Annotated in this window: 36 protein-coding genes, 1 tRNA gene and 12 pseudogenes; 36 read left to right on the top strand and 13 right to left on the bottom strand. The window is 44.1% G+C overall.

All coding sequences use genetic code 11. The annotated features are described in order from the left end of the window. Positions 1-99: 99 nt before the first annotated feature. The 9 genes from JCM10512_RS18905 (at position 100) to folK (ending at position 6,644) form a co-directional block, all read left to right on the top strand. Complete coding sequence (locus tag JCM10512_RS18905; protein ID WP_148298474.1) at positions 100-555, top strand: hypothetical protein; 456 nt, start codon at positions 100-102, stop codon at positions 553-555. A gap of 145 nt (positions 556-700) precedes the next feature. Further along, entirely contained in the window at positions 701-1,210 is a 510-nt protein-coding gene (locus tag JCM10512_RS18900) for an SEL1-like repeat protein (RefSeq protein WP_148298473.1), read from the top strand. A 139-nt stretch (positions 1,211-1,349) separates the two neighbouring features. Then, on the top strand, positions 1,350-2,249 hold the full coding sequence (locus JCM10512_RS18895) for a class I SAM-dependent methyltransferase (RefSeq protein ID WP_044165315.1): 900 nt from the start codon (positions 1,350-1,352) through the stop codon (positions 2,247-2,249). A 3-nt stretch (positions 2,250-2,252) separates the two neighbouring features. Continuing rightward, positions 2,253-3,134, top strand: a complete 882-nt coding sequence (locus tag JCM10512_RS18890; RefSeq protein WP_044165314.1) for a cell division protein FtsX — start codon at positions 2,253-2,255, stop codon at positions 3,132-3,134. A gap of 71 nt (positions 3,135-3,205) precedes the next feature. Further along, positions 3,206-3,445, top strand: coding sequence for a DUF3098 domain-containing protein (locus tag JCM10512_RS18885; RefSeq protein WP_044165313.1), 240 nt, complete (start codon positions 3,206-3,208; stop codon positions 3,443-3,445). After that, positions 3,445-4,335, top strand: coding sequence for an undecaprenyl-diphosphate phosphatase (locus tag JCM10512_RS18880; protein WP_044165312.1), 891 nt, complete (start codon positions 3,445-3,447; stop codon positions 4,333-4,335). The genes JCM10512_RS18885 and JCM10512_RS18880 overlap by 1 nt, the downstream gene beginning before the upstream one ends. Next, positions 4,335-5,057: a tRNA pseudouridine(55) synthase TruB gene (truB, locus tag JCM10512_RS18875; protein WP_044165310.1), complete on the top strand. Its 723-nt coding sequence runs from the start codon at positions 4,335-4,337 to the stop codon at positions 5,055-5,057. The genes JCM10512_RS18880 and truB overlap by 1 nt, the downstream gene beginning before the upstream one ends. A gap of 15 nt (positions 5,058-5,072) precedes the next feature. Then, positions 5,073-6,131 carry a tRNA preQ1(34) S-adenosylmethionine ribosyltransferase-isomerase QueA gene (queA, locus tag JCM10512_RS18870; RefSeq protein WP_044165309.1) on the top strand — a complete coding sequence of 353 codons (1,059 nt, stop codon included), beginning with the start codon at positions 5,073-5,075 and terminating at the stop codon, positions 6,129-6,131. A 30-nt stretch (positions 6,132-6,161) separates the two neighbouring features. Then, the gene (gene folK, locus JCM10512_RS18865) at positions 6,162-6,644 is read left to right on the top strand and encodes a 2-amino-4-hydroxy-6-hydroxymethyldihydropteridine diphosphokinase (protein WP_044165308.1); all 483 of its coding nucleotides are present in this window, start codon (positions 6,162-6,164) and stop codon (positions 6,642-6,644) included. On the opposite strand, the gene JCM10512_RS18860 is transcribed toward folK, so the two are convergent. Next, the gene (locus JCM10512_RS18860; protein ID WP_044165306.1) at positions 6,641-6,862 is read right to left on the bottom strand and encodes a hypothetical protein; all 222 of its coding nucleotides are present in this window, start codon (positions 6,860-6,862) and stop codon (positions 6,641-6,643) included. The two genes, folK and JCM10512_RS18860, sit on opposite strands and share 4 nt — an antisense overlap. 260 nt (positions 6,863-7,122) lie before the next feature. On the opposite strand from JCM10512_RS18860, the pseudogene metK reads away from it, so the two are divergent. Continuing rightward, positions 7,123-8,414 (top strand): annotated as a pseudogene (gene metK / locus JCM10512_RS18855) (methionine adenosyltransferase). A gap of 89 nt (positions 8,415-8,503) precedes the next feature. Here metK and JCM10512_RS18850 read toward each other — a convergent pair. Beyond that, positions 8,504-9,817 carry an NAD(P)-dependent oxidoreductase gene (locus JCM10512_RS18850; protein ID WP_044165305.1) on the bottom strand — a complete coding sequence of 438 codons (1,314 nt, stop codon included), beginning with the start codon at positions 9,815-9,817 and terminating at the stop codon, positions 8,504-8,506. 246 nt (positions 9,818-10,063) lie between these two features. Here JCM10512_RS18850 and JCM10512_RS18845 point away from each other — a divergent pair, with 246 nt between their 5' ends. The 26 genes and pseudogenes from JCM10512_RS18845 (at position 10,064) to JCM10512_RS21655 (ending at position 39,923) form a co-directional block, all read left to right on the top strand. After that, positions 10,064-10,801 carry a hypothetical protein gene (locus tag JCM10512_RS18845; protein WP_044165304.1) on the top strand — a complete coding sequence of 246 codons (738 nt, stop codon included), beginning with the start codon at positions 10,064-10,066 and terminating at the stop codon, positions 10,799-10,801. 268 nt (positions 10,802-11,069) lie between these two features. Beyond that, a pseudogene (locus JCM10512_RS18840) lies at positions 11,070-11,655 on the top strand (LOG family protein). Continuing rightward, positions 11,652-12,548 carry a DUF4271 domain-containing protein gene (locus JCM10512_RS18835; RefSeq protein ID WP_081741498.1) on the top strand — a complete coding sequence of 299 codons (897 nt, stop codon included), beginning with the start codon at positions 11,652-11,654 and terminating at the stop codon, positions 12,546-12,548. The pseudogene JCM10512_RS18840 and the gene JCM10512_RS18835 overlap by 4 nt, the downstream one beginning before the upstream one ends. A 4-nt stretch (positions 12,549-12,552) precedes the next feature. Then, on the top strand, positions 12,553-13,299 hold the full coding sequence (locus tag JCM10512_RS18830; RefSeq protein ID WP_044165302.1) for a uroporphyrinogen-III synthase: 747 nt from the start codon (positions 12,553-12,555) through the stop codon (positions 13,297-13,299). Between the two features lie 65 nt (positions 13,300-13,364). Continuing rightward, positions 13,365-13,693, top strand: a pseudogene (locus tag JCM10512_RS18825) (ribonuclease P protein component). Then, positions 13,690-13,933, top strand: a pseudogene (gene yidD / locus JCM10512_RS22195) (membrane protein insertion efficiency factor YidD); the annotation flags it as partial. The pseudogenes JCM10512_RS18825 and yidD, both read left to right, overlap by 4 nt. Before the next feature lie 36 nt (positions 13,934-13,969). Further along, positions 13,970-14,692 (top strand): TatD family hydrolase, encoded by a 723-nt coding sequence (locus JCM10512_RS18820; RefSeq protein WP_044165300.1) that lies wholly within the window; start codon positions 13,970-13,972, stop codon positions 14,690-14,692. Positions 14,693-14,749: 57 nt separating this feature from the next. Then, positions 14,750-16,042, top strand: a complete 1,293-nt coding sequence (gene tyrS, locus JCM10512_RS18815) for a tyrosine--tRNA ligase (RefSeq protein WP_044165299.1) — start codon at positions 14,750-14,752, stop codon at positions 16,040-16,042. A gap of 107 nt (positions 16,043-16,149) precedes the next feature. Continuing rightward, positions 16,150-16,220, top strand: a tRNA-Gln gene (locus JCM10512_RS18810). Between the two features lie 884 nt (positions 16,221-17,104). After that, positions 17,105-17,605 carry a sigma-70 family RNA polymerase sigma factor gene (locus tag JCM10512_RS18805; protein ID WP_044165298.1) on the top strand — a complete coding sequence of 167 codons (501 nt, stop codon included), beginning with the start codon at positions 17,105-17,107 and terminating at the stop codon, positions 17,603-17,605. 54 nt (positions 17,606-17,659) lie between these two features. Next, positions 17,660-18,838, top strand: a complete 1,179-nt coding sequence (locus JCM10512_RS18800) for a FecR family protein (RefSeq protein ID WP_052517299.1) — start codon at positions 17,660-17,662, stop codon at positions 18,836-18,838. A gap of 111 nt (positions 18,839-18,949) precedes the next feature. Next, positions 18,950-22,306, top strand: a complete 3,357-nt coding sequence (locus JCM10512_RS18795; RefSeq protein WP_158332240.1) for a SusC/RagA family TonB-linked outer membrane protein — start codon at positions 18,950-18,952, stop codon at positions 22,304-22,306. 60 nt (positions 22,307-22,366) lie between these two features. Further along, positions 22,367-23,797 carry a RagB/SusD family nutrient uptake outer membrane protein gene (locus JCM10512_RS18790; RefSeq protein ID WP_044165296.1) on the top strand — a complete coding sequence of 477 codons (1,431 nt, stop codon included), beginning with the start codon at positions 22,367-22,369 and terminating at the stop codon, positions 23,795-23,797. A gap of 12 nt (positions 23,798-23,809) precedes the next feature. Continuing rightward, on the top strand, positions 23,810-24,559 hold the full coding sequence (locus tag JCM10512_RS18785) for a DUF4843 domain-containing protein (RefSeq protein WP_081741490.1): 750 nt from the start codon (positions 23,810-23,812) through the stop codon (positions 24,557-24,559). An 18-nt stretch (positions 24,560-24,577) separates the two neighbouring features. Beyond that, a complete protein-coding gene (locus JCM10512_RS18780; RefSeq protein WP_081741488.1) occupies positions 24,578-25,153 on the top strand; it encodes a PKD-like family lipoprotein in 576 nt (191 codons plus the stop codon). A gap of 88 nt (positions 25,154-25,241) precedes the next feature. Further along, positions 25,242-26,093, top strand: coding sequence for a hypothetical protein (locus JCM10512_RS18775; protein WP_044165292.1), 852 nt, complete (start codon positions 25,242-25,244; stop codon positions 26,091-26,093). A gap of 14 nt (positions 26,094-26,107) precedes the next feature. Then, positions 26,108-27,493 carry a TlpA family protein disulfide reductase gene (locus JCM10512_RS18770; RefSeq protein ID WP_044165291.1) on the top strand — a complete coding sequence of 462 codons (1,386 nt, stop codon included), beginning with the start codon at positions 26,108-26,110 and terminating at the stop codon, positions 27,491-27,493. A gap of 336 nt (positions 27,494-27,829) precedes the next feature. Further along, complete coding sequence (gene kduI, locus JCM10512_RS18765) at positions 27,830-28,672, top strand: 5-dehydro-4-deoxy-D-glucuronate isomerase (RefSeq protein WP_044165288.1); 843 nt, start codon at positions 27,830-27,832, stop codon at positions 28,670-28,672. Between the two features lie 106 nt (positions 28,673-28,778). After that, on the top strand, positions 28,779-29,573 hold the full coding sequence (locus tag JCM10512_RS18760) for a gluconate 5-dehydrogenase (RefSeq protein WP_044165286.1): 795 nt from the start codon (positions 28,779-28,781) through the stop codon (positions 29,571-29,573). Between the two features lie 123 nt (positions 29,574-29,696). Beyond that, positions 29,697-30,937: pseudogene (locus JCM10512_RS18755) on the top strand (BT3233 family polysaccharide utilization protein). Positions 30,938-31,713: 776 nt separating this feature from the next. Further along, positions 31,714-35,041: pseudogene (locus tag JCM10512_RS18750) on the top strand (SusC/RagA family TonB-linked outer membrane protein). Positions 35,042-35,056: 15 nt separating this feature from the next. Next, positions 35,057-36,637, top strand: a complete 1,581-nt coding sequence (locus JCM10512_RS18745) for a RagB/SusD family nutrient uptake outer membrane protein (protein WP_044165285.1) — start codon at positions 35,057-35,059, stop codon at positions 36,635-36,637. Positions 36,638-36,672: 35 nt separating this feature from the next. Beyond that, positions 36,673-37,575 (top strand): zinc-binding metallopeptidase, encoded by a 903-nt coding sequence (locus JCM10512_RS18740; RefSeq protein WP_044165284.1) that lies wholly within the window; start codon positions 36,673-36,675, stop codon positions 37,573-37,575. A gap of 18 nt (positions 37,576-37,593) precedes the next feature. Further along, positions 37,594-38,433 carry a DUF4302 domain-containing protein gene (locus JCM10512_RS18735; RefSeq protein ID WP_081741485.1) on the top strand — a complete coding sequence of 280 codons (840 nt, stop codon included), beginning with the start codon at positions 37,594-37,596 and terminating at the stop codon, positions 38,431-38,433. Further along, positions 38,433-38,849 carry a hypothetical protein gene (locus JCM10512_RS18730; RefSeq protein WP_044165282.1) on the top strand — a complete coding sequence of 139 codons (417 nt, stop codon included), beginning with the start codon at positions 38,433-38,435 and terminating at the stop codon, positions 38,847-38,849. Before JCM10512_RS18735 ends, JCM10512_RS18730 begins: the two co-directional genes overlap by 1 nt. A 27-nt stretch (positions 38,850-38,876) precedes the next feature. Further along, on the top strand, positions 38,877-39,923 hold the full coding sequence (locus JCM10512_RS21655; RefSeq protein ID WP_052517294.1) for a BACON domain-containing protein: 1,047 nt from the start codon (positions 38,877-38,879) through the stop codon (positions 39,921-39,923). Between the two features lie 269 nt (positions 39,924-40,192). Here the strand turns inward: JCM10512_RS21655 and JCM10512_RS18720 are convergent, their stop codons facing one another. The 11 genes and pseudogenes from JCM10512_RS18720 to JCM10512_RS22845 all read right to left on the bottom strand — a co-directional run. After that, positions 40,193-40,612 carry a hypothetical protein gene (locus JCM10512_RS18720; protein WP_148298471.1) on the bottom strand — a complete coding sequence of 140 codons (420 nt, stop codon included), beginning with the start codon at positions 40,610-40,612 and terminating at the stop codon, positions 40,193-40,195. Between the two features lie 641 nt (positions 40,613-41,253). Beyond that, positions 41,254-41,868 carry a polysaccharide deacetylase family protein gene (locus JCM10512_RS18715; RefSeq protein ID WP_044165279.1) on the bottom strand — a complete coding sequence of 205 codons (615 nt, stop codon included), beginning with the start codon at positions 41,866-41,868 and terminating at the stop codon, positions 41,254-41,256. 14 nt (positions 41,869-41,882) lie between these two features. Beyond that, positions 41,883-45,256 (bottom strand): annotated as a pseudogene (locus JCM10512_RS18710) (glycosyltransferase family 117 protein). A 314-nt stretch (positions 45,257-45,570) separates the two neighbouring features. Beyond that, positions 45,571-46,355: pseudogene (locus tag JCM10512_RS18705) on the bottom strand (metal ABC transporter ATP-binding protein). A 20-nt stretch (positions 46,356-46,375) separates the two neighbouring features. Next, positions 46,376-47,280 (bottom strand): annotated as a pseudogene (locus tag JCM10512_RS18700) (metal ABC transporter solute-binding protein, Zn/Mn family). A gap of 38 nt (positions 47,281-47,318) precedes the next feature. After that, positions 47,319-48,044: a tRNA (5-methylaminomethyl-2-thiouridine)(34)-methyltransferase MnmC2 gene (gene mnmC2, locus JCM10512_RS18695; RefSeq protein WP_044165277.1), complete on the bottom strand. Its 726-nt coding sequence runs from the start codon at positions 48,042-48,044 to the stop codon at positions 47,319-47,321. Between the two features lie 23 nt (positions 48,045-48,067). Then, on the bottom strand, positions 48,068-48,547 hold the full coding sequence (locus JCM10512_RS18690) for a YqaA family protein (RefSeq protein WP_044165275.1): 480 nt from the start codon (positions 48,545-48,547) through the stop codon (positions 48,068-48,070). Beyond that, positions 48,532-49,530, bottom strand: a complete 999-nt coding sequence (locus tag JCM10512_RS18685; RefSeq protein WP_044165273.1) for a hypothetical protein — start codon at positions 49,528-49,530, stop codon at positions 48,532-48,534. Before JCM10512_RS18685 ends, JCM10512_RS18690 begins: the two co-directional genes overlap by 16 nt. Positions 49,531-49,550: 20 nt before the next feature. Further along, positions 49,551-50,823 (bottom strand): annotated as a pseudogene (purD, locus tag JCM10512_RS18680) (phosphoribosylamine--glycine ligase). A 12-nt stretch (positions 50,824-50,835) separates the two neighbouring features. After that, a pseudogene (locus JCM10512_RS24680) lies at positions 50,836-53,029 on the bottom strand (S9 family peptidase). Position 53,030: 1 nt separating this feature from the next. Then, positions 53,031-53,292: pseudogene (locus JCM10512_RS22845) on the bottom strand (RNA methyltransferase); the annotation flags it as partial.

Below are 53,292 nucleotides of genomic sequence, written 5' to 3'. Positions count from 1 at the left end.
CCAAGTATGTTCCTCGTGATACGATTAGGAGCCAACAGCTTGGTGAAGAAATGAAGAAAGCTTATGCGCTTAGAAAACAAACTAAAAACAAACAGTGATATGAAACATTGGTATTTTATCGGATTGCTTTTACTTATCGGTGTATCCTCTTGTAAGCGAGCTCCTGTTGAAATTCCTGTCAAGGAGTTGAAAAGGCTTGTTCTTGCTAGAGGAGATACCGCTGCTTATAATAAATTGATACTTGTCTCTGCGGATAAAAAGAGGCCGGAAGATAATTTGATTTATGCTATGATTATGGCTCATCGCTATAATTATGCTCCCGCGTACTCCGAGGTTTATAATTGTTTGGAGCGTATATTCGCAACTTATGGCAATGTGATGGACGACACAACGAAGGAGATGGCTTTGAAGTATTTAAATGAAGGAGTCGAGTTGAAAGATTATAATGCCCTTTCTATTTTACGTTCTTTGTATGAAGAAGGTGTTTATCTTCCTAAAGATACGGCTATGGTTGAAAAACTTGATGAAGAAATGAAGGCACATAGTCCACTCTAGTCGGATAAACTCATCATTTTTCGGCTCACTGCTTAAGTTTTTCTATGAGCGACAATAGAAGTAAGCTGTTGTCGCTCTATCTTATTTTTTATTCCTGATGTTGTAGGTGTGCTTAGTGCGAATAGAAATTAATTCAGTAAAAATTATGAGATATTTATTTCTTTATCTTACAAGTTTAATGTGTTGCTTTGCTTTCTTCTCTTGTGAACCTGAGATTATTGAAGTGAAGACAATGAATCATACCCGCCCTATTGAAGTTCTCAAAGAACTGGTTCTTATAGAAGGAGATTCGGTCGCTTATAATGAATTGATGATTGCTTATTTTGTTAGAAAAAACATTGAAGAATATTTGATTTACTCTTTATTTATGATTCACCAATATAACTATCCTCGTGCTTATTCGAATGTGTATAGTTGTTTGGAGCGTGCTTCGGAATCCAATGGCAATGTGATGGATGAGCGTACAAAGGAAATGGCACTTAAATACTTGCGGCGGGGGGCAGAGTTAAATGATTATAACTCGCTTAGTTATCTATGGAGTTTATATCTGGAAGGTAAATACGTTCCTAAAGATACGATTATGAGCCAGAAGATTAAGAACAGAATGGATGAAATATCCCTCCTTAAGGTTTACACAACTACAAGGTGGGATTAAACTATTGGTGGGCAACTCTTCTATTAAAAGTCCTTAACGAAAGCCCGTTAGATCACATATTATTTGTTTCTTTGCACCAAATTTGGGAATAATGTTGTCTTTTAGATCAAGAGGCAATATTCAACTTGTGCAAAAATTAATGGAGAAACTCATTATAGATGCTTGTCCGCTGTGTGGCAGTACGCACCTGAAAAGTGTGATGACTTGTACGGATTTTTACGCTTCGGGCGAACAGTTTGAGCTGCATTCGTGTGAGGATTGCGGCTTTGTTTTTACGCAAGGCGCTCCTGTCGAAGCTGCGATCGGCAAATATTATGAAACCCCTGATTACATATCCCATACCGACACCCGCAAGGGAGTCATGAATACGGTATACCACTGGGTACGCTCCTATATGCTTGGACGTAAGGCACGTCTGGTTGTCAGAGAAGCGCACCGGAAAACGGGACGGATTCTTGATGTGGGTACAGGGACCGGTTATTTCGCGCATACTATGCAAAAGCGTGGATGGCAAGTGGAAGCAGTGGAAAAGAGTGCTCAGGCACGCGAGTTTGCTCGTGAAAATTTTGAGCTGGAGGTAAAACCCGAGGCAGCTTTGAAAGAGCTTACCCCGGGGACTTTTGATGTTATCACCCTTTGGCACGTGATGGAGCATCTTGAACACTTGAACGAGACGTGGGAATGCATTCGGGAGTTGTTGACAGAAAAAGGGTTGCTGATTGTAGCTGTGCCGAACTGTTCCTCTTACGATGCGCAACGTTATGGAGAATATTGGGGTGCGTATGACGTTCCCCGCCATTTGTGGCATTTTACGCCTGCAACAATTCAGCGGTTGGCTTCTAGTCATGGATTTATTATGGCAAACCGGCATCCGATGCCTTTCGATGCCTTTTACGTATCCATGTTGAGTGAGAAGCACCGGGGAAGTTCGCATAGCTTCCTGAAAGGGTTGTACGTCGGAACACTGGCCTGGCTTAGCACCTTAGGGAGAAAAGAGAGAAGTAGTTCAATGATATATGTTTTCCGGAAAAAGAAATAACGAATGAAGGACAAAAATAGAAATAAGTCGACATCCCGTTTCGATATGCAATTTCTCACGTCGAGCATTAGTACCACGTTGGTGCTTTTATTGCTGGGACTGGTCGTCTTCTTTGTGCTTACGGCGCATAATCTTTCCGTTTATGTCCGTGAGAATATTAGTTTTTCTGTGCTGATAAGTGATGACATGAAGGAGAGTGACATCCTGAAACTACAGACTAAATTGGATAAGCAGCCTTTTGTGAAGGCTTCCGAATACATCTCCAAGAAACAGGCTTTGAAAGAACAGACAGAAGCCATGGGAACTGATCCGGAGGAATTTCTCGGCTATAATCCGTTCACAGCTTCTTTGGAGATCAAGTTACATTCTGACTATGCCAATTCTGATAGCATAGCCAAGATTGAAAAAATGATTAAGAAGAATACCAATATACAAGATGTGCTCTACCGAAAAGATCTGATCGATGCCGTCAATGAGAATATACGGAATATCAGTCTGGTTTTGCTAGGGTTGGCAATCGTGTTGACTTTCATCTCTTTTGCACTTATTAATAACACCATCCGGTTGGCGATCTATTCCAAGCGCTTCCTCATTCACACCATGAAACTTGTGGGAGCCAGTTGGAGTTTTATTCGAGGGCCGTTTCTGCGAAAGAATGTGTGGAGTGGTGTGTTGGCTGCCGTGCTTGCCGATGCAATTCTGATTGGTACAGCCTATTGGGCGGTGCACTATGAGCAGGAGTTGGCGCAGGTCATTACCCCGGAAGTGATGCTGATTGTCTGTGGAAGCGTATTAGTATTCGGTATTGTAATCACCTGGTTGTGTGCCTATTTTTCAATGAATAGATACCTCAAGATGAAAGCTAATACCCTGTATTATATTTAATCTTAGGCCTGATTGGAGTGGTGTTCTCGGATACCAAAATTGAATTAGTAACTTGAATAATAAATATACTTATGTCTGACAAGCAAAAATTTGCCTTCGATAAAGTAAACTTTATCTTACTTGCAGCGGGAATGGCGATTGTTATTATCGGCTTCCTATTGATGGCGGGTCCTGCGTCATCCGAAACTGTTTTTGAACCGGATATCTTCAGTGTACGCAGAATAAAAGTCGCTCCTGTGGTTTGTCTGTTCGGATTCCTGTCTATGATCTACGCTGTATTGCGCAAACCTAAAACCAACACAAACAACTAATGGGAGACTTGACGCTGATCGAGACTATTATCATAGCTATTGTAGAGGGATTGACTGAGTTTCTACCCGTATCTTCTACCGGACATATGATTATAGCACAAAACATGCTTGGTGTTGAAAGTACGGAGTTTGTAAAGGCCTTTACAGTGATTATCCAGTTCGGAGCAATCCTGTCTGTGGTCTGTCTTTATTGGAAGCGTTTTTTTCGCCTTCGTCCCATCTGTATATTCGCACCGGAGGCTACTGTCGGAAAAAGCATACCAGCCAAACTTGGGATTTGGTTAAAGCGTTTCCTGCAAAAGTTCGACTTCTATTGGAAGCTGTTAGTCGCCTTTATACCTGCGGCGTTTATAGGTCTTCTCTTTAGTGATAAGATAGACGAGATGCTCGAAAGTGTAACGGTGGTTGCTGTAATGCTTGTCATTGGAGGTATATTCATGCTCTTTTGCGACCGTATTTTTACCAAGAGCGAAGAAGGAATGGAGTTGACTGAGAAGAAAGCATTCAACATCGGACTATTTCAATGCATTGCCATGATACCGGGTGTTTCGCGCTCCATGGCTACCATTGTCGGAGGTATGGCACAGAAGATGACGCGTAAAGACGCTGCCGAATTTTCTTTCTTTTTGGCCGTGCCCACCATGTTTGCCGCCACCGGGTATAAGCTGCTCAAGCTTTTTCTCAATGGTGGAGTAGATGTTTTGGTAGATAATATGGCTGCGCTGATTATTGGCAACGTGGTTGCTTTTATCGTAGCGTTGCTGGCCATTAAGTTTTTCATAAATTTTGTAACGAAGTACGGCTTCAAGGCATTCGGATGGTATCGAATCCTGGTAGGAGGGGCGATTTTGATAATGTTGATGCTAGGATATAACTTGGAGATTGCATAATGAATTTTAAAAAAGGAGAAGTACTGTTTTTTAATAAACCTCTCGGGTGGACATCATTTAAGTTAGTCGGCAACGTCCGCTACCACATTTGTCGCTTGATAGGAGTTAAGAAACTAAAGGTAGGACATGCCGGCACGCTCGATCCCCTTGCTACCGGGGTGATGATTATTTGCACCGGCAAAGCGACAAAACGAATTGAAGAGTTTCAATACCAGACAAAGGAATATGTAGCCACGCTCCGTTTGGGCGCTACTACCCCCTCATACGATTTGGAACATGATATAGATGCCGTTTATCCCACAGAGCATATTACGCGGGAGATGGTGGAGCAAGTGCTAACCCAATTCATAGGAACGATTGAGCAGGTTCCACCTGCTTTTTCAGCCTGTATGGTTGATGGGACCCGTGCTTATGAGCTGGCTCGTAAAGGGCAAGAGGTTGAACTAAAGGCGAAACAACTTGTTATAGATGAGATTGAACTGTTGGAGTGTCAGTTGGATACACCGCAGCCTACCCTCAAAGTACGAGTCGTATGTAGCAAAGGAACTTATATCCGGGCTTTAGCGCGAGATATCGGCGAAGCCTTGAATAGCGGAGCTCACCTGATTGGGTTGGTTCGTACCCGCGTGGGCGAGGTACGCTTAGAAGACTGTCTGGATCCCGACCACTTCAAAGAGTGGCTTGATGGACAGGAAATAGAGAATGATGAAGAGAATAATTAATAATAAGGACTAGATATGAAGCTATCACAATTCAAATTTAAGTTACCCGAGGATAAAATTGCATTGCATCCTACGAAGTACAGAGATGAATCACGTCTGATGGTGTTACACCGTCGTACAGGTGAGATTGAGCACAAAATGTTTAAAGACGTTTTGGATTATTTTGATGATAAAGATGTGTTTATATTCAACGATACGAAAGTTTTTCCGGCTCGTTTGTATGGTAACAAGGAGAAGACAGGTGCCCGTATTGAAGTCTTCTTGCTGCGAGAGCTAAATGAAGAGCTTCGCCTGTGGGATGTATTGGTAGATCCTGCTCGTAAAATACGTATCGGAAACAAACTCTATTTTGGAGAAGACGATTCGATGGTAGCCGAAGTGATCGATAATACAACGTCGCGTGGGCGTACGCTGCGTTTTCTCTACGACGGTCCGCATGATGAATTCAAGAAGGCGCTGTATGCGTTAGGAGAGACTCCCCTTCCCCATTCAATCATTCATCGTCCCGTAGAACCGGAAGATGCAGAGCGTTTCCAATCGATCTTTGCTAAACATGAAGGTGCAGTGACTGCTCCTACAGCGGGTTTGCATTTCAGCCGTGAATTGATGAAGCGAATGGAGATCAAGGGTATTGATTTCGCTTACGTAACCCTGCATGCCGGATTGGGTAATTTCCGTGATATCGATGTAGAAGATTTGACCAAGCATAAAATGGACTCTGAACAGATTGCTGTCACCAGAGAAGCTGTGCAAGCAGTAAACAATGCCAAAGATACAGGTAGAAATGTCTGTGCCGTTGGTACAACCGTGATGCGCGCCATTGAGAGTACTGTAAGTACGGACGGTCACTTAAAGGAATTTGCGGGATGGACTAACAAGTTTATCTTTCCTCCGTATGAATTTACCGTAGCCAATTCGCTGATATCCAACTTCCATATGCCTCTTTCCACCCTGTTGATGATTGTAGCTGCTTTTGGTGGCTATGACCAGGTGATGGATGCTTATAATTTAGCGCTGAAAGAGGACTATCGTTTTGGAACGTATGGCGATGCTATGTTGATTTTGGATAAGTAAAAGATTGCCGAGGCACAACGTAGATAGATAATGGCAAAAGTTTATGTAGGACTCGGTACCAATTTAGGCGACAAAGAGGATAACCTCCGCGTTGCCATTCAAAAGATAGAAGAGCGGATAGGGAAAGTTATTTTCTTGTCCGCTTTTTATGCAACGGCCCCTTGGGGCTTCCATTCTGAAAATAGTTTTGTGAATGCAGCTGTGGGTATTGAAACCCTCCTTTCCCCTTTGGAAGTGCTTGAGGGTACGCAGGCGATTGAACGCGCGATGGGGCGTATGCAAAAAACGGTCAATAAAGCGTATAGTGACCGATTGATTGATATCGATTTGTTGCTGTATGACAACTGTATATTGTCAGTCGTCAGTCCATCTGGTGCGGAACTTGTTCTCCCCCACCCTTTGATGGCAGAGCGCGATTTCGTACTGAAGCCGTTAGCGGAAATCGCTCCCGAACTAGTTCATCCGGTTCTTGGTAAGACTGTGCGTGAGTTATTAGCTCAACTGAATGCTTAACGGCGCTTGGTACCGTTCTCTTTCTCCTCTTTCTCTTTTTTCCGATCTATAATGAAGCGCGGTAAATAAGCTATGCAGCCTACTAATGCTGCGTAGAGCAAGTGTATATCCTGGAACTCAATATGCATAAAGTGGCATACAATGGCGTAAGTCGCAATTGTTAATCCTACATAAAGGGCTAAAAGTAAAACGTTTCTAACTTTGCTGCTGAGTATCATTCTTTCTTTAATTTATTTGAGACAAGGAGGTAATCCTTGTTTGTATTCATGTGTTAAACATGGGTCAAAGATAAAAATAATCTCCGAATAATACTTATCTTTGTCCCCGAAATGAAAGTGTGGATAGATTTGAGCAGCTTGCAACCACGGAAAAAAATGCTAAAACACGACTTATTATTGCTTTTCTTGGTTGTTTTAGTAGTTCTTACCTCCCCACGCACTCATTTATTCTTAAATTTTTAATTCTTAATTAAAGAAAGATGGGATATTTATTTACATCCGAATCGGTGTCTGAAGGACACCCCGACAAAGTGGCCGATCAAATATCGGACGCTGTACTTGACAAACTGTTGGCTTACGACCCCAGTTCAAAAGTAGCTTGCGAAACATTGGTTACTACCGGACAGGTAGTTCTTGCGGGTGAAGTGAAAACAAAAGCGTACGTTGATCTCCAACTCATCGCCCGCGAAGTAATTAAGAAGATTGGTTACACCAAAGGAGAATACATGTTCGAAGGCAATTCTTGTGGTGTACTATCTGCCATTCACGAACAAAGTCCCGACATCAACCGTGGTGTGGAACGCGAAGACCCGATGAATCAGGGTGCAGGCGACCAAGGTATGATGTTTGGCTATGCTACGAACGAAACGGAGAACTATATGCCGCTTTCGCTCGACTTGTCGCATCGCATCCTGCAAGTACTGGCGGAAATCCGTCGCGAAGGAGAGGTTATGACTTACCTCCGTCCCGACTCGAAGAGTCAGGTTACGATTGAATATGACGACAATGGAGTTCCTGTTCGCATTGACACAATCGTTGTCTCTACCCAACACGATGATTTTATTCAACCTGCTGACGAAACGCAGGAAGCTCAGCTAAAGGCTGATGAAGAGATGCTCTCAGTGATTCGTCGGGATGTGATCGAAATCCTGATGCCACGTGTCATTGCTTCCATTCATCATGAAAAGGTATTGAGCCTGTTTAGCGATAATATCAAATACCACGTGAATCCAACCGGTAAGTTTGTAATCGGTGGTCCTCATGGAGATTCCGGATTGACCGGTCGTAAAATCATAGTTGATACCTATGGCGGTAAGGGTGCTCACGGTGGTGGAGCTTTCTCAGGAAAAGATCCTAGCAAGGTAGACCGTAGTGCTGCCTATGCGGTTCGTCATATTGCTAAAAATATGGTTGCTGCGGGAGTCGCCGACGAAATGCTTGTGCAGGTGAGTTATGCTATTGGCGTAGCCATCCGATTAATATTTATGTGAATACCTACGGGCGTTCTCATGTTAGTCTGTCCGATGGCGAGATAGCCGGTGTTATCGAGCAATTGTTCGATCTCCGTCCTAAAGCTATCGAAGAACGTTTGAAGCTTCGCAATCCTATTTACCAGGAGACAGCAGCCTATGGACACATGGGCCGTGAACCGCAAGTGGTGCAAAAAGAATTCTTCTCTCGCTACGAAGGAAATAAAACAGTAGAAGTAGAACTATTTACGTGGGAAAAATTAGACTACGTGGATAAGATCAAAGCTGCTTTCGGATTATAATCAGTGCATAGCTTTACGGCTATTTATTTAAATAGGAGCCACAATCTTCTCTTCAGCGAGAGAATGATTGTGGCTCTTTGATTTTGGTATTAAGCTTCCAACAGTTTAATCGCATCTACGTATTGCGCAATACCCGTTGCTACCTGTTTGGCGGCCTTCATGGCCATTACCACAGTTTGCGGATGATGCACAACATCACCTCCGGCAAATACTCCGCGGCGAGTCGTCATACCATAAGGACGGTCTTTTACAATGACATAACCTGTATCGTCAACATCGATTCCTGTAGTGGTAGATACAATGCGGTTGGCTGGACGTGAACCGATGGCGAGGCAAATGCGATCGAATGGTATCTCCTGCTTTCCTTCGGGTGTGGTAGCGCGAATGGCCACCAAAGCACCATCTTCATTGCCGATGAATTCTTCGGTGGAAGTTTGCCACATAAATTGCACGCCCTCTTTCACTGCTTCCTGGTATTCACTCTGTATGGCAGGCATATCGGCCTCTGTGCGGTGGTAGATAACATGTACGCTGGAGGCTCCCATGCGGATGGCTGTACGCGCAGCGTCCATAGCTACGTTGCCACAACCGATAATGCCGACCTTTTCGCCTTGCTTTACGGGAACAGCATCCCGGTTAACCGCTCCTTCATTGAAGATACTTACCATCTGAAGTAGGTAAGACGATTGAATAATTCCCCTGAGTTGAGCTCCCGGAGCGTTTAACGCCTTAGGCAGCGCAGTACCTGTACCGATAAAGATTGCATCGAAATCCTGTTCGAACATCTGATCTATGGTGATATCCTTACCCACCACGCAGTTTAGTGTAAAGGTGATACCTAATGCTTCCATCTTGGCTATCTCTTTACGTACCACTACCTTGGGTAAGCGATATTCAGGAATGCCGTACATCAATACCCCGCCCGCTTCTTCCTGGCTGTCGAAAATGGTGACATTGAATCCTTGACGAGCAAGATCACCGGCTACAGTTAGCCCGGCTGGTCCGGAGCCGATAACGGCTACTTTCCCCCGTGTCTTCTGAGGCAATCGTTCGCGGATAAGGCTCATCTGTGTGTCGAAGTCAGCAATGAATCGTTCCAGTTTACCGATTTGAATTTCTTTGCCCTTGGGATAGAGAATACAGTGGCCCTGGCATTGCTTCTCGTGTGGGCATACGCGTCCACAGATAGCTGGCAGGTTACTCTTCTCATTGATGATGTGCATTGCATCGCCCATGTTTCCCATGGAAAGTTGGTGAATAAAGCCTGGGATGTCGTTTTCAATCGGACATCCTTTTCTGCATGAAGGGTTCTTGCAGTTTAAACAGCGCTTTGCTTCTTCAATTGCTTCTTTTGTTGTGAAACTTTCGTTTATCTCTTTAAATGTATTGTTCTTTTCAGTCATATTTCTTATTAATAACAGCCTTTTTGTAATCTCTACTTTGCAAAAGTAGCTATTTTTTGGATTCTTGTATCGTTTTGGAACATTTTTTTTCTACCTTCTCCTGTTTTTATAATCTCTTATGATATTGTGAGTTATAAAAGAACTATTCTTGCTGATGCGGTTTAGTAGGAGAGTTAGTTAGAAGCTTTATGGTCTCTAAATATATAGAATACAGTCATTTTTTTTATTTTTGCGAAAAACAAGATTATGCACAACGCAACTCTATCTGCTGAGATCGTTGCTTTTTCCTCGCTTAGTGTTGAGGAGGCAAATCAACTCACGCAACGGATTTATTGGCTGTTTGAACAAATTGATAAGAGCCATCTTAAATGGAAAAAGGAAAAGGTTTTCATGCGGCTCGTCTCTGGTGGCCTTATCGAGTGTCTGGTTTCTGCGCCTTGCGATGCTTTGAGAATTGCGCTATTGATTAAGAATGGGATTAAGTCTTTTTCTATTTATCCTTCTAGTGAGTTTCTGGCATCGGCTAAGTATCGAAAACAATTCCAAGCTTATGGGGCTCGGGTCGGTATCAGCATCGGTCGTGTGAATATTGATTTGATTGATAAGGATATAGTGGATGAGGAAGCGATTAGTCGTTCGGGTAAGTTGATTGCCGAACAGAAAAAAATGAAAGCTAAAAGTACACTTTCTTTTGATTCTCCTTCCAAGGATTTGACCGATCAGATTACTGTTATCCTATCTCTTCTTGATGAATTTCTGAATAGAGCGACTACCAAGCAGAGTCATATTCTACTTTACAAATTACTCGGATATAATGAAGTGGATATTGCCCGCGAATTAGGTATTAAACAATCTACTGTGAATCAGCAATCGAAAGCAGCCGGATGGAATGTCATCGAACAAGCGGTTCGGTATTATAGTCAGTACGACTTTTTTGGAGAATTCAATTATAAGAATTATTGGGAAGAGGACGACATCGAGTAGATAAAGCTAAGAAGGAGTTCTATTATTGAAGCGAAAACAAGGCTTCGCTGTAGCGACTGAAAAGTAGAGAAATTGAATCTGTATGGATTGAGGCTTTAATGGGTTTCGATGTAACGATATGGCTTAGCTTTGGGTTGTGTAAACGGTCTTTACCTACATGCTCAGTCTTGATTTCTTGCAGTTGGCAATGAGAAAGTATGATGCTTTGTTGTGTAGCTCTCTGCTTTTTTTGTACTTTTGTGGCATTACTCAGAAAATGTAAAAGACAATGAATCAGATCCACTCTGTGTGCGTATATAGCGCTTCCAGTACAAAGATAGATGCCACTTATTTTGAAGCAGCCGAAGAGCTAGGCCGTCTGCTAGCTAAACAGGATATCCGGTTAATTAACGGAGCGGGTAGTATCGGGCTTATGCGTTCTGTAGCCGATGCTGTGCTAGCTTCCGGTGGTAAAGTAACAGGTGTTATTCCACATTTTATGGTTGAACAAAACTGGCATCATACCGGACTTACCGAGTTGGTTGAAGTAAACTCGATGCATGAACGCAAGCAACGAATGGCCGATCTGAGTGATGCTATTATTGCTTTACCCGGTGGATGTGGAACCTTGGAAGAACTACTTGAAATTATAACCTGGAAGCAATTAGGGCTTTATCTGAACCCCATTGTTGTTCTTAATACCAATGGTTTCTTCGACCCCTTGCTGGCTATGCTGGAACGAGCAATTGATGAGAGCTTTATGCGTCGGCAGCATGGAGAAATATGGAAGGTAGCCACTACACCGGAGGAGGCGTTGGAATTGATTTGCACTACCCCTGTATGATCAGTCGATTCGTAAGTTTGCTGCCATATGAAACCTTTCGGCAGCCATATCGTTCAAGTAGCTGATACGTTACAGGCAGATACGGTAAGTTGCCTGCCTGTGGCTTTACGTGATACTGTGACTACTCAAGTGCCCGACACGCTTCCACTATTCTATGATGAGCAATATATAGCGGGAGACACGCTTCAGGTGGTGAAATATCGTTCGGCAACTATTTATGACTCTGGATTCGAGGGAGTTCCCCTAACCTACTCGCCTCGTATTGACGATACGATTGCCGCCACGCTTTTGGCCTGTTTCTTTCTTTCATCCATAGCTTTGGCCAGGAGCAAGAAATACCTCTCTCAGCAGGTAAAAGACTTCGTAATGCACCGTGAACGAACAAGTATCTTTAATGCTTCTACTGCGGGAGATGTGCGTTATTTGCTCGTCTTACTTGTGCAAACCTGCGTGCTGAGTGGAGTTGTGATTTTCAATTATTTTCATGATTCAACGCCCGATCTGATGGGGCAATACTCTCCGCTGTTGCTTTTGGGCAGCTATGTCGGCATTTGTTTGGCATATGTCTTACTAAAGTGGGGAAGCTATTCTTTCCTTGGATGGGTGTTTTTTGACAAAAACAAGACGGATATGTGGTTGGAGGCCTATTCTACGCTTATCTATTACTTGGGATTTGTGCTTTTTCCGTTCGTTTTATTTCTTGTTTATTTTGATTTAAGCATCGTTTATTTAACAGTAATAGGATTAAGTATTTTAATTTTTACTAAAATATTGATGTTTTATAAGTGGGTAAAGCTTTTTTTTAATCAAATTCATGTACTTTTCCTTTTAATTTTGTACTTTTGTGCCCTTGAAATCATTCCTTGTTTACTCATATATCAGGGGCTGATTCAGCTTAACAATATATTGCTAATAAAAATTTAGGACGTTGAAAATCAAAAAAGTACTTGTGTCGCAGCCTAAGCCTGCTTCAGAGAAATCTCCCTATTACGACATTGCGCAGAAGTATGGCGTAAAAATAGATTTCCGCCCGTTCATAAAGGTCGAAAGCCTTTCAGCGAAGGAGTTCCGGCAACAGAAGATTACAATTCTCGACCATACAGCCGTCATATTCACTTCTCGCCATGCCATCGACCATTTTTTTCATCTGTGTACAGAACTTCGTGTGACTGTTCCGGAAGCAATGAAATATTTTTGTGTAACAGAGACAGTTGCTCTGTACATTCAGAAGTATGTTCAGTACCGTAAACGCAAAATCTTTTTCGGTTCTACCGGTAAGATAGAAGATTTGCTGCCTGCGATTCTGAAACATAAGGGCGAAAACTACCTTGTTCCGATGTCGGATGTGCATACGGACGATCTGTCGAATCTGCTTGTGAAGAACCATATTCAGCACACAGAATCGGTGATGTATCGCACGGTGAGTAACGACTTTACGGAAGATGAGGAGTTTGACTATGATATGTTAGTGTTTTTCAGTCCGGCAGGAGTTTCTTCGTTGCAGAAGAATTTCCCTGATTTCGATCAGAAAGAAATCAGAATCGGAACGTTTGGATCGACCACTGCACAAGCAGTACGTGATGCCGGACTCCGTTTGGACCTTGAAGCTCCTACTGTACAGGCACCGTCTATGACGGCAGCACTTGACATGTTCATCAAGGAAAACAATAAATAATACGAGTGGGCAACTATACCTTGCGTAAAGCCGAAAGGCTGAATAGTAAACTTATTATCGGGAAGATGTTTGAAGGCGGTTCATCTAAGTCGTTCTCCATCTTTCCGATACGTGTAGTATATATGCCTATCGAACAAGCAGCAGCGCCGGTTGCGGTGCTCATTAGTGTTTCGAAGCGACGGTTCAAGCGGGCGGTAAAGCGCAACTGGGTGAAACGTCGGATTCGCGAAGCCTATCGGAAAAACAAGGAAACTCTGCTCGCTGAGATGCAAGAGTATCCTCAATCACTGGCTATTGCTTTATTTATTTGTCGGACGAGCTGGTTCCTTCGAACGAGTTGGACGAAAAAATGAAAACAGCGCTTGCACGCATCGGCGAAAAGTTGTCCTCATGAAGCCTCGAATCTTCTTTATGCAAATAGTGAAGGCTTTGTCGAGTGCATTGTCTTTCCTGCTGTTAATCCCCATTTATTTTTATCGAGCTTGTATTTCCCCTCTTATTCCCCCCTCCTGTCGGTTTACGCCCACTTGCTCAGCTTATGCGCTTGAGGCAATAAAAAACATGGACCGATCAAAGGCTCTATCTGACGGTTCGTCGTATTTTGCGATGTCATCCTTGGGGAGGTTCCGGATATGATCCGGTTCCCTGACGCACTTTAACGAACAACCTCATGGAGAACAATCAAATACTGGACATTCACACCCATAGCCATACAGGTAATCCGAATGCCATAGTAAATTATCAGCTTCCTGTCGTCTCTTCGGATTGCGATGATCCGGGAAATGATGCCGGCGGTGGTAACCCGGGGGATGATGTTTTCAAGCCGCTTCAAGGAGTTTATTACTCTGCCGGGATTCATCCTTGGGACCTGACCGAATGCAATGCAAAGAAGCAGTTGGTTGTACTTCAGGAATTGCTTGGGCAAAGCTGTTTTGTAGCCATCGGCGAGGCAGGGATGGATAAATTGGCGAATGCGCCTATGCGACTGCAGATCTATGCTTTCGAAGCGCAGGTTCGTTTGTCAGAGCAGTACCGTCTGCCGTTGATTATTCATTGTGTGAAAGCGGTGGATGAGCTACTTGCTGTTCGGAAGAAATACAATCCGATTCAGCCATGGATATGGCATAGCTTTCGAGGAAAGCCGGAGCAAGCGAAACAGCTGTTGGATAAAGGCTTTTATCTCTCTTTCCGGGAAGTCTATTCTGCCGAAGCAATGAGAATGGTGCCTGACAACCGTTTGTTTTTAGAGACCGATGATACCGGGCTCGCTATTGAAGCGGTATTGCGAAAGGCTGCTGATGTACGCGAGGTGAGCCTGAGTGCTCTGCGTCGGGTAATCAGTGAGAATGTGCAGGCAGTTTTTTTAAGTGGTAAGAGTTGTTTCTTCAGATAAAGAGTCGTACTTTTGCCAGAACAAAGTATATCAAATATTTAAATAATTAATCATTCGATGAATTTTGTAGAAGAATTAAGATGGCGTGGCATGCTCCACGATATTATGCCTGGTACAGAAGAGCTTCTGGCTAAGGAACAGGTGACTGCATACCTCGGTATTGACCCTACGGCGGACTCTTTGCATATCGGTCACCTTTGTGGGGTGATGATGTTGCGTCACCTCCAACGTTGCGGACATAAGCCGTTGGCGTTGATTGGTGGTGCTACCGGTATGATCGGTGACCCATCCGGTAAATCGCTGGAACGTAACCTGTTGGATGAGAAGACCTTGATCCATAATCAGGAAGCTATCAAAAAGCAGTTGGATAAATTTCTGGATTTTGAGTCCGGTGCGTCTAACTGTGCAGAGTTAGTGAACAACTACGATTGGATGAAGAACTTTACATTTCTAGATTTTGTTCGTGATGTAGGTAAGCATATCACTGTAAACTACATGATGGCGAAGGAATCAGTAAAGAAGCGTCTGAATGGTGAAGCTCGTGACGGTTTGTCATTCACCGAGTTTACTTATCAGTTGTTGCAGGCTTATGATTATTTGCATTTGAATACAACCAGTGGCTGTAAACTGCAAATGGGCGGTTCCGACCAATGGGGCAACATAACGACAGGATCTGAATTAATCCGTCGTACCAATGGGAATGAGGTTTTTGGACTTGTTTGTCCGCTTATCACCAAAGCTGATGGAGGTAAGTTCGGTAAAACAGAATCCGGTAATGTTTGGTTGGATTCTCGTTACACTTCCCCTTACAAGTTCTATCAATTCTGGTTGAACGTAAGCGATGCTGATGCAGCCCGTTATATTAAGATCTTCACTTCTCTCCCTAAAGAGGAAATTGATGCGCTGGTAGCTGAACAGGAAGCCGCTCCTCATTTGCGTCCATTGCAAAAACGTCTTGCCCAAGAGGTTACGATCATGGTACACTCTGAAGAAGATTACTATGCTGCAGTAGATGCGTCTAACATCTTATTTGGTAATGCTACTTCCGAAGCTTTGAAGAAGTTAGATGAAGATACCTTGTTGGCTGTGTTCGAAGGAGTACCTCAGTTTGAGGTATCGCGTGATGTTTTGACGGATGGGGTGAAAGCGGTCGATCTATTTGTCGATAACGCCGCCGTATTCGCATCCAAAGGCGAAATGCGTAAATTGGTTCAAGGAGGTGGCGTTTCTCTGAATAAGGAGAAGCTAGAGGCTTTTGACCAAGTGATTACAGTTGCTGATCTGTTGGATGAGAAATATCTGTTAGTTCAACGTGGTAAGAAGAATTATTATCTGCTGATAGTGAAGTGATAATAACGCTGTTAGCTAGCTGAATGCAAAAAAGTGGCGCAAATATTTGGAGGTTTGTTTGTAAACCCATATCTTTGCACCGCTTTTTAACAGAAGGCATCTATGTTTGGACTATGGTGTAATGGTAGCACAACAGTTTTTGGTTCTGTTTGTCTAGGTTCGAATCCTGGTAGTCCAACGAAAAAAATCTCCAAGAGTGTTATACTCTTGGAGATTTTTCGTTATAGGAGGTATATATCGGGGTACCTGACGAGATTAGGCGTGTACTGGTAAATCTATAAATCTTCTCAATAGTAACGGATCACTTGCAGAAGCATGAGCCTTATTTTTCCTGTGTACTACTTAAATTTCGACTCCTTTTGCAAACCGTGCAATATCCATATAGCCATTCTGCGTTCCTGATTTCATCTTCGGGGCTTGACAGAAGTACTTTGCACAAAAATACATCACTCTTATGTCATAGTCACTTTTTTGCATATCATTCAGTATATCAGTTGCTTATTTTGCGTCTTCTTTTTTTATGTTTATTCACTTCTACTTCCTGTCCGCATATTGTGCGATGGCTGTTTACATTCTGTCACTTGCTTAATTTTCATGTTTTGCCGGTTAATTAGTTTATAGATACAGGGAGGTCTTAATGAACATCCTCTTATTTCTGGATAGAGTAACTTCCTCGGGTATTCACATTCCTGCAAAGCCGCTGGTTGTCTTTGCAGGTGGCTTCTTTTCAGGCAGAAGATCGCTGATTCTTAGGTTGCTTTCGGTGCTTGTTTATTATTTTATGTGGCCCTTTTCTTAATCGAAGAGTCTAAATCCAATGCTTAACTATGTCTTTTCATCTTTTAAATTTAAAATGTTTTCTTATTAAAATCGATTTATATATGATCCGATGGATTAGATTATTCTTTATATTTTGGATAAATAAGGAAAGATAAGCCTCTATTCATTTATTTGTGTATCAATTAATCGCTTTCTTCTTACGATTTTGTGTTAAAAGCCTTATTATTTAAACAGATATCTACATAATTAGCTAATTTTGCAAATATATTTGTTTAGCACAAAATGCCTGGTATTGACAAAAAAACTATTTTCGAAGATCTGTTCAAGCGCCATTTTAAACAGCTTTATGCACATGCATTGGGCTGGTTGCAGGATGAGGAAAGCGCTAAGGATATTGTGCACGATGCTTTCTGCTATCTTTGGGAGCATCTTGAGAGATATGATAACGTCAATTTACTCTCCTTATTATATAAACTGGTACAAAGTCGTTGCGTCAATCACATACGGCAGAACCAGGCGAAAGACAACTATATTCAATATCAACAGTTTTTCTTAGATGATGAAGTAATTGATTATGAACTATATGAAAAGAGGGTCGCTCAGATCATGAAGCGATTGGAAGAATTACCTCCACAGACTCGACGTGTGTTTACCCAATGCGTACTTTATAAAAAGAAATACAAAGAGGTTGCCGAACTTTATGAGATTAGCCCACTCACTGTAAAAACATTAGTAGCAAGAGCTTTTAAAACCTTGCGAAAACAAATTCTATTTTTCTTCTAATTAGTTGTACTCCTTTTTGAACTCATTACGTTATATTATAAGTAATGCGAGAATATGAGTAACAAAGAAGGAGAAAATATCGATTATATTTTAGAGATTCTGACAAATCCGGCGTTGGAGCAAACACCTGAATTTGCTCAGTGGATACAAAAGAAAGCGAATCGTCGACTATATATGGATGCAAAAGCTGCTCATGATAGCTTGGCTTTGGAAGAGATGGAGTTTCCGGATGTATCCAATGAATGGGATTCTTTGAAACAAGACCTCCACGAGTCGGTACTCTCTTCGATTCCCCTTGACTATACTCCGAAACCTTTCCGTAAAACTTCCTATTGGAGGTGGGGAGCAGTTGCAGCTATGCTGATTTTGGGAAGTATTATTCCGATTTTATTGCCGGTAGAGCAGCCTTTGACTCATGCGGTCGCGCTCATGCATGAGTTGACAACTCCTCAAGAGGTGATTCTAAGCAGTACTAACGGGCAAGAAATAACTCTTTCTACCGATTTTAACAGAGATTCGTTGGTAGCATTGGGTGTCAATGTCTCTGATCAAAAAGCCATTGAATATCAAAATCGGTCGTATGTGCAGGCTAAAGCAGAGATTCATACGCTGAAAACGCCTCGGGGTAAAGACTTTAAGATTACGTTAAGCGATGGAACTGAAGTGTGGCTAAATGCTGAGAGTACTTTGTACTACCCCGTCAATTTCGTAGGCGAGGAGCGTATGGTTGAACTTGAAGGAGAGGCTTACTTTAAGGTGGCAAAAGATGAAAAACATCCTTTCATTGTAAAGACAAAGAATATCACAACCCGGGTTTTGGGAACAAGCTTCAATATCAAAGATTATGCTCACAGTGATTCCCATCTCACGTTGGTTGAAGGAAAAGTAGAAGCGAGGGGTAAGCGTACCTCCATTATGCTTCATCCCGCACAAGATGCATGTTTTAATACTGATGGAACGATAAACGTACAAAAGGTAGACACTAGACTATATACTTCTTGGATAGAAGGTTATTTCTATTTTGAAGATGCCTCTCTCAGCGATATCATGAGAGATTTGGGAAGATGGTACAACTTGACTATTGAGTTTGCAGATGCACGACAGATGAACTATCATTTCACATTCTGGGCTAACCGGAAAGCTGGTATTGGGAAAGCGTTAGAACTCCTGAATCAATTGGGAAAAGTAGAAGCTAGACTTGAGAAAAACACGGTAATTATAAATAATAAATGATGCAGCCCTGAAAGAAACGTTTGAATGGGCTTATTGTTAATCCAAAACTATTTTAGAATGAAGCAAAGAGAAAAATCTCCGGATTTGTACTCCAGGGGGAAGAGACCCCTTATGAAAAGTTCGGTTCTCATGTGTCTTTTGGCCACGATGCTCCTGTTGAGTACTCAGCTATATGCTCAGCCAAAGAAGAATGTGACTATTACATTTAAGAACGAACAATTGGCTTCTGCATTGAAAAAAATCGGTAATGTCTCCGGAAGTAAGATTGTTTTCAACACAGAAGATGTGCGCGGCTTTACCACTACTTGTACTATACAGAGTGCGACTGTGGAGAAAGCGCTTGAATTGGTTATCGGCGATAAACCTTTTATCTATAAGAACGATGGTGAGTTTATCTCTGTAGTGAAGAAACGCGTTACTACCGGAGGAACACCGGCTATTGCCTCTACACAGGCTCGTGCTATCACGGGGACTGTGATTGATAGTGATAAACTGGAACTTCCCGGTGTAAACGTAGCGATCAAAGGAACGGCTAAAGGAGCGATAACAGCTACCGATGGTAGTTTCTCTGTTCTTGTGCCGATTGGTCATACGGTAACCCTCGTTTTTTCTTATGTCGGAATGGAATCTTTGGAGAAAGTGATTACAATGGGTAATGAGAATATAGGCTTAGGCAAAGTCATTCTGAATGAGGATCATTCGCAACTGGCGGAAGTTGTAGTGACGGGTGTATTTAATAAGCCTCGCGAAAGCTATACCGGAGCAGCTACTTCGTTTACCAAGAAACAATTGCAGGAATCGGGAAGTAGAAGCATGATTAGTGCTTTAAAAAACCTGGACCCCAGTTTTAATATTGCCGACAATGTGCTAATTGGCTCCGACCCAAACAGTCTGCCTTCTATTACCATTCGTGGTGCATCCAGCTTACCTACTGATGTGAAAGACCTACAGGTGAGTAGCGAAAATCAGCGGACCGCCAATCAGCCCTTATTCATTATGGACGGTTTTGAGATTACGCTAACCCGTTTCATGGACTTGGATGAGAGCCAGATTGAAAATATCACGCTTCTGAAAGATGCTAATGCGACGGCACTGTATGGTTCGAAAGGTTCGAATGGTGTGGTAGTTATTACGAGTAAAGTAATCCCTGCCGGAAAGTTGCGCATTAGTTACAAAGGTACATTGAGTATAGAAGCACCTGATTTGACGTCTTATAATCTGATGAATGCTTCGGAGAAATTGGCTTATGAGAAAGCTGCTGGACTGTATGTTGCAGATAATGCGATTGATGAGCAAGGGCTACTAGACTTATATAATAAGCGGCAATTGGACGTTACTCGGGGAGTAGATACCTATTGGCTAAAATATCCGGTTCGTACAGGAGTCGGATCCCGACATAGCTTGTCTATTGATGGCGGAAATGAAGGCCTGCGATATGGTGCGAGTATTGGTTTCAATGATGTTGAAGGCGCGATGAAAGGCTCCAGCAGAAAAGTCTTTACCGGAAATATGTTCTTACTTTATAAGCACAAAAACTGGACATTCCAGAATAATTTGCAAATAACATCTTCAAAGTCATCGAATTCTCCTTACGGCTCTTTCAATCAGTATTGTAACTTAAATTCTTACTATATGCCGTTTGGTGAAGATGGAAATCCTGAGAAAATATTAGAAAATGTGACTTATGCAAGTTTGAACTACCGGACAAATAAGGTATATAACCCATTGTATGATGCTTATTTGCCCAGTAGAAATACAAGTGAATATATAGACATTACTAATAATTTTGCTGTAGAATGGCATATTTCGCCCGAGTTGTTTGTAAGGGGACAGTTTTCGTATACGAAACAGACAACTCGTTCGGACGTCTACGTATCTGCTGAACATAGTATGTTTGATGAATTTGTGGGAGATGATTATAGTCGTAAGGGACGCTATACCATGGGTAATGGTAGCTTTAATAAATATACAGGGCAGCTAACGTTAAACTATTCGAAGGAATTTAAAGATGTACATCAGGTTTTTGCCGGACTGGGGATGACATTGGATGAATCGAAGTCGGAGTCATATTCTGTTGTAGGAGAGGGAATCTCGGTATTGAATATGGATTTTTTGGGTATGGCTAATCAATATTATAAAGATGGGCGGCCATTTGGAGTAGAATCTATTTCTCGGGATGCCGGATTCTTATTCAACTTTCGGTATACTTATGACCGACGTTACTTTTTTGATTTAAATGGAAAATATGACGGATCTTCTCAGTTTGGATCAGAGAGCCGATTTGCCCCCTTCTGGTCGACAGGAGCCGGTTGGAATATGCAGAATGAGGAGTTTCTACTGGAGCATAAATGGATAAATATAGCTCGCTTACGCGCTTCCTATGGTGTAACCGGTTCGCAAAACTTCGCTTCCTATTTGGGTTTTCGCTCTTATCAGGATTATGGAGGAAAAAGTACTCAAGGGTGGTATGGAGTCTATCTAATGGCATTTGGAAACCCTGATTTGCAGTGGCAAAAGACAACTCAGTTAAATTTAGGATTAGACTTGGAACTTTTGAATAGACGTTTGGATATTACATTTGACTGGTATAACAAAGTGACCGATGATTTATTGTCTGATGTAAACCTACCCTTATCGAGCGGTTTTCAAAATTACAAATCGAATATTGGTAAAGTTCAAAACCAGGGAGTAGAACTTTATATAAATGGTACTATTATTCAGAATGTGGAACATGATTTTCGTTGGCGAATGGGTGTGAAAATGATTCATAATAAGAATACGATAAAGTCTATATCTAACTCCTTGCAGGCGATGAATGATGACTTACTCAGCACAACAAAGGACGATTATAATCCTAGTTTTTTATATAAAGAGGGAGAGTCGATCAATACCATCTACGCTGTTCGTTCGAAAGGAATTGATCCGGGTAGCGGCAAGGAAATCTATATTAAGCAAGACGGAACTGAAACCTTTACCTGGGATGCCAAAGATCAGGTTGCTTGTGGAGTTGCTTCACCGAAGTTAGAAGGAACGGTGAATGCCTATGTCTATTGGAAAGGCCTCTCATTGAATGCTATTTTTGGATATCGCTGGGGTGGGTATGCTTATAACGCTACATTAGCCAATAAAGTTGAGAATATTTTTCCGTACAACAATGCGGATAGGCGCGTGCTGTATGATCGTTGGAAGCAGCCGGGTGATTTGGCAGCTTATAAGAGTGTGAAAGACTTCACAAAAACGCGTGCAACGACTCGCTTTCTGTTTAAAGATAATGCGTTTTACGGATCTTCGTTAAATTTAGGATATGAGTTTCCTACTGAGTGGACCCGCAAACACCTTCATCTAGAGTACCTAAGCCTTAACGGGAATGTGGAAGACTTATTTTATTGGTCGACTATCAAGAGAGAAAGAGGCACGGATTATCCGTTCTCACGAAAAGTGTCTTTTTCTATTACGGCCCGATTCTAATTAATAGTATAAAAATAAAAGGATGAAAAAGATATATATAATATATTAATAATCTGTTTTTTGGCAACCTTGACAGGTTGTAGTGATTGGTTGGATGTAACCCCGCGTTCCCAGATTAAATCTGAAATTCTATATGAAACGGAGGATGGCTATAAAAAAGCACTTAACGGGGTGTACATTCAAATAGCAGATGCTAAACTGTACGGCAAAAACACGAGTATGTACTTTACAGATGCGTTAGCGCGTTTGTGGACTGTACCTATTTTAGCTGCTGACGAAGAATTCAACCGGATATCTAATTTTGATTATACCAACAACAAAGTTGAAGAGTTGATCTCTACGATTTGGCTGAATTATTATGCATCAATCGCTCAGTTGAACGATATGCTTGCTAATCTAGAAAAAGAGGATGGCTCGAAGTTTCAATACAACAATGACCAACTTCTGAAAGGGGAAGCTACTGGATTGAGGGCTTTTCTACATTTAGAAGTCTTGCGTCTTTTCGGACCGGTACCCGATCTGGCTACTGATTCGGAAATCTGTATTCCGTATGTAACTGAGATGACTAACAATCCTTCTAAACTTGTTTCTAAATCTTGGAGAGAGGTTATCACGGCAATTGAAAATGATTTGACTACTGCAGAAAAAATATTGGAAAAATATGATCCATTGGTATATGTGAGCTTGGATTCTTTAAATTCGTCTTATTATATAGGGAAAGGAAACGCGCCTAAAGATGAATGGCAATTTTATCGTCAAGGGCGTTTTAATTATTTTGCTACATTAGGTACGAAAGCGCGTTTATATCATTGGATTGGCGATGAAGAAAAGGCTGTTTCATATGCAAAAGAAGTCATAGAATCCCAAAAGATAAAACTGGTTGATGCAACATCTTATAATGCGGGTAAAGCGAGCCTGGAAATGTGTGAAGAGTATCTTTTGGGAGCGTATAATCCTGATATACAACAGGTATTAGAACCCTTGTTTAAGTCGACTAAGGCTAAATTAACAATGGGGCTTGTGGCTTTAAACAATGTATATGAAAGTTCAACGCATACTAGTGATATCCGTTATACCAAGAATCGATATTGGGAGCAGAAGACTTATGTTACAGGTGCCATCAGGCATTTCTATAAGTATATAGGCAATGATCTTATTAAGGCTAAAAATACTGTACCACTACTAAGATTGGCTGAAATTTATTTTATTCTGATTGAAAATCTGCCATTGGCTGAAGTGAAGCCCTATTTTGTGGAATTTCGCGCGGCTCGAAGCATGAATCCATCCATTGATGATACATCAGTGGCTAATGAAACAGCTTTACTTAATCGGTTGGAGTATGAATACCGTAAGGATTTCTATGGTGAAGGGCAACTATTCTTCTTTTATAAAAAGCATCAGTATGCAGCATATAGTCTACCTGCTAAGGTAACTCTACCCAGCGGTGCATATGTAGTACCGAAACCTAAGGGCCAAATTAACTTTGAATAAAATTGAAATTACATGAAAACAATACCATTTTATATAAATATATTGCTGCTACTTTTAGTAACAGCTTCTTGTAAAGAGAATGAAGCTCTTTTTTATGAAAACGATCCTGCCATCTATTTTGCCAATGAACCGAACGTCATGAATGGGCAGTTGGACAGCATTCCTTACTCTTTTTTTATTGAACCTAATAGTGTTGTAGATGATACTGTCCATGTGAAAGTGTGCTTGAGTGGACTGCTTGCTGATTATGATCGTCCAATCAAGTTGATACAAACGAATGTCGGAGAGGAAGATGCAGCGGTCCCCGGAGTACATTTTATCGCATTCGATGATCCTTCAGTTGTTGACTCTGTTTGTATCCCTAGAGGGAAGGCCGTGGCCTATATTCCAGTTGTATTGTTGCGTGATGTAAGTCTAAAATCCAAAGAAAAACGATTGAAGTTGGCTGTGGGGCAAAATGAGTATTTCCGCCCGGGTGTTGATAAGCTTAGGAACTTTACTGTGACTGTAGCTGATTTTACCATCAAGCCAAAGTTATGGGATATTGTGTGGAAGATTTACTTCGGACCAACGTTTGGCAGTGTGAAACTGAAATTTATAATCCAGGTTACCGGTTTTACGGATTTTGATTCATACCCAACTGATTTTCAGTTAGGAGATCATCTATCAATAGTTTTTCAGCAAAAGTTAGCAGAATATAATGAGGCACATCCGGACAACCCTCTTGCGGAAGCGGATGGCACGTTGGTTGGTTTTTATTAAAAGGTAGGAGGATAAATTATGAAAAATAGAATGAAGTATTTGTATCTGTTAAGTCTGCTTCTGCTTGGTGTTTCTTGCATAGGCGATACGGGTAACTACGAGTATGTAAGTGCGAAAGAGATCCTTCCGGTTACAATTTCAGGACTGCCTGATAAGTATTCAGTTGTTCGATCGGAAAGGTTGCATTTTGCTCCGGAAGTTGATATCGAAAATAATTCGGAGCGTTATACCTATTCTTGGTTTATAACAGAAGGTACAACAGATGGCACACGGCCTACTCGCAGGTATTTGGCTGATACTAAAGATTTAGATTACCGGGTATTGTTGAATGCCGGAGCTTGGAAACTCAGTTTTGAAGTTATTGATCTGGAGAGAGATATATACAAGCGACATGAAATACAATTAACGATTACCGCTACTCCCGTTAGCTTAGGGTGGTATATATTGAAAGATATAAATGATGAGACAGACTTCGATTTCGTCAATAAGGAGGGTGAGATGTATGTGGATGTATTGAAATCGACTGATAGTCAGCTAGCAGGGAAAGCTGTTTCTATGCTTTATCAACCCGGGCAGTATTATCAACTCTTCTAATGGGGACGGAACATCTAGCCTTCTCGGTAACCAAAAGGTGTTTCATATTCTGAGCACAAAGGATATTCGCGTGTTTGATGCGAGGAGCATGGCTTTGTTTAAAACGTTCGAAGATGTCTTTTATATTGCACCGGAGCAGTGTAATCCGCAAGAGATAGCCCGTTGTTCTAGTTCTGCGCTCTTCCTTCTGAATGCTGGGAAAGTTCACAGCATCTACACAATGAGCCCACATTATGGGAAGTTTGCAGATCCTAAATTAGGTAATTATTCTTTTTTTGAGAGAATGATTGCTGGTGGAAGTGTAGGTGTCTTGGTTTTTGATACTAAGACAAACTCTTTTTGTTCAATTATAGTGAATTCACCGACTGTGGATCCTGTCCCTGATAAACCAGTCGAGTCTACGGTTAACGGTCCTACTTCCGTGACTAATATGCCTTATTCACTTGTTAAGATGGAAATTGGTGAATCTACTTCATCGGGTGTTTCGGCCTTTGCTTTGATGAAACATGTTTCAACTGGCGAATATTATTTGGCGCAATTACTTTATACCGGTTCAAACGCTTATCCAATTGTTGACTTCAATCTTGTTCCTAATGAGTATTTGCTGCCTGATGCGGACTTGATAGCAGCCCCAGCAAGCGGTGATTTTGTTTATTTCGCGAAGGATAATAAAGTGTATACCTACATAGGAGCGTCTGCTGAAGCAGAAAAACAGCGATTGTTGCTGGAATTTGCTCCCAATGAGAAAGTTACTTATATCAAACATTTTTATTATCCGAATGCTCCCGCAGACTATAGTTATTTAGCAATTCTGACCAATGTTGATTCAAAATGGAAGTTGCGCATCTATACTCCGAAAGGAGTTGGCGAGTTAGAGCCGGGTATAGTGGCGGAGTACGAAGGAGAAGGTAATGGTCGTTACGTAATGTATCGCAATTAATAAATAGTTAGAGCATGAAAAAACAAATAGTAACAGCTTTGATGCTGACACTGAGCCTGTGTTTGAGTGCACAGAATGTATCTGTGATTACAGGATGCTGGAAGGAGAAACCGGTTAATGCCGACAAAATCGGGCTTTACCAGATTGAAAATTGTAGTCTGGTAGAACTTGGTAGTTCGCGGATTGATGCGGATGGCAGTTTTGTGCTGGCGTTTGCTCCGAAGAAAGAAGGATTCTATGCTATGGCACAGAATCCACAACAGTCAATGTACCGCTATATATTCTATTTCAAGCCGGGTGATAATCTGAGCTTTGAGATCAACGGTGATGACTATACCTTAACCGGGAAAAATACTCCTGAGAATCTGGAGATCGCTAAATGGCAAGACTTGGTTTACCCCATTGAGTCGAAGGCGATCTATTTCTTTAGAAAGAACAGCACGTATAAAGACTTTTTTCCAACTTTGGCGGATCTGCTGCCTCAAATAAAGGCTTATCCGAAAGCTAAGACCGGTAACAAATTGTTTGATGCGGCTTTTGAAGAGTATAAGAAAGTGAACCTCTATGAGATAACTCTGACTTTTACCAATACACCGCGCTCGGCACATCCGGAGGCGAAAGATTATCCAAACTTCTATCGTGAGCTAAGTATAGCCGATATCTCGGCGACTCCTTTTCTACTGAACTACCCGGGTGGAATACACTTATTTACTTCGTGTAAGAATGTACAATACCGGGCAGATACGTCACTCGATCTGGAAACCTGTTTAAAGCTCCAAAGAGAGAGCTTTGATCTAGCTCTGGGGGAAATTATCGACAACACGCTTAAAGGGGAGTATATGCTCGCAAATGCGCGAACCTTTCAGAGCTATCCAGGCTTGATGGACTATAAGGCGAAGTATGGCAAATATCTGATAACCGAAGACCAGCAGAAGCGCTTTAGAGATGCTTTGGCAAAAGTAGATAAGAACGAAACCGGAAACGTGGCAACCAATTTCAAATTCCCCGATATCAATGGGAAAGAAGTATTCTTGACGGACTTTAAAGGCAAATTGGTTTATATCGATATTTGGGCTACTTGGTGCGCTCCCTGTAAAGGTGAAATCCCTTTCCTGAAAGAGCTTGAAGAGCAGTATCGCGGCAAGAATATTGAGTTTGTAAGCGTTTCGGTCGATAAGGAAAAAGACAAGCAGAAATGGTTGGATATGGTTAAGGAAAAAGAACTCTCGGGCGTTCAGCTTTTTGCCGGTGCCCGGAGTGAGGATATATCTGTCCCCTATAATCTTAAAGGTATTCCTCGATTTATTTTGGTTGGTGCGGATGGCAATTTGATTAGCGGAGATGCTCCGCGTCCGTCCTCCAAGGAAATTAAAGTCCTATTGGACACTAGTTTGAAATAAACTCTTTCTCACTCGTTTTAATGTAACTGGGTGGAGCATCTGCAATCGGAGACGATTGTAGATGCTCCTTTTTATGGGTATTCGAACTCAATCGTTTCTTCAGCAGCAGCCTTTAATAACGCATGTAAGTCTTTCTTTGCCTTAAGTAAGAACAAGTGTCCGTTCGTATTATAGTTCGTTAAAAAGCTGTACTTTACATCAAATCTGAACAAATTTGGGGGAGAATTGGGACAATATTGCAAGGTAAACCCGTTTTATTTTGCTATTTTTGCATCGTGTACGCAAACGAAGTGCACTTGGCTAAACAGTTTATTCAGTAACTATAAATAATGAAGTATGAAAACAAATTATGAAATTCGCTATGCAGCGCATCCCGAAGATGCAAAAAGTTATGATACGTCGAGAATTCGTCGCGACTTTTTGATTGAAAACGTATTTGTTTCCAACGAAGTGAATATGGTGTACTCCATGTACGACCGTATGGTAGTAGGAGGCGCGCTTCCGGTAGGAGAGGTGCTGACGCTTGAAGCGATTGATCCGTTGAAAGCTCCGTTCTTCCTTACACGCCGTGAAATGGGTATTTTCAATGTCGGAGGCCCCGGCGTAGTGAAGGCTGGAGACGCCGTTTTCGAACTTGGATACAAGGAAGCCCTCTATTTGGGTTCGGGTGATCGGTTGGTCACATTCGAAAGCAAGGATGCTGCCAAGCCGGCTAAGTTTTATTTCAACTCGGTGACTGCGCATCGCAACTATCCCGATCGTAAAGTGACAAAGGCTGATGCCGTAGTTGCTGAAATGGGATCGCTGGAAGGCTCCAATCATCGGAACATTAATAAGATGCTAGTCAATGAGGTGTTGCCCACCTGTCAGCTTCAAATGGGAATGACTGAGTTAGCACCGGGAAGCGTTTGGAATACCATGCCCGCTCACGTGCATAGCCGTCGCATGGAAGCCTATTTCTATTTTGAGATTCCCGAGGAACACGCTATCTGTCACTTCATGGGAGAGGTAGACGAAACACGTCACGTCTGGATGAAGGGTGATCAGGCAGTACTTTCGCCCGAATGGTCTATCCACTCGGCAGCTGCTACACATAACTATACCTTTATTTGGGGTATGGGAGGAGAAAACCTCAATTATGGCGACCAGGATTTCTCATTGATTACCGATCTGAAATAATAGCTCTGTAAAATCGACTGACGGGCAGGAGAGCGTGGGAGCGTAGTGCTTCGCGTCTGCTGTTCGCATGCTAGATAAATAACCTTTTTAAAACAATAAATTCATTATGGTAAACTTTTCATTAGAAGGCAAAGTAGCACTGGTGACCGGTGCTTCTTATGGAATTGGTTTTGCTATCGCAAGTGCTTATGCTAAAGCCGGTGCAAAAATCGTTTTCAACGACATTAAACAAGAGTTGGTAGACAAAGGATTGGCTGCTTACAAAGCAGAAGGAATCGATGCTAAAGGCTATGTATGCGATGTAACCAACGAAGATCAAGTAATCAGCATGGTTGCTCAGATCGAAAAAGAAGTAGGTTCTGTAGATATTCTGGTAAACAACGCCGGTATCATCAAGCGCGTTCCTATGCACGAGATGAGTGCAGCCGAATTCCGTCAGGTGATTGATGTTGACTTGAACGCTCCGTTTATCTTAGCCAAGGCAGTAATTCCTGCTATGATGAAGAAAGGACACGGAAAAATTATCAATATCTGCTCCATGATGAGTGAACTTGGTCGTGAAACCGTATCTGCTTACGCAGCTGCTAAAGGTGGTTTGAAGATGCTTACTCGTAACATTGCTTCCGAGTATGGCGAACACAACATCCAGTGTAACGGTATCGGCCCGGGTTATATTGCAACTCCGCAGACTGCACCGTTACGTGAACTTCAGGCAGATGGCTCACGTCACCCGTTCGACCAATTCATTATTGCTAAGACACCGGCTGCTCGTTGGGGAACTCCGGAAGACTTGACAGGGCCTGCTGTGTTCCTGGCTTCTAAGGCTTCTGACTTCGTAAACGGACATGTTCTTTACGTAGATGGCGGTATATTGGCTTATATCGGTAAGCAACCGAAATAATCGCTGATTATAGCGTATAATAAAATTAGATAAGGTGACAAAGTGGTTTACTGCTTGTCACCTTATTGTTTATTATCTTAAATCTATTCAATTGCCAATGATCATTTATAATAGTACTATTATATGAAAAAGATATTGATTCTGATAGCTGCCGCCTTTATGAGCTTCTCCTGTGCCGATGGGAAACGTTCGATGACTGTAACCGTTACCAATCCGCTGGCATTGGAGCGTAGCGGCGAAATGGTAGAAATCCCCATGAGCGATGTCGTCGACCGCTTGCAGTTGCCCGACACGGCTCAAATCATCGTGCTCAATATGGACGGGCTGCAAGTCCCTTATCAGGTGACCTATGACGGTAAAGTGATCTTCGCAGTCTCCACAGAGGCCAATGGTACGGCTATTTATACCATTCAAGCCGGTACTCCCGATCCTTTCAACGTTATTGCCTGTGGGCGTTACTACCCCGAACGGATGGATGACGTAGCTTGGGAGAATGATCTCGCAGGTTTTCGTGCCTACGGGCCCGGTATGGAGGCTCGGGGCGAACGTGGATTCGGATACGATGTGTTTACGAAGTATAACACCACCGAGCCTGTTGTAGAAGCCCGCTATGCGCTTGAGCTCGATCCGGAGAAGCGTGCTAAGATTGCCGAACTGAAAAAGACCGATCCACAGGCAGCTGCTGAATTGGGACGCGCTATTTCCTATCACATTGACCACGGGAACGGCATGGACTGCTATGCAGTAGGTCCTACACTCGGAGGCGGTACTACGGCTCTGATGGACGGTGATGCTATTATCTATCCATACGCCTATCGGGTGCAGGAAATCCTCGATAATGGGCCTCTACGCTTTACTGTAAGGCTGGAATATAAGCCCATGGTAGTCCGCGGTGATTCTAACGTGGTAGAAAGCCGTCTGATTTCATTGGATGCAGGTTCTTACCTGAATAAGACCGTTGTTTCTTATACCAATTTGAAGGAAGTGGCTACTTTAGCTACCGGTATCGTACTTCACGAACCGATGGGGCGGTTGTGGCAGATGCGGCTAATGGCTACATCACCTATGTTGATCCTACGGGCGATCCGAATGCCGGTAACGGCAAGATGTTTATGGGTGCTGCTTTCCCTGCGCAGGTAAAAGAGGCGAAAGCCGTTCTTTTTTCCGAGAAAGAGAAAAAAGAAGAACGTGCGGGAGCCGATGGTCACGTACTGGCGATCAGCGAATACGAACCCGGTTCGGAATATACCTATTATTGGGGTTCCGCTTGGGACAAGGCGGCTATTAAGTCGGCCGATGCCTGGAATAAATACATGGCTGAGTATGCGCAAAAGCTGCGTGCTCCGCTTACCGTTACGTATTGATCCGACACACTTCTATAAAGAAAGGGCGGCCATTTGGCTGCCTTTTTTTGTTGTCAACCCTTTGTATTCCCTCTTCTTTTTGTGATTAACCTGCCCTTTGCCTCTTGGGTACGGCTGTTTTTTTTCTTCGATCCCATCTTCTAAGCAGCGGAGTCGCTGTTTCTAATTCGTTCCACCCGGGTTGTTGTTGCGTTCCACCTAGGTTATTCTTTCGTTCGACCCGGGTATTTGTTTCGTTCGACCCGGGTCGAACGAAGCAACCTTTTAAATAAAATACGACCTTTTTTATCCGGAAGAACTGAATGTTTCCTCAGAATTGTATATTACTTTGGAAATTAAGCCTGATTGACATATTGTACACTTATCTTTTGTTTTTAATACTTTTAAGGATTGTAATGATTGAAAAGAGTATACATTGCATTGAAATATGCTTGCATATAGATATTGGATTATCTTTTTTAAGCGTATATTAATGTTAAATAGTTGATTGCATTTATAAACGTAATTAATGCAAAAATAGTATTTAGTATAACTTTTATATGCTGTCTAAAAGTTAGATTAAATGCTATTATTGTGTGTGAAAGTGTGTTTATATGAATATAAAGTATAATAAGGGCGATTTGAGCGCTTTTAAAAGGATAATCGGATAAAACAAGTGTGTTTTATAAAATATTTTAAGAAATTACTTTGATTTCACTATAAAGTATATATATTTGCAAAAATCGCAAAAGGTATTAACTAATTTAATCCTATTTTAGGAATTTAAAAAAGGAATTATGAAGGTAAAATTAATGTTACTCTTAGTCTGCTTGCTTACCGGGATAGGCTTGATGAACGCTCAGACTTCTAGGAAGATTACAGGGGTAGTTTTTTCAGAAGAGGACAATCAGCCCGTGGTTGGAGCATCAGTGTTAATTAAAGGAACAAATGTGGGTACAACGACCGATATCGACGGTAAGTTTTCGATCAGTAGTGTGCCCGGTTCAGCGAAAACTTTGCAAATCAGTTATATTGGTATGCAGACTCAAACAGTATCCATTACATCCTCTCTGATGCGGATCGTGTTGAAGCCGGATTCGGAAATGCTGGATGAAGTAGTGATTACTGGTATGCAGAAGATGGATAAGCGTCTTTTTACGGGAGCGGCGGATCAGTTATCGGCTGCTAATGTGAAGATTGACGGTATGCCCGAAATCAGCCGCGCGTTGGAAGGCCGTTCGGCGGGAGTTTCCGTTCAGAATGTATCCGGTACGTTCGGTACGGCTCCGAAAATCCGCGTGCGTGGAGCAACTTCCATTTATGGTAGTTCCAAGCCCTATGGGTCGTTGACGGCGTAATCATGGAAGATGTGACTGAAGTGAGTGCCGATGCGCTATCGTCCGGTAATGCGGAAACGTTGATCTCTTCTGCTGTGGCGGGCTTGAATGCCGACGATATTGAAAGCTTTCAGATCCTGAAAGACGGTTCGGCTACCTCCATCTATGGAGCACGTGCCATGGCGGGTGTAATTGTAGTTACGACCAAGCGGGGAAAGGCCGGAACAAGCCGTATTAACTATACAGGTGAGTTTACCGTGCGTATGAAGCCCAAGTATAACGATTTCAATATCATGAACTCTCAGGAACAAATGGGCGTCTATAAAGAACTCGAGAATGCTGGTTATCTGACTCTTGCCGGTACTTTTCGGGCGTCAAACAGTGGCGTTTACGGTAAGATGTACCACCTGATCAACACGTACAATCCGGCTACCGGAGGTTACGCGTTACTTAATACGGAAGAAGCGCGTAATGCGTATTTGCGCGAAGCGGAATACCGGAATACCGATTGGTTTGACGAGCTGTTCAATACGAATGTGATGCAGAATCATGCAGTCAGTCTTTCTACCGGTTCTGAGAAAGCCTCTTATTATGCTTCACTCAGCTATATGCATGACCCGGGATGGTCGAAGCAAAGTACCGTTCAGCGCTATACGGTGAATGTGAATGCGCTTTATCATTTAACGAAGCAGTTGGAACTGAACTTGATTGGGAATGCGGCCTACCGTAAGCAAAAGGCTCCGGGCACGCTGGATCGGATATTGATGTAGTGAGTGGAGAAGTGAAACGAGATTTCGATATCAATCCGTACTCTTATGCGTTGAATACATCCCGTACCCTCGATCCGAACGAGTATTACGTGCGCAACTACGCTCCATTTAATATTATGAACGAGCTGAATAATAATTTTATGGATTTGAATGTGCTTGATAGTAAATTTCAGGCTGAATTAAAATATCGACCGATCTCCAAATTGGAATTGGCTGTCTTGGGAGCCTATAAATACTCTAATACTACGCAATCGCATTACATCAAAGACTACTCCAATCAGGCATGGGCCTACCGGGCTATGGACGATGCGACTATGCGTGACGCCAACCCTTGGCTTTATACGGATCCCGACAAAGCGAACTCATTGCCGGTAAGCGTACTTCCCGTGGGTGGGTTTTATAAAGAGACCAAATACTCGATGAATAGTTGGGATTTCCGTGCAACAGCAAGCTACAATGATGTTTTCAACGATAAACACATCTTTAACTTCTTCGGAGGTATGGAGGCGAATTCTGTTGATCGTAATGAGACCTGGTTCAATGGTGCTGGTATGCAGTATGATATGGGTATGCTTGCCGCTTATGACTATCTCTACTTCAAGCAGGGCAGTGAAGAAAATGCTCAGTATTATACTGTGAAGCCAACCAGTACCCGCTCGGTAGCATTCTTTGGTACGGCCACTTACTCTTATCAGAGAAGGTATACCGTGAGTGGTACCGTGCGTTATGAGGGTACCAATAAACTGGGAAAATCGACCAGCGCCCGTTGGTTGCCAACCTGGAATATTTCCGGAGCATGGAATGCGCATGAAGAGAAATTCTGGAAGGATTTGGAGCCGACTGTTTCTAACTTCACCCTGAAGGCTTCGTATTCGCTAACCGCCGACCGTGGTCCCGCTAATGTGTCCAATTCACTTGCGATTGTTCAGAGCTATAACCCCTGGCGTCCTTTTACGAATGTGAAAGAGAGCGGATTGTATATTAAAGAAGCCGAAAACAGAGAACTTACCTATGAGAAAAAGCATGAGTTGAATATCGGTGCTGAAATAGGGTTCCTTGACAATCGCATCAACTTCGCAACTGATTGGTATAAACGTAACAATTACGACTTGATCGGCTTGGTTAATACACCGGGTACCGGTCTTAAAATCACCAAGTTTGCCAATGTGGCCAGCATGAAGAGCCATGGTATTGAATTTACATTATCAACCAAGAATATCGTGGGCCAAGATTTTAGCTGGAATACGGATTTTATCTTTTCACACGCTAAAAATGAGGTTACCGACCTGCACTCGAACGCACGTGTGATCGAAATGATTACCGGTACCGGCTTTACCATGGAAGGCTATCCCGTTCGCTCCCTTTTCTCTATTGATTTCCAAGGGTTGAATAAGTACGGTCTGCCGACCTTTATCAATGAAAATGGAGAGAAAACAGTTAGTGATTTAAACTTCCAGGAAACTATAAAGAAAGAGCATCTGGTGTACGAAGGCCCAACAGACCCTACGATTACCGGTAGCTTCGGCAATACATTCCGTTATAAAGGTTTCAACCTGAATTTGTTCTTGACTTATTCGTTTGGTAATGTGGTTCGCCTGGACCCTGTATTTAAAAATCAGTACACCGACTTAACCTCTATGCCACGCGAGTTCAAAAATCGTTGGACGTTGCCCGGTGACGAGCAGAAAACGGACATTCCGGTCATCGCTGATAAAATAAAGAATCAGAGTGATTCGCAGTTGAACTACGCATACAATGCCTATAACTATTCGACGGCTCGTGTTGCCAAGGGTGATTTCATACGTATGAAAGAGGTGGCATTTGGCTATGATTTCCCGAAGAAGTGGATAGAGCCGTGGAAACTGAACAACCTCTCGTTGAAGTTCCAGGCTACCAACCTCTTCCTGATCTATGCAGATAAGAAGTTGAACGGTCAGGACCCGGAATTCTTTAACACCGGTGGTGTGGCGGCTCCTGTACCTAGACAGTTTACCTTAACATTACGTGTCGGACTCTAAAAATAGTAGAAGATTATGAAAAGAATACATCAAATATACATGCTTGCTATAGGAGCCGCAATGACTTTGTCCTCCTGTAACGATTTCTTGGACAAGATGCCGGATAGCCGGACCGAAGTGGATAATGAGAAGAAGATAACGGCGATTTTGGTATCCGCCTATTCTCAGAACTATCCAATTATGGCCTACGAAATATCGTCGGACAACACGATGGATAATGGGGCCAATTACGATCCTTTCTGGAAGTCAATAACTCAGGCCTATCGCTGGGAAGATGTCACCGAAATAGATGACGATGACCCGAAAGGTATTTGGGAAGGATGTTATGGTGCGATTTCTTCTGCCAACATGGCTTTGCAGGCGATCGAAGAGTTGGGGAATCCCGCCAACTTGAATGGTCAACGAGGTGAAGCGTTGATTTGTCGCGCTTATTGGCATTTTGTACTAGCTAATACGTTCTGCGTTGCATACAACCCGCAGACAGCTGATGTGGATATGGGAATTCCTTATACCTTGGAACCTGAGACGAAGCCTGTTACGCTGCCGAGTCGCGGTACCATGGCTGAGCTTTATGCCTACATTGCCAAAGATGTCGAAGAGGCACTTCCGCTGATCAATGACGATATTTATTCCGTTCCTAAATACCACTTTAACCGAAAAGCTGCGTATGCTTTTGCTACTCGGTTCTACCTATTTTATACCCATGCCGACAAGTCCAACTATGCCAAGGCTATCGAGTATGCGAATAAGGTGCTAGGAACGGGCAACCCAAGCGGTCTGCTGCGTGATTGGACTACCTTGAACAATCTTCCGACCGACTTGTCGCTGATTGGTGATACCTATATTTCGGCAAATGACCCGTCTAACCTGTTGATTACTCCAATTCTGTCGGTTTGGGGATATGCACACGGACCGTATTCGGGACGTAATAGACGTTATGGAAATGCGAATACGCTTTTTGCACGGGAAGGTGCACAGGCTACCGGCCCTTGGGGAAGTTCCTCTAATCTTCGTACGGTAAAGAAGTTGTTTGGGTTATCTCAAAAAATATTCGTACCGAAGATGAACGCTTATTTCGAATATACCGATAAAGCAGCCGGCATCGGATTGCTGCATTTAGTAGTTCCTATGTTTACTACGGACGAAACCTTGCTTTGTCGGGCTGAGGCTTACATTCTGAATAATAATCCGGAAGCCGGTGTGAAAGATATAAACTATTGGCTCAAGAGTCATTCAGTGACCTATCAGGCAAAGAGTACCGCTGACTTGGTGTCTTTCTATTCCGGAGTAGCCTATATGCCTACGGTGCCTGAAAGTATGAGTCAGCGTACCATCAAAAAGAAACTTAACCCCGTTGGTTTTACCGTGACAGAGGGTGAGCAAGAAAACTTGATCCAATGCGTATTGCATTTGCGCCGGGTAGAAACGGTTCATGAAGGCTTGCGTTGGCTTGATGTGAAGCGCTATGGCATTGAGATCTCTCACAACCGCGATGGCGAAGAGGCGGATGTACTGACTAAAGATGATTTGCGCCGTGCTTGGCAACTTCCACAGGATGTAGTTGCAGCTGGTATTCCGGGAAACCCGCGCAAGTGATTGGACGATTTGTGAAATTATAAAATAGCTAGAATATGAAAAAGATATATTATTTAATAACACTGTTGGGCGTTCTGGTTTCATTGGCGGCGTGTAACAACGATACAGATCTAGACCCCAGAAGTATATTCCCCGACGGGGTAGATAAAGCCACACAGAATGATTTTGACCGCTGGGTCCTGACTAATTATACCTATCCGTACAATATACAGTTCGAATACCGTTATTCGGATAAAGAAGCACATGTTGAATATGATGTGGTTCCGGCGGAATATGATAAATCGATTGCCGTTGCCAAGTTGGTAAAGCATTTATGGGTAGATGCTTATAATGAGCTGGTAGGACGTGATTTTTTGCGTCAATATTCACCTCGCATGATTCAACTTATTGGCTCGGCAGAGTACAAAGAAGATGGTTCGGAGGTGCTGGGTACTGCGGAAGGGGGAATGAAAATCTTCTTGAATAAAGTGAACTTATTGGATATTGAAAACCCGGATTTGGAAATTATCAAATTCTATTTTATCAAAACAATGTATCATGAGTTCGGTCATATCCTTCAACAGACAAAGAATTATTCAACGGACTTTAATGCCATTTCTACCGATTATCAAGGGCCTAGTTGGGTGAATGTCGGCGACTACGAGAATAGTGGTAGTACGGAGGCACTCGAAATGGGCTTTATCAGTGCGTATGCTTCTTCGGAGGCGGGCGAGGATTTCGTTGAAATCTTATCTTTCTATGTCGTTTACGGAAAGGAATACTGGGAAAATATGCTTAGTCTTGCCGGTGAAAGTGGAGCGACCAAGATGCTTTTAAAATATGCGTTGATTAAAGACTACTTGGACATTAAGTGGGGTATTGACATCGAGAAACTGGAGCAGATTGTGCAGCGTCGTATGGGCGAGATCTCAGAATTGAACCTGGAATCATTGGATTAACAACTAAATAGAAACAGTATGAGAAGAACAAAGATATATAGTGTGATCGGGATGCTGGCACTTTTATTGCTAGGTGCTTGTTCGTTGCACGAAGAAGATGATATTTTCGGCGATTCGTCCGCCAATCGCATCAGTGATGCCTTAGAGAACTATAAAGAGATATTGGTATCAGCCGAAAACGGTTGGGTAATGCAATATTACCCGGGCTATGATCAGGCATATGGAGGCTATAACCTATTAGTTTCGTTTAATGAGAATGGTGAAGCGACGGTGGCAGGTGAAGTTGCTAAGGCAGATACGGTGATAACCAGTCTTTATTCGCTCAAGCAAAGTGCGGGGCCGGTGTTGACTTTTGATAGCTATAACGCAATCATGCACTTGTTTAGCGAGCCTTTGAATGCGCTAGGTGGTGATTTTCAGTTTACGGTGATGAGCGCTACTCCTGAAAAGGTTGTTTTGAGCGGAACAAAGACTAAGAACCTGATTGTATTGACCCCGATGCCTAAAGAAGTAGCTTGGGAGAATTACCTGAAAAGTGTGCAGGAGATACAAAGTGCTATTTTTCTGGGAACATTCCGCCTGACTATAGACGGTAAGGAAGTGGGTGAAGTTGAGCAGACCAATAACGTATTTACTTTAACTTATACCGAAGCGGGAGAGTTGGGAGGCGTAGAAACAATTCCTTTTGTTTATACCAATGAAGGCATCCAGCTTTATAGCCCTATAACGATCAATGGAGTGACCATGAGCACATTCAAGCTGATACGGACAATGTATCGTTTGTTTGTACCGATGCCGGAGTTAATGCGAAGTTTGAAGCATTCTATCCCGAAGGTTATCGTTTCTATAACCAGTTAGTGGGTGCGTATACGATGGGTACGAAGACTGTTAATGTGGTAGCAAATCCTGATGGTAAGACTTACTCTATTACCGGCTTTACCGCTTATGGCACCGTTAATGCTGAATATGTTCGCTCGATGGGTTCGTTTTCCATTACTAATCAATATCTAGGTATTGCGTTGGGCAAATACTATGCCTATTTATGTCTCTGCAATGCTAGCTATGTGACATGGAAAGATGGTGCCGGACTGATTGGTGTGAATAGCTTGGAAAGTCCGCTGACGATTACTTTTAAAGACAATGGTGGATGGGGGACTGATATCGGTGATTCATTCCTTACGTATGCATTCACTAGTCAACCACCGAGCAGTGCGGGTGTAGCTGGTTATTTAGAGCTATTTAGCACACCCATAGTTATGGTAAAGAAGGATTGATAGAAATCGATAAAAAGTAAATTAGTTATGAAGAAATTATATAGTTTATTCATTGCGCTGGCAGGTATACTTTGTTTCACTTCGTGTGGGGACGATTATGCCTATACAGCACCGGAGGCGTTGGATGTGACCAAAGCTGACCTTTATTTCAAAGCACCGGGCGGAACCGGATCAATTGAAGTAAAAACGGATCGTGAGTTACAAGCCACCTCCTCTGTCGATTGGTGCTCCGTGAGTGTATCGGGTGGTGTGGTTACTGCGAAAGTTGTGAAAAATGAGTCTATCGAGAGCCGTGCAGGTACAATAACGTTGAATGATGGTGTATTGACCTCTCTGGTTGCTGTGTATCAGGAAGGGTTTGCTTTTGGTATTGATGCGTCAAACCTAAAGACTCTAAATGCCAACGCAGCAGACTCTACGTCTGTTATCGTAACTTCTTCTTCCCCTTACATTGTCAATATACCGTCTTATGCGGCTTCTTGGTTAAGCTATACAGCGGATGAAGATGGAAAAGTTACTTTCCATTTCACTAAAAATGAGTCTGGAGCTCCTCGTGGAGCGAATGTAACCATATCCTGTGATGATAGAGAGAAGTCTTTCACGATTCGTCAATATGATATTAACAGTTTTGTTGGTGCGTGGAAAGTTTCATATGCTGACGGTGAAGACCTTTATGAGGAGGATATAACGATTACAAGCCCAAGTACCGGCGCGTTATATTTGAATTTTGCTCCGTTGACTCCCACAGTGACTCCAATCTTTCATTGTACCTACGTAAATGGAGGTCTAAAGATGGCCAATGGCAATGCACAAGGAAGATATAGTAGCTATTACCTCTTTACTCTTTTCTCTTCTACGGATGGTTACATCTCGTGGGCGGCTACATATACCTATTCCGCTTCTCCATATATCGCCGAAGACGGAACGTTCTACATGGTATTTGCTAATGACGGCAGCTGGCCTAATAAGGAGACTAACGGTGTTGCCTTAGGAGCGTTTACCTCTGCTACAGCAACAAATGCGGGATTTGTAGGGACTTTGGCAACCTATACCGACCTTGTTTTATATAAATAAATGATTTAATGTCGAATGGGGCTCATGTTGTGGTATACGACATAGACCTCTGTGAGTCCTTTTTACATTAATTTTTCTTGTGGAAGAGTGGGAGCAATAGAGTTTGTTTCCACTCTTCGTCTTGAATAGCCGATGAAGCGTGAATAAGGTTGTATATCAAAAGCTATTTGATACACACCCTTATTCATTGGTCTCTACGCTACAAGAATTGCTGCATAGAGGCTGTTCCTTACATTCAATAAATCTTCGTTTCTAAGAAATGTGCTCGTTTATGGAACAACAGTTCCTGTAACTGGAATTTCTGTGCTCAAAGTTATGCTCGGCAAAAGCGGAATAGGCACTTCTAAGCTAACTTCCAGAGCTTCTCCGGCAAGCGCACCTACTCCTAGAGGCTCAATTGTTGTGTCTACATCCCATGTTACAGTTCCTGCGGGTAGAGCAACTACATCTCCAACCCGGACGCGACTCTGTCTTGACTCCACTTGAAGATTGGCAATGCTAGGTGTAATGCTTCCCAAATTCAGGAGATTAAGATCGAACTCAACAGGCACTACGTCATTTACTTGAACGGTTCCTAAATCGATCGATGTTACACTGGATGTTAGCTGTGGCAGGACTTGTGCCACAGCATTCTGCGCGGTAAACGCCATTGCGCAAAGCGCAGCAGCCGAGAAAATAAACTTTTTCATTTTTGATAAGATTTAATTGTAAATATTAGTTTGAGAACGTCACTTGAAACAAATATAAGTTGACTATTGTTTGGCTGGTGTTGGCATTAATGTGTTAATCCATAATCTTTTAACAATACAGGCTTTTGTGGGTTATCTTCTGCTTTCAACACATCAGCTTCCTGCTGTGGATGCGTTTATTCTTGGTTGCGAGTTCATTGCTAAGTCGTAGTATATGCGTAAGAAGCGTGTACTTGTATCTAATCTTTCTTGGATGGTAGAGGTTTGAAGGCTGCGAGATGTGTTTTAACGCCTTCTAGTTGAATGGAAACGTCTGTTTGCAACTCTTTGTACGTCAAAGCTCCCATCGCTTGAATTGGACGTTTAAAAAGATGTTTTGCCTTTGCTTTACGAAGTTCTTGACTCAGGTTACTTGAGTGCCGGGCTATTAATACCTGAGTAATGGGTTATTAATACATCAAAACCAAGCTGTTAATACTTGAAAGCTTAGCAGCAATCAATCGGGTCTAGGCGATTCTGGAATGAGTTTTCGTTCTATAATCATCCGGATCTCTGATAACGATCCCCTTGCTCCATACGGTTCTATTTAATAAGAAGCCGGTGGAGTAAGAGGATCGTTATCTGTTGATAATAAGCTTGTATCAGAATACCTTGAATACGTAACCTTCCGCTTTCAGAAACTCGATGGAGCGGGGGAGTGCATATTGCAGGTTTCCATTATCCCACGACTTCAATGAATCGTGGAATGTGATGATGGAGCCGTTGCGCGCGTAGCGTTTTACGTTGTTCAATACCTGTTCCGGACGCATCCGCTTGCTATAGTCGCGGGTTACCAAATCCCACATAATTATTCGGTAGTAATGACGCAAGGTATAGTATTGACGGAACCCCATGTGTCCATGCGGTGGGCGAAAGAGGTCGGTGTGAATGATCTCGTCTACCTTCTTGGTATTTGCCAGATATTCCGGATTAGAGTACTCAAACCCACGGATATGGTTGTAGGTATGGTTGCCTATCCGGTGCCCATGATCTACTACCATTTGGTATTCGTCGGGATGTTTACGAATGTTGTCGCCTACCATAAAGAAGGTGGCTTTGATGTTATGCTCTTCTAAGAGATTGAGCACCCACGGGGTTACTTCCGGGATCGGTCCGTCATCGAAAGTCAGGTATACTGCCCGATCGTTCGGATCCATCCGGAAGATGGCCTGGGGATACAATGCCCGGAAAAGCCGCGGCGGTTGTTCTATTAACATGTTGGTTTCCCTTGTTATTGACCCTTCATTCTCGTTACGTATTCGCTGTACAGGCGTTCGAGCTGTGGCGAATAGCGTTTGCTTAGTTCTTCTGATTTATATTTTTCCATCAGGCGAACCTCGGCGTCAATTAAGCCGGCATTGTACATGAAGCTTTCACCGGCTATCGCAAGCTGATTATCAGTCAGGCTCAGGTACCAGTTCATGTATTCCAATGATTTGTTGGCCAGCGCATCGATAATTTGATCCGCTTTTTCTTTCTTGCCGAGCTGGTAGTAGCTTCTGCCATTTGGAACGAGCCGTTCGCCCAGTCGTAGGGAACATTAGTGCTGGGGATCATCTTCTCGGCATAGTCCAATGCAGCGAGTGCCTTGTCCTTCTTGCCTTCGCGGATGAGCTGTCCGACCAACTGTGTGAAGATACGGCGATGCGTGTAGCACATCCGCATTACGTTCTCGTCAATATAGATACCCGGTTTGTCGATGCCACCGAACTTGAACTTGTTCATCAGGTTATCGTACATCTTCTCGGAGTCTATCTTGCTGTTTAGCTTGTTCGTATCGAACGGTGTGAACCGGTAAGCAAGGCCCTCTTGGATGAAGTGGTTCTCCATGCCCAGTTGATTCTCACTGCCAACGGTGATTGCCATATAGAACGGACGTTCCCAGTTCGCATTAGCCAACATTTCGAGCATCATCAGTTCGCTCTTGTAGAGTGCACGTTTGGGTTTACCATTGGCGTCTCTCAGCAGGATAGTCATGTATTCGGGGATAGAGTCGCCCAATGCGTCGGGGATCTTCATGCCCGAGCGGCGTACGGCTTCCTTATCGATTTTCATGACTAAGCTATCGGTTGGGATAACGCGAAGCCCTTCCTTATCAGAGCGTACCCAATATTTGAGTATATTCTTCAGCTCGTATGGATTGTCACCAAACTGCTGTTTGAGGTTCTCCAAAAGCTTCGGATCGCCGTTCTCGGCTGCGCTATCGGCTTCGGCGTACATATCGTCAATGCTCTTTCTTACTTCAGGGCGGATGGATACGTATTCGTTTTGTCCTTCCACATACTCCCAACGATCCCATGTGATGGGCAGTGACGGAGAGTCGTAAGCCGGACGCTTCATTTGGTCGATGTACCAGTCGGTTTGCAGGTAACTCAGGTTACAGGTTCGCGTATCGGTACGGAATCCTTCAGTCTCCTGGTTGTACCACAAGGGGAATGTATCGTTATCACCGTTGGTGAAGATTACCGGATTGCCTTTCTCCTGCAACGTCATCAGGTAGTTCTGTCCAAAGTCGCGAGCCACATAACGTCCGCTACGATCGTGGTCGTCCCAAGTCTGTCCCGCCATTTGGATGGGAACCAGCAAGCAGACTACCGAGGCCAATGCGGCTGCGGGAAGCTCTTTCATCTTGGCATAGTCCTGCAGCAAACGGATTACGCCTGCCACACCCATACCGATCCAGATGGCGAACGCATAGAACGAGCCGGCATACGCATAGTCACGCTCACGCGGTTGCGCAGGTGTCTGGTTGAGGTAGAGTACAATAGCAATACCCGTCATAAAGAAGAGGAAGAACACCACCCAGAACTGCTGGATACCTCGCTGACTGTGATAGGCTTGCCAGAAAAGTCCGACTAGCCCCAGTAACAGTGGCAAACAGTAGAATACGTTATGTCCTTTGTTGGTTTTAAGATCTTGCGGCAGTAGATTCTGGTTACCTACCAGGGCATTGTCGATAAACGAAATACCGGTTATCCAATTGCCATGCTCTATTTCTCCGCTACCTTGAATGTCGTTTTGACGTCCGGCAAAGTTCCACATGAAGTAGCGCCAGTACATGAAATTCAGTTGGTAAGAGAAGAAGAACTTGATGTTTTCCCATTGGGTAGGCACGTTCACCGTTACCATTTCCCCGCATTGGTCATACGGAACATCATTGCCTTTCACATCCACCCATTGTTTGTAGAGAGGTGCATGAGAGGCACTGTACATACGCGGGAAGAGCATGTTCTGTGCGTATGTGTATTCGATGCGTCCGGGAAGTTCGATATACTCGTCCTTCTCGTCGGCGGATTTCTTTTCCTTGCGGATATACTTGCTGCCGGTTTCGGTTTGGCGCGGTACACAGTAGCCGTCTTTCACATCAAGAGCTACTTTCGAAGAGAAAGCAGGGCCGTAGAAAAGCGGACGAGTACCGTATTGTTCACGGCCGAGGTATTCGCCCAGCGTGAAAATATCCTCCGGAGAGTTCTGATCCATCGGCGTATTGGCGGTGGAACGGATTACAATCAGTGCGTAAGACGAATAACCGATTACGATCATCATGGTACACAACAGGGCTGTGTTCATGGTGCGGGCGGAGATACGCCATTTTTCTTTTATTTTCTCTTGTACTTGCGGAGCCAAGTAGATGGCCAGGGCGGCAATTACTACGATACCAATCAGAATGCTGCTGACTCCATGTCCATAGAACGGAATACCCAACAGGGCGATTGTAACGACGAAAGAGACCGCCATGCGCAGTTTGCTTTTCTCGTTGTAACTTTCGTAGATGCCCCAGATAAGCGAAGCGGCTAAAACGATGATGTAGACTACTACACCTGTGTTGAACGACATGCCTAAGCTATTGACAAACAGTAGTTCGAACCAGCCACCGACTTTTACAATACCCGGTACGATGCCGTAAAGCACAGCAGCTACCAGAATGCCTGAGCCGAGCAGTGCTAGCAAGGAGCCTTTTGCGGTTGCATTCGGTGTTTTCTTGTAATAATAAACCAGTACGATAGCCGGCAAACAGAGCAGGTTCAGCAAGTGGACACCGATACTCAATCCGGTTAGGTAAGCGATTAGAATGATCCAGCGGTCGCTGTGTGGTTGGTCGGCTACATCTTCCCATTTCAGGATCAGCCAGAATACAACGGCGGTGAAGAGCGAAGAGAACGCGTATACCTCACCTTCGACAGCCGAGAACCAGAACGTATCGCTGAAAGTGTAGACCAAAGCGCCTACCAATCCGCTACCCATGATGGTAATGAGCTGTCCTTTCGTGATGTTATTCTCGTCACTGACAACCAGTTTGCGTACCAAATGGGTGATGCTCCAGAAGAGGAACAGGATACAGGCGCCACTCATCAGTGCGCTCATATAATTCACCATCTTCGCTACGGTGGTTACATCGGAGGCGAATTGGGTAAACAGGTTTGCCATTAACATGAAGAAAGGTGCGCCGGGTGGGTGGCCGACTTCCAGTTTATAGCCGGTGGTTATAAACTCGGGGCAGTCCCAAAAGCTGGCAGTAGGTTCTATCGTGAGGCAATAGACTGTTGCTGCAATAATGAATGTGAGCCAACCCATTAAGTTGTTCACGGTTCTGTACTGTTTCATTAGCGCTATATCGTAGTTTATTCGTTAAAAACACGTTACATGGGCGCAAAGATAATGAAATCCATGTACAAACGGATAGAATGATAAGAATTATTATGTAATTCTCTTCCGATAAACGATGTTTTCCGACATGAAAAAGGCTGTAAAACCCTTTCAGATAGCCAACTATTACCGACTTATACGCTACACCCGGCTTTCGACCGAGCTAGCTATATCCGGTCTGTAAACTAAGCTCGGCTCACTTCACTGCGAGAAGACTCGTTGGACAATGATCAGCCCCGTATAAATGATTCGCTTTCTTCCGACGAAGGGTTTTAGGCGTGATCGTGGTGATGATGCTCACCCAAGATGCGGTGTGGCAACGTGCCGTGTCCCAACAATTCGATGGGGCAGTGGAAGTTTCTCTCCAACCATTCGCTTGTGATGCCCGTATCGGGTGGTAATCGAGCGATTCATTCACACAAGCGATGGATTTCACTTGTTGCAGAACCGTACCGATATCGTGGCTAACCAGAATGATGGCACAATCGTTATTGATCTCCGCCAGTAGCTCATACAGGCGGGCTTCGAATCGTTTGTCGATATAGGTGCTCGGTTCGTCGAGGATAACCACGGACGGATCGGAGATGATGGCACGTCCCAATAAGGCACGTTGGAGTTGTCCCCCGCTAAGTTGCCCGATGGCACGTTTCTCCAGTCCTTCGAGTCCCATACGTTCGATAATCGCACGTCCTTTTTCCCGTTGCTCATGCGTAAAACGTGCGTACAGCTTTTGCTGAACACTCAAACCGGAAAGGATAACCTCTTCTACGGAAATCGGGAACTTCCGGTCGATGGTATTGTACTGCGGCAGGTAGCCCAATGTAGGCCGATCGTTGGAATTGGTGGTTTGAGTACCATCTGACATATGAAAGGTGATTTTACCACCCGTCGGTTTCAGCAATCCCAGGATGCACTTAATCAACGTAGTCTTACCCCCGCCGTTCGGGCCAATGACGCCCAGAAAGTCGCGCTCGTACACCGTCAGGTTGACATCGCGCAGTACTTGTCGCCCTTCATATCCGGCCGAGAGATCTCGGATCTCAATGAGCGGTTTCATGTTTGTGCCGGGTTGATTGGTCATTGAGTAATGAGTGCTTTGGTAACGTGTAACATTTCCGTGTCCCAATCGTAATTCAAGGGATTGATCGAAATGATTTTCGCTCCGGTTTGCTTGGATATAGTCTCCGCGTTACGTTCGTCAAACTCCGGTTGTATGAAGATCACTTTCACCTTTTCGCTTTTGCAAGCGTCGACCAACTTCTTCAGATGGGCAGGCGAAGGCTCTTTGCCGCTTCTTCGATCGCTATTTGGTGGAGTCCATAGTCGCGGGCGAAGTAGGAGAGTGCCGGATGATAGATCATGAACGATTTTGAGCCGGTAGAATGCGTAAGCTCTTTGCAAATGATGCTATCGGTATGCTCGATATGTTTACGTAGGGAATCATAACGTACCAGATAGTACGATTCATTCGCTTTATCGATTGCGCAAAGTGCTTTATAGGTATTCTGCGCAATAATCAGCGCATTGGTTGCCGAACTCCAGATGTGAGGTTCCACAGCGTGGCTATGTCCTTCATGATCGCCATGTGCGTGAGCCGTATCTTCATGGTTCAGTATTAAGTCGACCCCTTTGGATGTGTCGAACACCTGCAAGTGCGGGGTGTTTTTCATCAGGCGGTCCATCCAGGCTTGTTCAAAGCTGATGTAACCAATGCGAAAATATGCTTTACTCTCTCCCAAAGAGACGAGTTGTTGCGGGATGGGATCGTATGTTTCGTGATTAGCTCCTTTGGGCACCATGCTCACCACATTGAATTTGTCACCGGCAATTGCTTCGACAAAATAGCGTTGGGGTTCGATAGTGACTGTTATGATAGGCTTCTCATGCTCGTTGCGTTTGGAAGATTGCCCGCCGCATGCTGCTATAATCGCACTGGAAGCGAGGAGTAGCAGGAGTTTGGCGCCTTTTATCTGAATTCTCATGTCTGTTTTTTGTTTTTATATGTGGTTGATATTTCTGTTTATTTGCCGGCTCGCAGAATTTCTCTTTTCCCTCCGGGAGGGCCGGGCAGGCGTTCGACGGTAAATCCTGCCGACTGCAACATCCGGCGTACAACACCTTTGGCACAGTAGGTAGTCAGTATACCCCCTTTATTTAGTAAAACGTATAACTGGTCAAATAGTTCTTGCGACCAAAGGTCGGGTTGCTTTTCGGGAGCAAAAGCGTCAAAATAAACGATATCCGCTCCCGGCCTTTCGATATTTGTCGAAACGGAAGTACGGTTTGCCGGACTGCTTTCTAGATACTCGTTGGCATCTATTTGAATCTTCTGCAAGGTGAAGTGCGGCGTGATGGCTACCGACTCGCCCCAGGGAACTGTATGGAGTTGGTGAAATAATTCGGATGCACTTTGCATCTGGTTTTCTATCTGTATCTGTTCGTCGGGGGCGATGTAACCGAGCGGCTCTACCATTTCCCAGGAGAGTGGGTAAAGTTCAAGTCCGGTATAGTGCACATGTCGCCCGCTTCTCTCGGCTTCTTCCAGCGTTAGCCAGGCGTTAAGTCCCGTACCGAATCCAATCTCAAGAATCTGTGGAGTAGGAGAGGCGGATGCTTTCAGCCCCATATCGATGAAGATATGCTGCGATTCGGTGCGTGCGCCCTTCGTCGAATGATAATGTTCGTTCAGTTCGGGTACAAAGAGTGTAGCGCTTCCGTCGTCTGTTCTTTCTATGATTCTTTTCATGGTTGTTTGCTCATTGATCTGGATTAACCGGCTACAAAGTCCACAGCTTGTTGAAGAATATACATCAGGATGATGTAACGAATCAGTTTGCCGGCGAACATGGATGCCGTAGTCAGCCAGATGTTGCTCCGCATAAAACCGAGCGCGATGGCGATAACCTCGCCCAAGGCGGGCAGGAAGGTGAAGAATGCCATTAAGGCCCCCTTGCCTTGCAGAAAACCGACCATCTTGTCCAGTCGTTCTTTCTTGACCTTGAAATACTTCTCGATCCAGGTGACCTTCCCCATACGGCCCATGAAATAACAAGTCATACCACCCGCCGTATTGCCCAATGCGGCTGATATCAGACAGGCGGTGGGGTTAAGCCCCAGTTGAACGAGTGCCACAAGTACAAGCTCGGAACTAAAGGGTACGATGCTACCTGCCAGCAGAGCGGCGATAAATAGTCCAGGAAGTCCCCATTGAATCAAGAGTTGTGTGGCGGAATCTACAAAAGCGTCCATATATTAAAACCGTATAAGAGGATGAGTGCTACTATTGAGCAAATAAAAAACACGTTCGATGTCTTGCTGTTGGTTAGCACAAGCAAATGCCCGATCAAGATGCTGGTGCTGATGATAAGCAGCGGAAGCAGGTTGATACACAAAGCCGGTTGCAAGAAGATGAATAGGAAAATGAAGAAAGTCAGTTCGATGAGGAACTGCAAGTAAGACCGCGTGCGGATTTTATCTTCAAATCCGGTGACAATACAATGGCCGGCACTGATGATGAACATCACCAGCAGATAACCGAGTGTAGCCATCTCCCAAGGCCTTAAAGCTTGTAGATCCATCAGTGGACTGAATGTAGTCAGTTCGATGAACGGATGATAGAACAGCTCCATCTGATCGTAAAAGAAGGCGTGCCCGAGCAAGAACCAATAGGGAAACATTAACCCCAGCAGCGCGGCGCAAAAGCTTCGGAGGTTGAGCGACTGAAAGCGGTAGGCCTCCAGCAGCCATAAAATGCCGAAGAAAGCGAATTGCGGGAAAAAGAAGCTGCCCCCTCCTATAAACAGAAAAGAATAAAAGAGATAGCTTGCCGGTCGGCTCTGTTGGTAGCTCTTAAATAGAAAATAGATGGATATAAGGAAAGCGATGGCAGCCAGATCACCGGCATAGAGGATGTGCATTTCCGGGCAAACGGTAACCAGTAGGAACAGGATGGAGGTTTGCACGGAGGCCCGCATGCGGATGATGGTAAACTGGTTGTTCAGCTCGATGAGGAAATAACCGATCATGCCGTACGTCAGGTAGCTGCTGAGCCGTTCAGCCCAGGTCGGGAGTAGCAAACGAGCTGACTCCCAAAGTGGGTAACTGCTTTCCGGCATGCTGAGATCGGGCAAAATGAGGGAGGTCAGCACCCAGCAAAGGGTGCAGATCATGATAACAACAGGTAGCGTAAAGCGTCCTGCCGTCACCTGATTTTGAAGTCTCCTTGTTCTCATTGCCTATGGTTTGTTGTTAGTTACAGATCAAACCCGATGTCGCGTCGGAAGTATTTCTTCTCAAACTGAATCTTGTCGGCCACTTCGTAGCTTTTCACCAAGGCTTCTTCTTTGGTTTCCCCGTAGGAGCATACAGCGATCACACGTCCGCCGTTAGTCACTACCTGTCCGTCCTTTACCGTTGTTCCGGCATGGAAGATGATGCTATCGGTAGCAGCAGCTTGTTCCAAACCGCTAATTGGGAAGCCTTTTTCGTAATCTTCCGGATAACCACCGCTAACAAGGATCACACATCCTGCCGTACGTGGTCCATAACCAACGTCTTTTCATGCAGATTGCCTTCGGCTACTCCTTCGAGAAGGTCGACGAAATCGCTCTGAATGCGTAGTACCACACTTTCAGTCTCCGGATCACCCATGCGAACGTTGTATTCGATCATCATCGGTTCGCCTTTCACCCGGATCAGTCCGAGGAAGATAAAGCCTTTGTAGGTGATCTTCTCTTCAATCAGCCCGTTGATGGTTGGTTCGATGATGCGTGTACGTACTTTCTCCATATATTCCTCGTCGGCAAACGGAACCGGAGTTACGCTACCCATTCCACCGGTGTTGAGCCTGTATCGCCTTCACCGATTCGTTTGTAGTCCTTGGCAACGGGCAATACTTTGTAGTGCTCGCCGTCAGTCAGAACGAATACGGAGCACTCGATGCCGCTCAGGAATTCTTCGATTACCACTGTAGAGGAAGCCGAGCCGAACATGCCACCCAGCATGTCTTTCAACTCTTTTTTGGCTTCGGCGAGTGTCGGAAGGATCAAGACTCCTTTACCGGCACAAAGGCCGTCGGCTTTCAGTACATAGGGAGCTTCCAGGCTCTCGAGGAAAGCATAGCCTTCTTCCAGGTTGTTGGAAGTGATACTTTTATAGCGGGCTGTCGGGATGTTGTGGCGCATCATAAAGCCTTTGGCAAATTCCTTACTGCCTTCCAATTCCGCTCCTTTGGCAGAAGGGCCTACCACAGCGATCTGCCGGAGGTCGGCACGATTCTGGAAGTAGTCATAGATGCCTTTTACCAAGGGGTCTTCAGGTCCTACTACGACAATGCTTACTTGCTCTTGCAGAGCGAAAGCGGCGATTGCTTCAAAGTCGGTAGCCTGTATGTTTACATTCTCGCCTACGGCATTGCTTCCGGCATTTCCCGGCGCGATGTATAGTTTCTCAACTCTCGGACTTTGGGCAATTTTCCATGCTAACGCATGCTCACGGCCGCCCGAGCCTAGTAACAAAATCTTCATATCAGTCGGAAATTATAAATGTTCTTCGAAATAACGGGTAATCTTCTCATGCAGGTGTACACGGTCACGTCCTGAAACATTGTGTTTGTGCCCCGGATAGATAAACAAATCGGGGTAGGTACGGGCGTCTACGCAAGCTTTCATAAACGAGAAGGTATGTTGCGGCACGCAAGTGTCGTCGTGGTCGTCGTGAATAATCAACAGATGGCCTTTCAATGCACCCGCCAGATTCTTCAGATTGCCTTCTTTATAGCCTTCGGGGTTGTCCTGTGGGGTATCCATGTAGCGTTCGCCGTACATAATTTCATAATACGACCAGTCGATAACCGGTCCTCCGGCTACTCCGACTTTGAATACTTCGGGATAACGCAGCAAGAGAGCGGTTGTCATATGTCCGCCAAAGCTCCATCCATGTACACCGATGCGGTTGCCGTCGACGTAGGGCAGCGTTTTCAGGTAATCGATCCCTTTCAGTTGATCTTTTCCTTCTTCGATACCCAGATGGCGGAATACGGCGTTCTCAAACTCGAGTCCCCGGTTGCTGCTGCCCCGGTTGTCAACAGAAAACATGATGTAGCCTTTGTTGGCCATGTATATATCCCATCCACGGGCTCCGTTCTGCCAGCCACCGGTGATCATCTGTGCGTGAGGGCCTCCGTATACATAGACGATGACGGGGTATTGCTTCTTCGGATCGAAATCGGCCGGCTTCAACAGCCGGTAGTGCAGATCGGTCGTGCCGTCGGCTGCCTTAAGCGTACCGACTTCAATGCTAGGCATCTGATAACCTTCGTAAGGGCTTTTAGCCGTTAGCAAACGGATACTTTTAGCGTTTTGTGTTTGGACGATATCGATGCTGCGTGGCTCGGTAACTGTTGAGTAAATGTCGATCAGGTAGTTGCCCGATGCGCTGAGCATGCCGTTGCGTTCGCTTTCCGTACACGTTTCGAAGGGGCGATTCAGCTTTCCGTTGGCAACGTTGACTGACAGATGCCCGGTTTTCAGCCCTTCGCAGGCGGTGAAAACAACCTCTTTCTTCTTTTCATTGAATCCCAGTACGCTGCTAACCAACCATTTCCCCCGGGTGAGTTGCTTTACTTTTACCGGTTCGTAATACTTGGCTCCTCCCGTTGTTTCTTGCCATTGGGCTTTCTGTTTGGAGCGGGTATCGAACAGGTAAAGGTGGTTGTAACCATCTCGCTGACTCTGGTAGATAAATTTCGTATCATCCATGGTAAGAATTGAATGGCTTGTTGAGGCTCTACGTACTTGGATGAGTCTCTTCATACAGAACTTCCTTTTGAGCTCCGGTAGTAGCATCATAGCTTATCAGCTTGGCATGATTCTGATCGCGATTCAGTTCGATGAGGTAGATGCTTTTTTCATCCGGCGACCAGCTGATATTAGTGAAGTAACGATCGGTCGGATCTCCGGCATCGAGGTAGATGCTTTTCCCGGTTGTGGGATTGTAGATACCGACTGTGACCAGATGGCTAGTCATTCCGGCCATCGGATAACGAACTTGGTTGAGCTCGGCTATGCGTGTGGTGATGTCTACAAGCGGATATTGGGTTACCATTCGTTCGTCCATCCGGTAGAATGCCAAGAGATTTCCTTGGGGGCTCCAGAAAGTACCTTTTCGGATGCCAAACTCGTTGCGGTGCACGGATTGTCCGCAAACGATACCTTCGGGTTCGTCGGTTACGGCCTGATCGTTCACATACAGATTGTTAGCTATGGTATACGCTACGTTTCCGTTGGCGGTGCAGTAGTCCTGATTGGCTGCTCCTTCTTTCAGCGTCCGGGTATGGATAATCTGATTGGTTCGGAAGTCGTAAGTCAGGTATTTCCCTCCGAGGGTGAGTAACATTTGTGATTTGTCAGCCCACGGGAAGCTTACCGAATAGAAGTGGGGCAGACGGCCTGCTTTCTTTTCTTCCAATACCTGGTTAACTTGCTCACGAGTCGTGAGTACGGTTTCTTTGCCTGTTGCCGGTTGGACGGAATAAAGGGTGTCAATACCGGGCTTGATGCATTCGTCACCCCACCATTGAAGCCCGTACAGGTTCTGGGTATAACGATACGTTTCACCACCTGGAATTAGATCTTCCAGGCTGGGTACTTGTTTGGTTTGTGCTGTCATATGGGTCATTGTTACGAGTGCAAATAGCAACCCGATCACTCTTATACCACTTTTCAGTTTCATTTTAATCCTCCTCTTTCTTGATTCTGGGTTCTCTGTCGCCTCTGAACTCTCTACGCGGTCTGCGTTCTCCTTCTGTACGCGGTTTAAATTCCCGGTCTCCTCTTGGCTTGAAGTCTCCTTCCGTACGTGGTCTGAATCCTCCTTCTTTACGTGGTCTGCGCTCGCCTTCTGCACGTGGTGTGAATTCTCCTTCTGCACGTGGTTTAAAGTCCCGGTCGCCTCTTGGTTTGAATCCACCTTCTCCGCGTGGTTTAAAGTCCCGG

It is taken from the genome of Bacteroides reticulotermitis JCM 10512 (assembly GCF_000517545.1).
GTDB classification, from domain to species: Bacteria; Bacteroidota; Bacteroidia; order Bacteroidales; family Bacteroidaceae; genus Bacteroides; species Bacteroides reticulotermitis.
This window is presented reverse-complemented; position numbering and strand designations above follow the sequence as displayed.

Bases quoted from the DNA above. Each gene is read 5' to 3' on its own strand.
- JCM10512_RS18895 (WP_044165315.1), top strand. From the start codon at position 1,350: ATGGAGAAACTCATTATAGATGCTTGTCCGCTGTGTGGCAGTACGCAC.
- queA (WP_044165309.1), top strand. From the start codon at position 5,073: ATGAAGCTATCACAATTCAAATTTAAGTTACCCGAGGATAAAATTGCA.
- JCM10512_RS18690 (WP_044165275.1), bottom strand. From the start codon at position 48,547: ATGGACGCTTTTGTAGATTCCGCCACACAACTCTTGATTCAATGGGGA.
- JCM10512_RS18780 (WP_081741488.1), top strand. From the start codon at position 24,578: ATGAAAAATAGAATGAAGTATTTGTATCTGTTAAGTCTGCTTCTGCTT.
- JCM10512_RS18740 (WP_044165284.1), top strand. From the start codon at position 36,673: ATGAAAAAGATATATTATTTAATAACACTGTTGGGCGTTCTGGTTTCA.
- JCM10512_RS18720 (WP_148298471.1), bottom strand. From the start codon at position 40,612: ATGAAAAAGTTTATTTTCTCGGCTGCTGCGCTTTGCGCAATGGCGTTT.
- JCM10512_RS18900 (WP_148298473.1), top strand. From the start codon at position 701: ATGAGATATTTATTTCTTTATCTTACAAGTTTAATGTGTTGCTTTGCT.
- JCM10512_RS18850 (WP_044165305.1), bottom strand. From the start codon at position 9,817: ATGACTGAAAAGAACAATACATTTAAAGAGATAAACGAAAGTTTCACA.
- JCM10512_RS18890 (WP_044165314.1), top strand. From the start codon at position 2,253: ATGAAGGACAAAAATAGAAATAAGTCGACATCCCGTTTCGATATGCAA.
- JCM10512_RS18800 (WP_052517299.1), top strand. From the start codon at position 17,660: ATGAGTAACAAAGAAGGAGAAAATATCGATTATATTTTAGAGATTCTG.
- mnmC2 (WP_044165277.1), bottom strand. From the start codon at position 48,044: ATGAAAAGAATCATAGAAAGAACAGACGACGGAAGCGCTACACTCTTT.
- JCM10512_RS18745 (WP_044165285.1), top strand. From the start codon at position 35,057: ATGAAAAGAATACATCAAATATACATGCTTGCTATAGGAGCCGCAATG.
- JCM10512_RS18805 (WP_044165298.1), top strand. From the start codon at position 17,105: ATGCCTGGTATTGACAAAAAAACTATTTTCGAAGATCTGTTCAAGCGC.
- JCM10512_RS18880 (WP_044165312.1), top strand. From the start codon at position 3,445: ATGGGAGACTTGACGCTGATCGAGACTATTATCATAGCTATTGTAGAG.
- JCM10512_RS18885 (WP_044165313.1), top strand. From the start codon at position 3,206: ATGTCTGACAAGCAAAAATTTGCCTTCGATAAAGTAAACTTTATCTTA.
- kduI (WP_044165288.1), top strand. From the start codon at position 27,830: ATGAAAACAAATTATGAAATTCGCTATGCAGCGCATCCCGAAGATGCA.
- JCM10512_RS18845 (WP_044165304.1), top strand. From the start codon at position 10,064: ATGCACAACGCAACTCTATCTGCTGAGATCGTTGCTTTTTCCTCGCTT.
- JCM10512_RS18685 (WP_044165273.1), bottom strand. From the start codon at position 49,530: ATGAGAACAAGGAGACTTCAAAATCAGGTGACGGCAGGACGCTTTACG.
- JCM10512_RS18795 (WP_158332240.1), top strand. From the start codon at position 18,950: ATGAAAAGTTCGGTTCTCATGTGTCTTTTGGCCACGATGCTCCTGTTG.
- JCM10512_RS18735 (WP_081741485.1), top strand. From the start codon at position 37,594: ATGAGAAGAACAAAGATATATAGTGTGATCGGGATGCTGGCACTTTTA.
- truB (WP_044165310.1), top strand. From the start codon at position 4,335: ATGAATTTTAAAAAAGGAGAAGTACTGTTTTTTAATAAACCTCTCGGG.
- JCM10512_RS18775 (WP_044165292.1), top strand. From the start codon at position 25,242: ATGGCTTTGTTTAAAACGTTCGAAGATGTCTTTTATATTGCACCGGAG.
- JCM10512_RS18785 (WP_081741490.1), top strand. From the start codon at position 23,810: ATGAAAACAATACCATTTTATATAAATATATTGCTGCTACTTTTAGTA.
- JCM10512_RS21655 (WP_052517294.1), top strand. From the start codon at position 38,877: ATGAAGAAATTATATAGTTTATTCATTGCGCTGGCAGGTATACTTTGT.
- JCM10512_RS18905 (WP_148298474.1), top strand. From the start codon at position 100: ATGAAACATTGGTATTTTATCGGATTGCTTTTACTTATCGGTGTATCC.
- tyrS (WP_044165299.1), top strand. From the start codon at position 14,750: ATGAATTTTGTAGAAGAATTAAGATGGCGTGGCATGCTCCACGATATT.
- folK (WP_044165308.1), top strand. From the start codon at position 6,162: ATGGCAAAAGTTTATGTAGGACTCGGTACCAATTTAGGCGACAAAGAG.
- JCM10512_RS18860 (WP_044165306.1), bottom strand. From the start codon at position 6,862: ATGATACTCAGCAGCAAAGTTAGAAACGTTTTACTTTTAGCCCTTTAT.
- JCM10512_RS18760 (WP_044165286.1), top strand. From the start codon at position 28,779: ATGGTAAACTTTTCATTAGAAGGCAAAGTAGCACTGGTGACCGGTGCT.
- JCM10512_RS18820 (WP_044165300.1), top strand. From the start codon at position 13,970: ATGGAGAACAATCAAATACTGGACATTCACACCCATAGCCATACAGGT.
- JCM10512_RS18715 (WP_044165279.1), bottom strand. From the start codon at position 41,868: ATGTTAATAGAACAACCGCCGCGGCTTTTCCGGGCATTGTATCCCCAG.
- JCM10512_RS18835 (WP_081741498.1), top strand. From the start codon at position 11,652: ATGAAACCTTTCGGCAGCCATATCGTTCAAGTAGCTGATACGTTACAG.
- JCM10512_RS18770 (WP_044165291.1), top strand. From the start codon at position 26,108: ATGAAAAAACAAATAGTAACAGCTTTGATGCTGACACTGAGCCTGTGT.